This window comes from Pseudomonas sp. BO3-4, assembly GCF_034044115.1.
GTDB classification, from domain to species: domain Bacteria; phylum Pseudomonadota; class Gammaproteobacteria; order Pseudomonadales; family Pseudomonadaceae; genus Aquipseudomonas; species Aquipseudomonas alloputida.
This window is the reverse complement of record NZ_CP139018.1, coordinates 4,262,836-4,319,559: the sequence shown is the minus strand read 5'-3', so window position 1 is coordinate 4,319,559 and position 56,724 is coordinate 4,262,836. Positions and strand designations below refer to the sequence as shown.

48 protein-coding genes, 1 tRNA gene and 1 pseudogene (2 of these 50 cut by a window edge) are annotated in these 56,724 nt (G+C 62.6%); 27 read left to right on the top strand and 23 right to left on the bottom strand.

From position 1 onward, the window contains the following. Positions 1 to 799, bottom strand: the 5' portion of a protein-coding gene (locus REH59_RS19980; RefSeq protein ID WP_014860780.1) for a CmpA/NrtA family ABC transporter substrate-binding protein. The gene continues 416 nt to the left of window position 1, outside the view; the window shows 799 of its 1,215 coding nt (coding positions 1-799); it begins with the start codon at positions 797 to 799; the stop codon falls past the left edge of the window. Between the two features lie 137 nt (positions 800 to 936). Here REH59_RS19980 and REH59_RS19975 point away from each other — a divergent pair, with 137 nt between their 5' ends. Further along, positions 937 to 1,959, top strand: coding sequence for a quinone-dependent dihydroorotate dehydrogenase (locus REH59_RS19975; protein ID WP_014860779.1), 1,023 nt, complete (start codon positions 937 to 939; stop codon positions 1,957 to 1,959). 163 nt (positions 1,960 to 2,122) lie between these two features. Here the strand turns inward: REH59_RS19975 and rmf are convergent, their stop codons facing one another. Then, positions 2,123 to 2,338, bottom strand: a complete 216-nt coding sequence (gene rmf, locus REH59_RS19970) for a ribosome modulation factor (protein ID WP_003248687.1) — start codon at positions 2,336 to 2,338, stop codon at positions 2,123 to 2,125. 562 nt (positions 2,339 to 2,900) lie between these two features. On the opposite strand from rmf, the gene rlmKL reads away from it, so the two are divergent. Together rlmKL and REH59_RS19960 are read left to right on the top strand one after the other, a co-directional pair. Beyond that, entirely contained in the window at positions 2,901 to 5,093 is a 2,193-nt protein-coding gene (gene rlmKL / locus REH59_RS19965) for a bifunctional 23S rRNA (guanine(2069)-N(7))-methyltransferase RlmK/23S rRNA (guanine(2445)-N(2))-methyltransferase RlmL (protein WP_004576445.1), read from the top strand. Between the two features lie 94 nt (positions 5,094 to 5,187). Beyond that, positions 5,188 to 7,578 carry a GGDEF domain-containing protein gene (locus REH59_RS19960; protein ID WP_060538912.1) on the top strand — a complete coding sequence of 797 codons (2,391 nt, stop codon included), beginning with the start codon at positions 5,188 to 5,190 and terminating at the stop codon, positions 7,576 to 7,578. A gap of 130 nt (positions 7,579 to 7,708) precedes the next feature. On the opposite strand, the gene dacB is transcribed toward REH59_RS19960, so the two are convergent. The 8 genes from dacB to REH59_RS19920 form a co-directional block, all read right to left on the bottom strand. Beyond that, positions 7,709 to 9,163 carry a D-alanyl-D-alanine carboxypeptidase/D-alanyl-D-alanine endopeptidase gene (gene dacB, locus REH59_RS19955; RefSeq protein ID WP_004576444.1) on the bottom strand — a complete coding sequence of 485 codons (1,455 nt, stop codon included), beginning with the start codon at positions 9,161 to 9,163 and terminating at the stop codon, positions 7,709 to 7,711. A gap of 200 nt (positions 9,164 to 9,363) precedes the next feature. Then, positions 9,364 to 9,708: a YggL family protein gene (locus tag REH59_RS19950; RefSeq protein ID WP_003248695.1), complete on the bottom strand. Its 345-nt coding sequence runs from the start codon at positions 9,706 to 9,708 to the stop codon at positions 9,364 to 9,366. Between the two features lie 41 nt (positions 9,709 to 9,749). Further along, a complete protein-coding gene (locus tag REH59_RS19945; protein WP_121784272.1) occupies positions 9,750 to 13,379 on the bottom strand; it encodes an ATP-binding protein in 3,630 nt (1,209 codons plus the stop codon). 8 nt (positions 13,380 to 13,387) lie between these two features. Beyond that, positions 13,388 to 14,005, bottom strand: coding sequence for a response regulator transcription factor (locus tag REH59_RS19940; protein ID WP_003248700.1), 618 nt, complete (start codon positions 14,003 to 14,005; stop codon positions 13,388 to 13,390). A 280-nt stretch (positions 14,006 to 14,285) separates the two neighbouring features. Continuing rightward, positions 14,286 to 15,617 (bottom strand): deoxyguanosinetriphosphate triphosphohydrolase, encoded by a 1,332-nt coding sequence (locus REH59_RS19935; protein WP_003248702.1) that lies wholly within the window; start codon positions 15,615 to 15,617, stop codon positions 14,286 to 14,288. A gap of 144 nt (positions 15,618 to 15,761) precedes the next feature. Continuing rightward, a complete protein-coding gene (locus tag REH59_RS19930) occupies positions 15,762 to 16,091 on the bottom strand; it encodes a hypothetical protein (RefSeq protein ID WP_003248704.1) in 330 nt (109 codons plus the stop codon). After that, entirely contained in the window at positions 16,088 to 16,462 is a 375-nt protein-coding gene (locus REH59_RS19925) for a phage holin family protein (RefSeq protein WP_003248706.1), read from the bottom strand. The genes REH59_RS19930 and REH59_RS19925 overlap by 4 nt, the downstream gene beginning before the upstream one ends. 9 nt (positions 16,463 to 16,471) lie before the next feature. Continuing rightward, positions 16,472 to 16,786 carry a DUF883 family protein gene (locus REH59_RS19920; protein ID WP_003248709.1) on the bottom strand — a complete coding sequence of 105 codons (315 nt, stop codon included), beginning with the start codon at positions 16,784 to 16,786 and terminating at the stop codon, positions 16,472 to 16,474. A gap of 312 nt (positions 16,787 to 17,098) precedes the next feature. Between REH59_RS19920 and REH59_RS19915 the strand changes: the two genes are divergently transcribed. The 5 genes from REH59_RS19915 to REH59_RS19895 all read left to right on the top strand — a co-directional run bounded on the left by REH59_RS19915 (position 17,099) and on the right by REH59_RS19895 (position 20,470). Then, the gene (locus REH59_RS19915; protein ID WP_060546421.1) at positions 17,099 to 18,307 is read left to right on the top strand and encodes an ammonium transporter; all 1,209 of its coding nucleotides are present in this window, start codon (positions 17,099 to 17,101) and stop codon (positions 18,305 to 18,307) included. 73 nt (positions 18,308 to 18,380) lie between these two features. Continuing rightward, positions 18,381 to 18,653 (top strand): glutaredoxin family protein, encoded by a 273-nt coding sequence (locus REH59_RS19910; protein ID WP_320450345.1) that lies wholly within the window; start codon positions 18,381 to 18,383, stop codon positions 18,651 to 18,653. A gap of 75 nt (positions 18,654 to 18,728) precedes the next feature. Further along, positions 18,729 to 19,160 (top strand): D-Ala-D-Ala carboxypeptidase family metallohydrolase, encoded by a 432-nt coding sequence (locus REH59_RS19905; RefSeq protein WP_014860720.1) that lies wholly within the window; start codon positions 18,729 to 18,731, stop codon positions 19,158 to 19,160. Between the two features lie 65 nt (positions 19,161 to 19,225). Continuing rightward, the gene (locus tag REH59_RS19900; protein WP_003248718.1) at positions 19,226 to 19,534 is read left to right on the top strand and encodes a hypothetical protein; all 309 of its coding nucleotides are present in this window, start codon (positions 19,226 to 19,228) and stop codon (positions 19,532 to 19,534) included. A 51-nt stretch (positions 19,535 to 19,585) separates the two neighbouring features. Further along, the gene (locus tag REH59_RS19895) at positions 19,586 to 20,470 is read left to right on the top strand and encodes a pseudouridine synthase (protein ID WP_003248719.1); all 885 of its coding nucleotides are present in this window, start codon (positions 19,586 to 19,588) and stop codon (positions 20,468 to 20,470) included. Between the two features lie 613 nt (positions 20,471 to 21,083). Here REH59_RS19895 and REH59_RS19890 read toward each other — a convergent pair. Beyond that, positions 21,084 to 22,649 carry a methyl-accepting chemotaxis protein gene (locus REH59_RS19890; RefSeq protein WP_014861736.1) on the bottom strand — a complete coding sequence of 522 codons (1,566 nt, stop codon included), beginning with the start codon at positions 22,647 to 22,649 and terminating at the stop codon, positions 21,084 to 21,086. 250 nt (positions 22,650 to 22,899) lie between these two features. Further along, positions 22,900 to 25,641 (bottom strand): aconitate hydratase AcnA, encoded by a 2,742-nt coding sequence (gene acnA, locus REH59_RS19885; RefSeq protein WP_014861735.1) that lies wholly within the window; start codon positions 25,639 to 25,641, stop codon positions 22,900 to 22,902. Positions 25,642 to 25,865: 224 nt separating this feature from the next. Between acnA and rlmM the strand changes: the two genes are divergently transcribed. From rlmM to pdxB, 3 genes are all read left to right on the top strand, one after another. Then, on the top strand, positions 25,866 to 26,930 hold the full coding sequence (gene rlmM / locus REH59_RS19880; protein ID WP_003248725.1) for a 23S rRNA (cytidine(2498)-2'-O)-methyltransferase RlmM: 1,065 nt from the start codon (positions 25,866 to 25,868) through the stop codon (positions 26,928 to 26,930). A 792-nt stretch (positions 26,931 to 27,722) separates the two neighbouring features. Next, positions 27,723 to 27,965, top strand: coding sequence for a sulfurtransferase TusA (gene tusA / locus REH59_RS19875; protein ID WP_003248727.1), 243 nt, complete (start codon positions 27,723 to 27,725; stop codon positions 27,963 to 27,965). 60 nt (positions 27,966 to 28,025) lie between these two features. Then, positions 28,026 to 29,168 (top strand): 4-phosphoerythronate dehydrogenase PdxB, encoded by a 1,143-nt coding sequence (pdxB, locus tag REH59_RS19870; protein WP_320450344.1) that lies wholly within the window; start codon positions 28,026 to 28,028, stop codon positions 29,166 to 29,168. A gap of 114 nt (positions 29,169 to 29,282) precedes the next feature. Here pdxB and REH59_RS19865 read toward each other — a convergent pair whose 3' ends face one another. Next, complete coding sequence (locus REH59_RS19865; protein WP_003248731.1) at positions 29,283 to 29,456, bottom strand: PA1571 family protein; 174 nt, start codon at positions 29,454 to 29,456, stop codon at positions 29,283 to 29,285. A gap of 210 nt (positions 29,457 to 29,666) precedes the next feature. On the opposite strand from REH59_RS19865, the gene REH59_RS19860 reads away from it, so the two are divergent. From REH59_RS19860 to REH59_RS28845, 3 genes and pseudogenes are all read left to right on the top strand, one after another. Beyond that, on the top strand, positions 29,667 to 31,430 hold the full coding sequence (locus REH59_RS19860; RefSeq protein WP_014859333.1) for an ABC transporter transmembrane domain-containing protein: 1,764 nt from the start codon (positions 29,667 to 29,669) through the stop codon (positions 31,428 to 31,430). 120 nt (positions 31,431 to 31,550) lie between these two features. Beyond that, positions 31,551 to 32,285 (top strand): annotated as a pseudogene (locus REH59_RS28850) (methyl-accepting chemotaxis protein); the annotation flags it as partial. Between the two features lie 165 nt (positions 32,286 to 32,450). Beyond that, on the top strand, positions 32,451 to 33,218 hold the full coding sequence (locus REH59_RS28845; protein WP_416220978.1) for a methyl-accepting chemotaxis protein: 768 nt from the start codon (positions 32,451 to 32,453) through the stop codon (positions 33,216 to 33,218). 107 nt (positions 33,219 to 33,325) lie between these two features. Here REH59_RS28845 and REH59_RS19850 read toward each other — a convergent pair. Then, positions 33,326 to 33,402: transfer RNA gene (locus REH59_RS19850), tRNA-Pro, on the bottom strand. 80 nt (positions 33,403 to 33,482) lie between these two features. Further along, positions 33,483 to 33,704, bottom strand: coding sequence for a YgdI/YgdR family lipoprotein (locus REH59_RS19845; protein ID WP_003248738.1), 222 nt, complete (start codon positions 33,702 to 33,704; stop codon positions 33,483 to 33,485). Between the two features lie 187 nt (positions 33,705 to 33,891). On the opposite strand from REH59_RS19845, the gene moaB reads away from it, so the two are divergent. Together moaB and glp are read left to right on the top strand one after the other, a co-directional pair. Continuing rightward, positions 33,892 to 34,431, top strand: coding sequence for a molybdenum cofactor biosynthesis protein B (moaB, locus tag REH59_RS19840; RefSeq protein ID WP_003248741.1), 540 nt, complete (start codon positions 33,892 to 33,894; stop codon positions 34,429 to 34,431). After that, on the top strand, positions 34,415 to 35,641 hold the full coding sequence (gene glp / locus REH59_RS19835; RefSeq protein ID WP_014859335.1) for a gephyrin-like molybdotransferase Glp: 1,227 nt from the start codon (positions 34,415 to 34,417) through the stop codon (positions 35,639 to 35,641). Before moaB ends, glp begins: the two co-directional genes overlap by 17 nt. Here the strand turns inward: glp and REH59_RS19830 are convergent. Continuing rightward, positions 35,630 to 36,877 carry a glycosyltransferase family 4 protein gene (locus REH59_RS19830; RefSeq protein WP_014859336.1) on the bottom strand — a complete coding sequence of 416 codons (1,248 nt, stop codon included), beginning with the start codon at positions 36,875 to 36,877 and terminating at the stop codon, positions 35,630 to 35,632. The two genes, glp and REH59_RS19830, sit on opposite strands and share 12 nt — an antisense overlap. 256 nt (positions 36,878 to 37,133) lie before the next feature. Between REH59_RS19830 and yegS the strand changes: the two genes are divergently transcribed. Continuing rightward, the gene (gene yegS, locus REH59_RS19825) at positions 37,134 to 38,021 is read left to right on the top strand and encodes a lipid kinase YegS (RefSeq protein ID WP_003248746.1); all 888 of its coding nucleotides are present in this window, start codon (positions 37,134 to 37,136) and stop codon (positions 38,019 to 38,021) included. On the opposite strand, the gene REH59_RS19820 is transcribed toward yegS, so the two are convergent. From REH59_RS19820 to REH59_RS19810, 3 genes are all read right to left on the bottom strand, one after another. Then, a complete protein-coding gene (locus REH59_RS19820; RefSeq protein ID WP_014859337.1) occupies positions 38,005 to 38,664 on the bottom strand; it encodes a response regulator in 660 nt (219 codons plus the stop codon). The two genes, yegS and REH59_RS19820, sit on opposite strands and share 17 nt — an antisense overlap. Continuing rightward, on the bottom strand, positions 38,654 to 39,550 hold the full coding sequence (locus tag REH59_RS19815; RefSeq protein ID WP_014859338.1) for a sensor histidine kinase: 897 nt from the start codon (positions 39,548 to 39,550) through the stop codon (positions 38,654 to 38,656). The genes REH59_RS19820 and REH59_RS19815 overlap by 11 nt, the downstream gene beginning before the upstream one ends. 366 nt (positions 39,551 to 39,916) lie before the next feature. Then, on the bottom strand, positions 39,917 to 40,426 hold the full coding sequence (locus REH59_RS19810) for a hypothetical protein (protein ID WP_003248752.1): 510 nt from the start codon (positions 40,424 to 40,426) through the stop codon (positions 39,917 to 39,919). 351 nt (positions 40,427 to 40,777) lie between these two features. Between REH59_RS19810 and REH59_RS19805 the strand changes: the two genes are divergently transcribed. Both REH59_RS19805 and REH59_RS19800 read left to right on the top strand, forming a co-directional pair. Next, entirely contained in the window at positions 40,778 to 41,713 is a 936-nt protein-coding gene (locus REH59_RS19805; RefSeq protein ID WP_003248753.1) for a chemotaxis protein CheV, read from the top strand. A gap of 55 nt (positions 41,714 to 41,768) precedes the next feature. Further along, a complete protein-coding gene (locus REH59_RS19800; protein ID WP_014859340.1) occupies positions 41,769 to 42,572 on the top strand; it encodes an MOSC domain-containing protein in 804 nt (267 codons plus the stop codon). A gap of 110 nt (positions 42,573 to 42,682) precedes the next feature. Here the strand turns inward: REH59_RS19800 and REH59_RS19795 are convergent, their stop codons facing one another. Then, positions 42,683 to 44,608 carry a transglycosylase SLT domain-containing protein gene (locus REH59_RS19795; protein ID WP_014859341.1) on the bottom strand — a complete coding sequence of 642 codons (1,926 nt, stop codon included), beginning with the start codon at positions 44,606 to 44,608 and terminating at the stop codon, positions 42,683 to 42,685. 220 nt (positions 44,609 to 44,828) lie between these two features. Between REH59_RS19795 and REH59_RS19790 the strand changes: the two genes are divergently transcribed. Further along, positions 44,829 to 46,757: an ATP-binding cassette domain-containing protein gene (locus tag REH59_RS19790; RefSeq protein ID WP_003248759.1), complete on the top strand. Its 1,929-nt coding sequence runs from the start codon at positions 44,829 to 44,831 to the stop codon at positions 46,755 to 46,757. A gap of 107 nt (positions 46,758 to 46,864) precedes the next feature. Here the strand turns inward: REH59_RS19790 and REH59_RS19785 are convergent, their stop codons facing one another. Then, positions 46,865 to 47,305, bottom strand: a complete 441-nt coding sequence (locus REH59_RS19785; RefSeq protein WP_003248761.1) for a universal stress protein — start codon at positions 47,303 to 47,305, stop codon at positions 46,865 to 46,867. A gap of 110 nt (positions 47,306 to 47,415) precedes the next feature. Here REH59_RS19785 and REH59_RS19780 point away from each other — a divergent pair, with 110 nt between their 5' ends. The 7 genes from REH59_RS19780 to REH59_RS19750 all read left to right on the top strand — a co-directional run bounded on the left by REH59_RS19780 (position 47,416) and on the right by REH59_RS19750 (position 55,844). Further along, entirely contained in the window at positions 47,416 to 47,853 is a 438-nt protein-coding gene (locus tag REH59_RS19780) for a hypothetical protein (protein WP_003248762.1), read from the top strand. A 610-nt stretch (positions 47,854 to 48,463) separates the two neighbouring features. Next, a complete protein-coding gene (gene fadB / locus REH59_RS19775) occupies positions 48,464 to 50,611 on the top strand; it encodes a fatty acid oxidation complex subunit alpha FadB (RefSeq protein WP_014859342.1) in 2,148 nt (715 codons plus the stop codon). A 31-nt stretch (positions 50,612 to 50,642) separates the two neighbouring features. Next, entirely contained in the window at positions 50,643 to 51,818 is a 1,176-nt protein-coding gene (fadA, locus tag REH59_RS19770; protein WP_003248768.1) for an acetyl-CoA C-acyltransferase FadA, read from the top strand. A gap of 75 nt (positions 51,819 to 51,893) precedes the next feature. Further along, positions 51,894 to 52,145: a DUF1653 domain-containing protein gene (locus tag REH59_RS19765; RefSeq protein ID WP_003248769.1), complete on the top strand. Its 252-nt coding sequence runs from the start codon at positions 51,894 to 51,896 to the stop codon at positions 52,143 to 52,145. Between the two features lie 100 nt (positions 52,146 to 52,245). Beyond that, positions 52,246 to 54,855 carry a type I DNA topoisomerase gene (topA, locus tag REH59_RS19760; RefSeq protein ID WP_265536517.1) on the top strand — a complete coding sequence of 870 codons (2,610 nt, stop codon included), beginning with the start codon at positions 52,246 to 52,248 and terminating at the stop codon, positions 54,853 to 54,855. 189 nt (positions 54,856 to 55,044) lie between these two features. Beyond that, complete coding sequence (locus tag REH59_RS19755) at positions 55,045 to 55,560, top strand: DUF6586 family protein (protein ID WP_003248773.1); 516 nt, start codon at positions 55,045 to 55,047, stop codon at positions 55,558 to 55,560. Between the two features lie 50 nt (positions 55,561 to 55,610). Then, positions 55,611 to 55,844 (top strand): hypothetical protein, encoded by a 234-nt coding sequence (locus REH59_RS19750; protein WP_003248777.1) that lies wholly within the window; start codon positions 55,611 to 55,613, stop codon positions 55,842 to 55,844. 50 nt (positions 55,845 to 55,894) lie between these two features. On the opposite strand, the gene sulA is transcribed toward REH59_RS19750, so the two are convergent. Both sulA and lexA read right to left on the bottom strand, forming a co-directional pair. After that, a complete protein-coding gene (sulA, locus tag REH59_RS19745) occupies positions 55,895 to 56,371 on the bottom strand; it encodes an SOS-induced cell division inhibitor SulA (protein ID WP_003248779.1) in 477 nt (158 codons plus the stop codon). 13 nt (positions 56,372 to 56,384) lie between these two features. Continuing rightward, positions 56,385 to 56,724: the 3' portion of a transcriptional repressor LexA gene (lexA, locus tag REH59_RS19740; protein ID WP_003248781.1), read on the bottom strand. The gene runs 269 nt beyond the window's last position; 340 of the gene's 609 nt are visible here — the last part of the coding sequence; its start codon lies beyond the right edge, outside the window; it ends in the stop codon at positions 56,385 to 56,387.

Below are 56,724 nucleotides of genomic sequence, written 5' to 3'. Positions count from 1 at the left end.
GCAGTTGCGCGGTGCTGCGGCGGTTTTCCGGGCTTTGCTCGATGAACCGGCTGGCGGTGAGGATCGCCTTGATCAGCGCACGGGCGCTGTTGGGGTATTGCTCGGCAAAGACGCGGGCGCAGGCCAGGACCTTTTCCGGGTGATCCGGCCAGATCGACTGGCTGGTGGCCAGGGTGAAGCCTTGGCCTTTGGCCACCGCGTCGGCGGCCCAGGGCTCGCCGACGCAGAAGCCGTCAATGCGCCCGGCCTGGAGGTGTGCAGCCATCTGCGCCGGTGGCACCACGACGCTGTCGACGTCGCGCAGCGGGTGGATGCCCTGGCTGGCCAGCCAGTAATACAACCACATGGCGTGGGTGCCGGTGGGGAAGGTCTGGGCGAACGTCAGGCGTGCGCCATGCTGGTGCACCAGGCGCGCCAGTGCCTCAGGGTTGGTCACGCCCTTGCGCTGCAGGGCCGGTGACAGGTTGATAGCCTGGGCGTTCTGGTTCAGGCCCATGAGCACGGCCATGTCGCTGGCGGGTACGCCGCCAATGCCCAGGTGCACGGCGTAGACCAGGCCATACAGGCAATGGGCGGCGTCCAGCTCGCCGCTGACCAGCTTGTCGCGCAGCCCGGCCCACGAGCCCTGGCGCTTGAGGTTGAGGGTAAGGCCGTGCTGCTGGGCGAAACCCTGGGTGGCGGCGACCACGACCGAGGCGCAGTCGGTCAGGGCCATGTAGCCGATGTTCAGGCTGGTTTTTTCCGGCGCGTCGCTGCCGTTGACCCAGGCCAGGGGCGTTGCTCGGGGTACAGTGTTCACAAGAGTCCTCGCCCTTACTGATAAGGCTGTGGGCTGAACAGGTGCAACCGATGTGCCAAGCGCTCCACGATTTGCTGTCCTGCCAGCCCCACGCTGGCTATAATCGCCCCCTCACTCACCCTGAGCCTTGCCCGCCCATGTATACCCTGGCCCGCCAGCTGCTGTTCAAGCTTTCCCCGGAAACTTCCCACGACCTGTCCCTGGACCTGATCGGCGCCGGTGGCCGTATGGGCCTCAATGGCATGCTGTGCAAGCAACCGGCGTCATTGCCGGTTTCGGTCATGGGCTTGAACTTTGCCAACCCGGTGGGGCTGGCAGCTGGCCTGGACAAGAACGGCGCGGCCATCGACGGCTTCGCCCAGCTGGGCTTCGGCTTTGTCGAAATCGGCACTGTCACCCCGCGTCCGCAGCCAGGCAACCCCAAGCCACGGTTGTTCCGCCTGCCGGAAGCCACGGCCATCATCAACCGCATGGGCTTCAACAACCTGGGTGTTGATCACCTGCTCGACCGCGTACGCGCCTCGCGCTACAAGGGGGTGCTGGGCATCAACATCGGCAAGAACTTCGATACCCCGGTCGAACGTGCCGTCGATGACTACCTGATCTGCCTGGACAAGGTCTACACCGCCGCCAGCTACATCACGGTCAATGTCAGCTCGCCCAACACCCCGGGCCTGCGCAGCCTGCAGTTCGGCGACTCGCTCAAGCAGTTGCTCGATGCCCTGGCCGAGCGACGCGAGCAACTGGCCGGTACACATGGCAAGCGCGTGCCCCTGGCAATCAAGATCGCACCGGACATGAGCGACGAAGAAACGGCGCTGGTGGCCGCCGCGCTGATGGAGTCGGGCATGGATGCGGTGATCGCCACCAACACCACGCTGGGGCGTGAAGGCGTCGAAGCACTGCCGTACGGTGGTGAGGCGGGCGGCCTGTCGGGCGCACCGGTGCGGGAGAAGAGCACTCATATCGTCAAGGTGCTGGCAGGTGAGCTGGGCGGCAAGTTGCCGATCATTGCCGCCGGTGGCATTACCGAAGGCCGCCATGCTGCCGAGAAGATCGCGGCCGGGGCGAGCCTGGTGCAGATCTACTCGGGCTTCATTTACAAAGGGCCGGCGCTGATTCGCGAAGCGGTGGATGCTATCGCGGCAATGCCGCGGTGACCTGACGGGCCGATTCGCGGGCATGCCCGCTCTTGCAGGGGTAGTGTGGGTACAGCTTATGAGGTTTGCCAAGGCATAAAAAAGGGCCCCTTCAAGGGGCCCCTGGGCCTTCGCCCGCCGCCCGGATGGGGCGTGCATGGTAAATCGAATTCAGTGTCCTCGTTCAGCCAACGGCGTGATTTTCGTTGAGTCTATGGATGCCAGCGGTGCCAGTCATTCCGTCCCAGTTATCACCGCGACCTTCACGCCAGCCGTTGATCCAGGCTTGGCGAACAGAAGGAAGATTGAAGGGGCAAAGTTCGCGGGATTTGCCGGTAACCCCGTATTGGTAGCCACGTGAATATGCTCTTTCCAACGGATCACGCTTAAGTCTTCTCATAGGGTGTTGCCCTCACTTGTTGACTGTAATGTCCCGTCGGCCTCTCCGAGGCCGGGCAGAGTCGTTCTGCCGGTTTGCGCTCGCTGCCGGCGTGGCGAGCTGAAAGTGCCGCCTCGTTGCAAAGCGGCCTGAGACCAGTTCTATCGAATGCGAGTCACGGTGTGAATGATCGATTTGTCATAAGCACGTAACCTTTCCAAGGGTGAGGGGATAAGTAAATAAATGCGACTCAACCTTGTTTGGTGTTTAGCCCTGCAATGATCGGGGTTTGCCGTTCTTTGACGTCATTTCGCCAGCGTTGTTTGCGGATGACAGAAATAATTTGAAATGCGACGAAGGGTCACATTGGCCCGCAGATCGCCAGAATTACGCGTACTGCCTGATGATCTAAGCTGTCTTTGCCACTGGGCCAAGCACGGATCGGTCAGGCGGCCCGGCTTTTCCGCAGCACGTTGTGTGCCGCAGAGGGCCACCCGCACGCCTGCTGGAAAGGTGTACGGGCAAACATCGCGGGGCGATGCGTCGCCCCGTCAGTCAAATAGCCCAAGGCGCTGGAATACTCATGTCGGACCGTTTCGAACTTTACCTCACCTGTCCCAAAGGCCTTGAAAGCCTGCTCGCCGAAGAGGCCAAGGGCCTCGGCCTTGACGAGGTGCGCGAGCACACCTCGGCCATTCGCGGCGCCGCCGACATGGAAACTGCTTACCGCCTGTGTGTCTGGTCACGTCTGGCCAACCGCGTATTGCTGGTGCTCAAGCGCTTCTCGATGAAGAACGCCGACGACCTTTACGACGGCGTGCACGCGGTCGACTGGGCTGACCACCTGGCAGCCGACGGCACCCTGGCTGTGGAGTTCAGCGGCCATGGCTCAGGCATCGACAATACTCACTTCGGTGCGCTGAAGGTCAAGGATGCGATCGTCGACAAGCTGCGTAACCGCGAAGGCCTGCGCCCGTCAGTGGAAAAGATCGACCCTGACGTGCGTGTGCACCTGCGCCTGGACCGCGGCGAGGCCATTTTGTCCCTCGACCTGTCCGGGCACAGCCTGCACCAGCGTGGCTACCGCCTGCAGCAAGGCGCCGCGCCGCTGAAGGAAAACCTGGCGGCAGCGGTGCTGATCCGTGCTGGCTGGCCGCGTATTGCTGCCGAAGGTGGTGCGCTGGCCGACCCGATGTGCGGTGTGGGTACCTTCCTGGTCGAGGCAGCGATGATCGCCGCCGATATCGCCCCCAACCTCAAGCGCGAACGCTGGGGCTTCAGTGCCTGGCTCGGCCATGTACCGGCGCTGTGGCGCAAGGTGCATGACGAAGCGCAGGCGCGCGCGCAGGCCGGCCTGGCCAAGCCACCGCTGTGGATCCGTGGCTATGAGGCTGACCCGCGGCTGATCCAGCCGGGCCGCAACAACGTCGAGCGTGCCGGCCTGGGCGACTGGGTGAAGATCTACCAAGGCGAAGTCAGTACCTTCGAGCCACGCCCGGACCAGAACCAGAAAGGCCTGGTCATCAGCAACCCGCCCTACGGTGAGCGTCTGGGTGACGAAGCCAGCCTGCTGTACCTCTACCAGAATCTGGGAGAGCGCCTGCGCCAGGCCTGCATGGGCTGGGAAGCAGCGGTATTCACTGGTGCGCCGCAACTGGGCAAGCGCATGGGCATTCGTAGCCACAAGCAGTACGCGTTCTGGAACGGCGCATTGCCATGCAAGCTGCTGCTGTTCAAGGTGCAGCCGGACCAGTTCGTCACCGGTGAACGCCGCGAAGCGCAGCCTGAAGGCACCGAAGCCCGCCAGCAGGTGCCGCAGGCCAGCGAGCCCGCGCGGCTGTCGGAAGGGGCGCAGATGTTTGCCAACCGCCTGCAGAAGAACCTCAAGCAACTGGGCAAGTGGGCCCGTCGCGAGCAGGTCGACTGCTATCGCCTGTACGATGCCGACATGCCTGAATATGCCCTGGCGGTCGACCTGTACCAGGACTGGGTACACGTGCAGGAATACGCCGCGCCACGTTCGGTTGACCCGGACAAGGCTCAGGCGCGTCTGCTCGATGCACTGGCGGCCATCCCGCAGGCGTTGGGCATTTCGCCGCAGCGTGTAGTGCTCAAACGTCGCGAGCGGCAAAGCGGCACGCGCCAGTACGAACGTCAGGCTACCGAGGGCCGCTTCCAGGAAGTGAACGAAGGTGGCGTCAAGCTGCTGGTCAACCTCACCGACTACCTGGATACCGGGCTGTTCCTCGACCACCGCCCGATGCGTATGCGCATCCAGCGCGAGGCTGCTGGCAAGCGCTTCCTCAACCTGTTCTGCTACACCGCCACGGCCACCGTGCACGCGGCCAAGGGCGGTGCGCGCAGCACCACCAGCGTCGACCTGTCGAAAACCTACCTGGACTGGGCGCGGCGTAACCTGGCACTCAATGGCTATTCCGAGCGCAACCGCCTGGAGCAAAGCGATGTAATGGCTTGGCTGGAAGGCAACCGTGACAGCTACGACCTGATCTTCATCGACCCGCCAACCTTCTCCAACTCCAAGCGCATGGAAGGTGTTTTCGACGTGCAGCGTGACCATGTGCAGCTGTTGGACCTGGCCATGGCCCGTCTGGCGCCGGGTGGCGTGCTGTATTTCTCCAACAACTTCCGCAAGTTCCAGCTGGACGAGCACCTGATGGCGCGTTACGTGGTGGAAGAAATCAGCGCCCAGACCCTGGACCCGGACTTCGCCCGTAATAACCGTATCCATCGCGCCTGGCGTTTGCAGCTTCGTTGAGGCGACGAGGTACATTGCACGGCTAATGGCCAATAGCTATAACTGAGGGCAGGGCAAGATAATCCGCAGGACGCTGACGTGACGAGATGGGTGTATGTCAAAGTGTGGCGTGCGTGCGCGGTTGCTTGGCTTGTGCACAGAGAGGGCGTCCGCCTGGGCGATGGCGCTGATTGCACTGGTGGCGGGCGGCTTGTTGACCGCCGCCTTGGCATTTGCCGCGCACACCTTCTACAAACAGCAGCTGCGCCAGCGCTTTGAGCTGCTGGCCAGCGAGCGCGCCAGCCGTATTGCCGAGCGCTTTGACGAACAGCAGCAGCGCCTGGACGGGCTGCGGCGGTTTTTCAGCTTTTCCAACGACATCAGCCCGCGCGAATTTGACGGCTATGCCCGGCCACTGCTGCAGCGCACCCTGGCCTATGCCTGGGCGCCGCGCGTCGAGGCTGCGCAACGCGCCGAATTCGAGCGCCTGGCCAGTGACCATACCGGCCCAGGCTATGTGATCCGGGACAAGGACGCGCAAGGCCAGTGGCGCCCGGCGTCGCAGCGCGATCATTACTTCCCGGTACTCTATACCCAATCGGGCGAACTGCCCGGGTTGCCCTACGGCCTGGACCTCGCTGGCCGAAGCGAGCCTCAGGCGGCCTTGGCGCGGGCGTTGGGGCCAGGCAGCATGGCGGTGTCCGAGCCATTGGCCCTGTTCGATACCCACTCGGCAGAGCGCGGCCTGTTGATGGTCGCGCCGGTATTTTCCGATGCCGACCCCCGCGGTGCTGCAGCGGGTTATGTGGTGGCCTTGCTGAGCATGCGCGAGCTGGTCAGCGACGGTCGGCCGGTAGCGACTGATGACAACCTTGTCGTGCGCATCACGGACCCGTCTGGGTTACAAGGCCCCGTCGTGATGTTCGATTCGCAAAATCAGGTCGCGCCCTTGGCCCTGGCCAGCAATCAGTTGTTGCGCCTGGCCGATCACTATTTCCAGCTGAGCATTCAGCCGAGCCAGGCGTTCGTGCAGGCGAACCGCTCCTCGGCAGTGCTGGCGGTCGGTTTGTTGGGCGGACTGTTGAGCCTGTTGCTCAGCGTGCTGCTCTACAGCCTGTTGAGCCAGCGTCAGCGCGCCCTGGCCTTGGTCGCTCAGCGTACGGCCGAGTTGCAGGTCAGCGAGCAGTCGTTGCGTGGCACCCACAACCAACTGCGCAGTGTGCTGGATGCCGCGACCCAGGTGGCGATCATCGCCACCAACCTCAAGGGGGTGGTCAGCACGTTCAACGCCGGTGCCGAACGCATGCTCGGTTACGCGGCCAGCGAAGCGATCGGCCGCTTGCGCCTTGAAGACCTGGTGCTGCCGGAGGAGCTGAACCTGCGTGCCCATGCCTTGAGCTTGCGTTTTGGCCGCGCCATTGCTGGGGGCCAGGCGATGTTCGCTGAAACGGTGCAGGAGCACGGTGCCGAGCCTGGCGAGTGGACCTTGCTACGGGCTGATGGCAGCCAGCTGGTCGCCAACATGCTGGTGACTGCCATGCTCGACGAACAGGGGTTGTGGGTTGGCTACCTGGCCATCTGCATTGACGTGACCGAGCGGCGCCGGGTGCATGAGGCGTTGGCAGCGCGTGACCGGTTGCTGGAAAAGCTCAGTGCCGAGGTGCCGGGCGGCATCTACCAATATCGCCTGGATGCCAACGGCCATTCGTGTTTTCCATATGCCAGCATGGGCCTGTATGACATTTATGAGGTCGACCTCATGCAATTGCGTGAGGATGCCTCGGGGGTGTTCGAACGTATCCACCCCGATGACCTGGAGCGCGTGCGCCGCTCGGTGCGTTATTCGGCCGAACACCTGTCACCCTGGCGCGAGGAGTATCGGGTCTGCCTGCCCCGGGCCGGACTGCGCTGGGTGCGTGGCGAGGCGACCCCGGAAGTGGGCGAGCAGGGCTGCACGCTGTGGCATGGCTACCTGACTGACATCTCCGACCTGAAGGGCGTGGAGGAAGAGTTGCGGGCGCTGTCGGTCACAGACTCGCTGACCGGTATCCATAATCGTCGCTACTTCCAGGAGCGGCTCAAGATCGAACTGGAACGGGCCCAGCGCGATGGCTTGGCGCTGGCGGTGATCATGCTCGACATCGATCACTTCAAGCGCATCAACGACCGCTTCGGCCATGCCGTCGGCGACCGGGTGCTGCGTAGCCTGTGCCAGCGCATCGGTCAGCGTTTACGGCGTACCGATGTGTTTTGCCGCTTGGGCGGGGAAGAGTTCATGGTGCTTTGCCCGGGCAGCGATGTCGATCAGGCGCGGTTGCTGGCGCTGGAGTTGTGGCAAGGGGTGCGCAATGTGCCGGTGGAAGGCGTGGGCCAGGTGACTGCAAGCTTTGGGGTGGCGGGTTGGCGGTCGGGCGAAGGCGCTGATGCCTTGCTGTTGCGCGCCGACGCCGGCGTGTATGCGGCCAAACAGGCCGGGCGGGACCGGGTGGAGGGGGAGTCGGCCTAAGCGCTGTCGGTTGCCGGTACCGAGCCTTTCGCGGCGAAAACCGCTCCTACAGGTTGCACAGGTTTGGTAAGCCGTGCTCACCCCTGTAGGAGCGGGTTCACCCGCGAAAAGGCCAATACAGGCTAACCAATCAATTAGCTGCTGTACTGCCAGCCAGCTTCGGCTGGCGATACAGGTCAAGCAACACCTGATCCAGCACCTGCGAGGCACCCCACGGTTTAGGGTCGTTGAGAATCGCTGCCACCGCCCAGGTATGGCCGTTGCTGTCGCGACTGAAGCCGGCAATCGCCCGCACAGTGTTCAGTGTGCCGGTCTTGATGTGCCCTTCACCGGTCATCGCGGTGCGCTTGAGACGCTTGCGCATCGTGCCGTCCATGCCCACCAGCGGCATCGAGCTCATGAATTCGGCAGCGTAAGGGCTCTTCCAGGCGGCTTTCAGCATCTCGGCCATTTCCCGGGTACTGACCCGTTCGGCACGCGACAGGCCAGAGCCGTTTTCCATCACCAGATGCGGCGCAGTAATACCTTTTTTCGCCAGCCATTGGCGTACCACGCGCTGAGCAGCACGGGCGTCGTCACCATCGGCATCGGTGCGGAACTGCGCGCCAAGGCTCAGGAACAGCTGCTGGGCCATGGTGTTGTTGCTGTACTTGTTGATGTCGCGGATCACTTCCACCAGGTCTGGCGAGAAGGCGCGGGCCAGCAGGCGAGCACTCTTGGGCACATTCTCGATGCGGTCGCCACCCTGGATGTTGCCACCCAGTTCGTTCCAGATTGCGCGCACGGCACCGGCGGCGTAGGTGGAATGGTCGAGCAGCGACAGGTAGGTTTGCGAGTTGCAGCCGTCACCCAGTTGGCCGCTGACCGTGACACTGATGCCGTCGGCCTGGGGCACCGGGTTGTAGCGTACATCACCGGTGCATTTCTTTGAGGCTACCGGCTTGACCTGGTTGTCGATACGGATACTGGCAATCGGCGGCTCGACTGCGACGGTGACTTTGCCACCATCATTGCGCGCCACGAAGCGCAGGGCCTTGAGGTTGACCAGCAGCGAGTCGGGCTTGACCAGGAACGGCTTGTTATCATCACCGCCGTCGTCGTTGAACTGCGGCAGGTTGGGCTGCACGAAATGGCTGCGGTCCAGCACCAGGTCACCGGTGACGGTGCGCACGCCATTGGCGCGCAGGTCACGCATCAGCAGCCACAGCTTTTCCATGTTCAGTTTGGGGTCACCGCCACCTTTAAGGTACAGGTTACCGTTAAGCACACCGTTGCTCAGGGTGCCGTCGGTGTAGAACTCGGTTTTCCACTGAAAGGTCGGGCCAAGCAGTTCGAGGGCGGCGTAGGTCGTGACCAATTTCATGGTCGAGGCCGGGTTCACCGACACATCGGCATTGAACACGGTCGGGGTGCCGGGGCCATCCAGCGGCAGCATCACCAGCGACAGCGCTGTGTCCTGCAGCTTGTTGGCCTTGAGCGCCTGCTGCACTTTGGCAGGCAGGGTGGTATTGACGGCGGCGTGGCTGGGCAAGGCAAGTGGCAACAGCAGGCCGGCAAGAACGAGGGGACGAAGCGTTTTGATCATAGTGAGTGAATACCCTGCGGCGAGGGAAAAGGGCTTTGGGGCTGTAAGAGATGATGGCCCCACGACGTAAACACTACGCATTATGCCCCAAGCGCAGCCACGATGCGTCACGTTCGACGGAAAAGCATCGCCAATAAAAAGGCCACCCGAATGGGGTGGCCTTTTCAGCAATCAACCTTTCAGCTCGAAGCTGACAAGTATCACTCAGCCTTGTTGATAGGCTTTTCCGGGTACCAGGCATCCAGCAGCGGGCTGACTTCGATTTTGGTCAGTTCGCTGCGGCCTTTGAGCCAGGCTTCAACGGCAGCGCGCTGTTCTTCGCTGACCGAGCCGCGTTTGACCGAGCACACCAGGCCGAAATCGTCACCGCCTACATAATCCAGGCCGTTGGCGTCCATGGCTTCTTCCAGGAACGCGTCGAGGAAAGCATCGATTGCCTGGTCATCCAGATCTTCCTTGAATTCCAGGTTCAGCTCGAAGCCCAATTCCTGAAACTCGTCGACACACAGCTTCTTGCGCAGACGACGGGAGCGGTTTGTGGCCATGAAACAATCCTCTTAGGTAATAACGCCGCGCAGTCTACCAGTTAACACGTGTGGTTGCCTGCCTGAGTATCCGTGCTTGTGGCCAATTCCTTGGCCAGGGCACGTTCCACTCGGCACATATGCCGTGCCAGTGCCTGGCGCCGCAGGCGCACCTGGGCAGTGGGCAAGTCGCTGGCCTCGAGGGCTTCACACGCCGCCATCAGGTCAGGGGCTTCCAGCATGCGTGCGGCGCTTAGCACCTTGTGGGCCTGCTCGGCAATGGCGCCGCTGTCGTGTTGCGGGTGAAGCGCCATCAGGCTGGCCAGATCGGCCTGAAGGCTCTGGTGCAGGGCCTCCAGGAAGCGCTGGCGATCGACCGGGTCAGGCCCGACCACGGCGGCCAGGCCGTCCAGCTGGTACAGCTTGCGGCGGGGGCGTTGCTGGCGGCGCGGGCGAATGCCAGCCAGGCGCTGGCTGAGGGTGCTCAGGCTGATGGGCTTGAGCAGGCAGTCGTCCATGCCGGCGGTCAGGCACTTGCGGCGTACTTCCGGCTGTGCGTTGGCGGTATAGCCGAGGATGGTGCAGGGGGGGCGCTTGCCCTGGCGTTCTTCGGCGCGCACGGCAGTCGCCAGCTGGTAACCGTTCATGTGCGGCATGTTGCAGTCGAGTACCAGCACATCGAAGTCGCCTTCCCGCCAGGTCGCCAGGCCTTCCCGCCCATCGCGGGCGCTGGCGTGCTCCAGGCCCAGGTAGCCAAGTTGTTGCGCCATCAGTTGCAGGTTGGCCGGGTGATCATCGATGACCAGCACGTTCAGCCGTGGGTCGGGCACGTCGAGCTGCTCGGGCAGCGGTTTCGGCTGCTCTGCGCCATCCACCCGTTGCAGCGGCATCTTCAGGCGCACCTGGGTACCGACATCCTCCAGGCTTTTCATGGACAGGCTGCCGCCCATCATTTCGCACAGGTTACGGCAGATGGCCAGGCCCAGCCCGGTACCTGCGCGGGCGCCCTGGCTGTGCGGGTTGGCCTGGATGAACGGGTTGAACAGGCGCTGCAGGTCGTCGGGGTGGATGCCGATGCCACTGTCGCGCACCTCCAGCTCCAGTACGGCGGGTGTGCTGGTACCGTCATCCAGCAGACTGACGCAGATGCGCACCTGACCATGCTCGGTGAACTTGATGGCATTGCTCACCAGGTTGGACAGCACCTGCTTGAAGCGCAGCGGGTCAAGCAGGACAGGGCAGCGTGCGGCCGGGGCGATCTGCACCTCCAGGGCCAGGCCTTTCTGCCGCGCCTGGCCGTCGAAAATGCGCGCCACCGATTCGACCAGCGCCGCCAGGTCGACCACCTCCGGGGCCAGGGACAAGTGCCCGGACTCGATGCGCACGATGTCGAGAATGTCACCGATCAGGCCTAGCAGGTCTTTGGCCGAATGGTGTGCCAGTTCCAGCGCGCTTCGGTCCACCCGGCCCTGGTCGGCGCGCTTGACCGCCAGTTCCAGCATGCCGATGACGGCATTCATCGGGGTGCGGATTTCGTGGCTGATGGTCGCCAGGAACGTGCTCTTGGCGCGGTTGGCATCGTCGGCCTGCTGCTTGGCCTGGCGCAGCTCCATGACCAATTGCCGGCGTTCGCTGATGTCGATCCAGCCGCCGATGATCCCCTGTACCTCACCCAGAGAGTCGCGGTACGGCAAGATCCAGTGGTAGATAGTCAATTCCCGGCCCTTGATCCGTAGTGGGCGGTCCTTGATCAGCGGCGAGCCTGCCGCCATGACTTTCTGGTAATCAGCCTGGATCTGCCGAGCCTGCTCGGAATCGGCAAACAGGCTGTCCTTGAGTTTTTTGCCGATCACCTGATCGGAGCGGGCCTGCACGGCTTCAAGGTAGCTGTAGTTGCAACTTTTCAGGCAACCCTCGCGGTCGCGCACATACATGGGGTGGGGCGTACCGTTGAGCAGGGCGCGCATGAATGCCAACTGGTCGTTCAGCGCGCGTTCGGCGCGCTGGCGCTGGCGAATCTGCAGGCGCAGGCGGGCATTCCAGAGCAGGGCCAGCAACAAGAGCACGACCGTGGCCAGCACCACCTGCAGGGCAAGGCGGCTGTAGACTTTGGTGTTGTCATCCTCATGCCTGCCAAAGCCGCGCCAGCGGTTGTTGATTACCCCCAGCTCCTCGGGTGAGATACTCAGCAAAGCCTTGTCGAGGATAGACAACAGCGCCGGTGACGGAGCCGTGGTGGCCATGGCGAAGTTGGCGGGTTCGCTGCCGACCGAGGTGCGGATGACCAGTTCGGGGTTGCTGGCCAAGGCGTGGTTGGCGTCGATCAGGGTGGTGATCACCGCATCGACGGCCCCGCTGTTGAGCAACGCCATGGAGTAGAACGCGCTTTCGGTCTCGACCCAGCTTATCTTTGGGTAGTCCCGGGACAGCATGGCGTTCATGGTACTGTCCCGGGTAATGGCGATGCGATGCCCCTGCAACTGCTCCAGTGAACTCAGTGTGTTGTTGTCCTTGTGGTTGACCAGCACATAGGCGCTTTCGAGGTAGGGGCGGCTGATTTGCAGGTCGTCCCCTGGTTTACCGGCGCTGGCCAGTGCGGCGATGACATCGGCCCGGCCATCCTTGAGGCGGGCGACCATGTCGGCAATGCCACTGGCGCGCTGCACTTCGAAACGCAACCCGGTGCGCAGGCGAATGAGTTCCAGCAGGTCGGCGGTGATGCCTCGGAAATGCCCCGAATCATCGAAATAGGACAGTGGTGCAGCCGCGTCATCGGCTGCCACGCGCATCACGGGATGCTTCTGCAGCCACTGCTGCTCGGCCGCGCTCAATTGCAGTTGGCGATCGCTCAGCAACAGGTCGCTGCCGGCGCTCCAGCGTTTGAAGATACTGGAGCGTATGGCCGGGCTTTGCCTGTCCAGGATGGTGTTCACCAAGTCCAGCAGCACGGTATCTTGCTGACGCAAGGCGAAACCGAAGCCGATGGCCTCGTGTTTGCCGAAGTTGGCCATGCGCAGGCGGGGCAGATGACCACGGTTGAGCTGGTAGTGCGTGGAGATGGTGTCGCCGATGAACACGTCGGCCTGGCCGAATGCGACAGCATTCAGTGCCTGGCTGGAAGAACCAAAGGCCAGCAGCTCGGCCTTGGGGTAGGCGGTGAGTACTTCCTGTCTGGGCAAATAGTGGTAGAGCATACTCAGGCGCATGCCGGCCAGGTCCATGTCCAGCGCCCGTTTTTCGTCTTCACGCGTTACCAGTACAGGTTGGTCGACGGCATAGGGCCGCGACAGTGCCAGGCCGTCACTGGCCGCTTCGTAGCCATTGGCGCTGCCCAGCAGGTCAATATCCCCGTGCCTGAGCGCCTCTACCGCCGCCTGCCGGCTGGAGAAACGCAGCACCCTCACTGGCAACTGCAAGGCCTTGCCGATCAGGCTTGCATACTCGGCGGTCAGGCCCTGGTAGTCGTTGCCGCCACCGGTGATGTCGAACGGCGGATAGTCGGGGGCCGACGTGCCCAGTACCAGTTCCTGCTGGCCTTCGAGCCATTGCCGTTGTTCGGGCGTGAGCACGGGCTGGACCGGGCGGGCCGATGAGCGCGCCAGTAACGTAAAAGACGCGGCTTCACGATGGCCAGCCTGTGTTGCGCCGCTTAGCAGCAGAACGAGCAGCAGGCAGTTGATAGCTCGGGCCATGACCATAATCAGACCAGCGCGTTGCGCTTGGCCATCTCGATCAGATCGACCAGCGTATTGACTTGCAGTTTGTGCATGAGGCGCTTCTTGTAGGTGCTGACAGTCTTGCTGCTGAGAAACATGCCCTTGGCAATTTCCTTGTTGCTGCGGCCTTGGGCGAAAAGTTGAAGCACCATCAGTTCGCGGTCATTTACCTGGCGGAAAAGTTGCAGGTCACTGTCGGTCGTCTGGTTGTTTTTTATTGCCTGGCTGGGGAAGTAGTTATAACCGGCCAGTACAGCCTTGATTGCACTGAGCAGTTCGCTCAGGTCTTCCTGCTTGCAAACATAACCCGCCGCGCCCGAGTGCATGCAACGTACGGCAAACAATGCCGGGGACTGTGCAGTCAGCACCAGAACCTTCAAGGGCAGGGCCATGCTCTGAAAGCGGGCCAGTACCTCCAGGCCGTCTAGCTTGGGGATGCTGATGTCGAGAATGACCAGGTCGGGGTTGCTCTCGCGGATCATCTGCATGGCGTCTACGCCGTTGTCCGACTCGCCGACAATCTTGTAGTTCTGGTTTTCCAGCAGCATACGGACGGCCAGGCGAATCACCGGATGGTCGTCAACGATAAATATGGAATGCATGTTCAACTTCCCTGCGGTCGATTGAGGGTGACAGTGGGCACCTTATCGCAGTTGGAAGTCGTCAGGCGAGGGGGAATGGCTGTTAGGCTTATATGGGAAACGGCTTACAAGATAAAGCAAAATTGGCTACGGAATAGGTGTGCTTAACTCGCTGTCAAAGCAATTTTGGTAACTTTTCATTGGTTTTTATTCGTGCCGTTTAGTGTAGTTACCTCGGTGTAGGAAGTTTCCTGCAAGCGTGGTGCAGCGCCTGGCCGAGCCCGCGCTGCACCGACGCGTTTCAGGTCGGGCTGGAGCGCCCGGTCATCTCCCGGGCCATTTCGCTGGCATAGCTGTCGGTCATGCCGGCGATGAAGTCGATCATGCGCAGGAAGGCGCTGTGCAAGGAGGCATGCGGGTCTGGCGCATTGTTGCCGATCAGGTCCAGCACCCTGCGACTCTTGAACGATGGCGTCCGTCCACCGTGCTGCTCGAGGGCCGCACCGCAGAACGTGTTCAGCAGAATCTCCAGGGTGGTGTAGGCGCCGATTTCGTGCAGGGTCTTGCGCTTGTCCTGGAAGATTTTGTTGCGCGCCATGTCCTTGGCTTGCAGTACACAGCGTTTGGCCGGGCCATGCATGTGTTCCACCAGGTCGCCCGCCAGTTGCCCGGCCAGCAACGCCTGCTGCTGCTCGACGAAGGCGTGGGCGGCGGCGTTGGTCAGGTGTTCGATGGCCTTGCCGCGCAGGATGGCCAGTTTGCGCCGACGAGAATCGCGTGGGCCGAGCTGGCGGTAGGTTTCTGGCAGGTCTTCGCCGACCAGGTCAAGCAACAGCGCTTCGACTTCTGCGTATTGCAGCAGCTCCATTTCCAGGCCGTCTTCCAGGTCGATCAGCGCGTAGCAGATGTCATCGGCAGCCTCCATCAGATACACCAGTGGGTGGCGCGCCCAGCGTTGGTGTTCCAGCTGCGGCAGGCCGAGCTTGCGGGCGATCTGTTCGAGCAGGGGCAGCTCGCTCTGATAGCTGCCGAACTTGTGCTTCTTGTAGCCCAGGGCGTCGGCATGGCGGGCGCTCCAAGGGTACTTGAGGTAAGTGCCGAGGGTGGCATAGGTCAGCCGGGTCCCCCCATCGAACTGGTGGTATTCCAGTTGGGTGAGCACGCGAAAGCCCTGGGCATTGCCTTCGAAGTTGAGAAAGTCGGCCCGTTCGTCATCGCTCATGTCGTCCAGCCAGCCACGCCCGGCGGCCTGCTGGAACCAGTGGCGAATGGCGTCTTCGCCGGAGTGGCCGAATGGCGGGTTGCCGATGTCGTGGGCCAGGCAGGCTGACTGCACAATCATCCCCAGGTCACTGGGAGCGCACCAGTCCGGCAGGTTGTCGCGCAGGGTCTCGCCGACGCGCATCCCCAGCGATCGGCCGACGCAGCTGACTTCCAGCGAATGAGTCAGGCGCGTATGGATATGGTCGTTGCTCGACACCGGGTGCACCTGGGTCTTGCGGCCGAGGCGGCGGAAGGCACCGGAGAAAATGATGCGGTCATGATCTTTGTGGAAGGGGCTGCGCCCGAGTTCATCGGCGCTGTACAGGGCTTTGCCCAGCCGTTCGCGGGTAAGCAAGGTGTGCCAGTCCAAGGCGCGGTCTCCTGTCGTTCGAAGGCAGCAGCATACCCTGCAGGAAGCGCCTTGTGCTGCGAAGAAAAGGCCGGCCCTTTGATGCATTTGTATCGATCGTACGGGCCTCTTCGCAACACAAGGCTGCTTCTGCCGGGGCGAGCGTCAGGGGCGGCGGCCGCCTTGCAGGTAGAGGCGTACCAGCGGCAGCAGGGTGCTGCCCAACCGTACCAGGCGCGTCAGGTTGCCGCTGCGTACGCCCTTGCCGGTGAGAAAGCCCAGCGCCACCACAGCGCCGATGCCCCACAGTGGCGCATGCTTGATACCCAGGCCTTCATGTAGCGAGCTGCCCATGCCGCGCACGCGGCGCAGCGGTTCAAGCAACTGACCGGACTCATGACGGATTTCCTGGCGGTGCATCTCCATGCGCAGGCGCAGCAGCGCCTTGCGCAGTTCGCGCGGGTTACGCGTGTTTGGCAGTTCTGGCAGGCTCATGGCAACAGGCGCTCCCTGTCCTTGGCAAGTTCGTCGAGGGTGGCGCCGAAGGGCGATGATTCGTCGAACACCGCCGCCTTCAGGCGCACGCCGCAGTACAGGGCGGCAATGCCATAGAACACGCACAGGCCAATGATACCGGCCAGTCGATAGCTGTCCCACAGCAGCACCAGCAGCAGCCCGGACAGCGCGGTCAGCAGCAGCAGGGCGAACACCAGCGCCAGGCCGGCGAACAGCAGCAGGCTCAAGGTACGGCCCTTCTGCTCCTGCAACTCGATACCGAACAGCTCGATGTGGCTGTGCAGCAGCCCCAGCATGGCCGCGCCCAGGCGCTTACCCGAAGCGCCGGCGCCGTTGGCGTCATTCTCCATGGGTTCCCCTTAGCGCCGGTTGGCCAGCAGACCGATCAACAGGCCGACGCCGGCCGCGATGCCGATTGCCCGCCACGGGTTTTCCTGCACGTACTGCTCGGCGCTGCCAAGCGCTGCCTGACCGCGTTCACGGACCGAGTCCTGGGTCAGTTGCAGGGTTTCGCGGGCCTGGGTCAGGCGCTCGTGAATCTGCTCGCGCAACTCGTCGGCCTGGTCGCCGGCCAGGTTGGCGGTGTCGGCCAGCAGCTTCTCGGTGTCGCGCACCAAGGCCTGGAAGTCAGCCATCAATATCTCTTGTGCATTCTTTGCCGATTTGCTGGCCATGGGTCTCTCCCTGTCGATGAGTGTTGGTAGTTCGAGTGACAGCACGCATGGAAGGTTCAAGTGCGGCTGCTGGTATGGGCCTTGCTAAGTTTTTGCCACGTTGCGGAGCGCCTATGACCGGTTTTGCGCCGATTCAGGGCGCCCGCGCAGCGGATACCGATAAACCTTAACCCAATCCACGACAAACCCAAGAAAAAACCACGCAGGCTTCACCCCGCTCACCTGAACAGGGTAGGGGCTGGCACCGATTCGGTGCAGGGATGCAGGTTCTTGAACTGTCCTGGTGCCTTTTTCAGCAGGTCTGCCTATTTCATGGAAAACATGCACAGCGCTATGGACTCTCTGGTCCACGGTTCCAACACCCTGTTCATTCTCATGGGCGCCATTCTGGTGCTGGCCATGCATGCCGGCTTCGCGTTCCTTGAAGTGGGCACGGTGCGCCACAAGAACCAGGTCAACGCCTTGTCGAAGATCCTCAGCGACTTTGCCATCTCGGCGCTGGTCTACTTCTTTATAGGCTACTGGATCGCCTACGGAGTCAACTTCTTCCAGCCGGCGACAACACTGGCTGTCGACCATGGCTATGCGCTGGTCAAGTGCTTCTTCCTGCTGACCTTTGCGGCGGCGATTCCGGCGATCATCTCCGGGGGCATTGCCGAGCGGGCGCGGTTCGTGCCGCAGTTGTGCGCCACGGCGTTGATCGTGGCGTTCGTCTATCCGTTCTTCGAGGGCGTGGTGTGGAACGGCAACCTGGGCGTGCAGGCTTGGCTGCAGGCACGCTTCGGCGCACCGTTCCACGACTTTGCCGGGTCTGTGGTGGTACACGCCATGGGGGGCTGGCTGGCGCTGGCGGCGGTGATGCTGCTGGGGGCGCGCCGTGGGCGCTACCGCGAGGGCCGATTGGTGGCGTTTGCGCCGTCGAGCATTCCCTTTCTGGCGTTGGGCTCGTGGATCCTCATCATCGGCTGGTTTGGCTTCAACGTCATGAGTGCCCAGACCTTGCAGGGCGTCAGCGGCCTGGTGGCGATCAACTCGCTGATGGCGATGGTGGGTGGCACCCTGTCGGCGTTGCTGGCCGGGCGCAACGACCCGGGCTTTCTGCATAACGGCCCGCTGGCCGGGCTGGTGGCGATTTGCGCAGGTTCCGATCTGATGCACCCGGTTGGAGCGCTGGTCACCGGCCTGGTGGCGGGGGCGCTCTTTGTCTGGACCTTCACCGCCGCGCAAAATCGCTGGAAAATCGACGATGTCCTGGGTGTGTGGCCGTTGCATGGCCTGTGTGGCGTGTGGGGTGGCATCGCCTGTGGCGTGTTCGGCCAGGTGGCGCTGGGCGGCATGGGCGGTGTCAGCCTGGTCAGCCAGTTGCTGGGCAGCCTGATGGGCGTGCTGGTGGCCTTGGCCGGTGGCTTTGCCGTGTACGGAGCCATTCGTGCGTTGCATGGCCTGCGCTTGAGCCATGAGCAGGAGTTCCAGGGCGCGGACCTGTCGCTGCACCGGATCGGTGCTACCAGCCAGGATTGAGCCTGGTCAGGTGCAGGGTGGGCGTGGCGCGCCTAGAATAGGCTTCTGTGTATGCCAACCCGGGACCTGCCACATGCTGCCTGAATGTCAACTGTTCGGCACCCTCGGCTGCCACCTCTGCGAAGTGGCCGAGGCTGTGTTGATGCCTCTCGTCGATCATGGCCTGCTGGTAGAGCTGGTCGATATCGCCGAGAGCGAGCTTTTGTTCGAACGTTATGGCCTGATCATTCCGGTGCTGCGGCGCTGTGACAACGGCGCCGAGCTGCACTGGCCGTTCGATACCGAACAAGTGGTGGCTTTTCTTGGGCAATCATGGCTGCAGAGGAGTTGCAACCCTGCTCCATGATCTGTGAAGCGAGCTGATGATCCGGTGGAGGCGCACCGTCGCCGGTAACCTTCTCCATCATCGGAATAGCTCGCCATGTTCATCACTCCACATTTCACCTTCGATGAAATGACCGTTTCCCAGCTCGCCGCCCGCGAAGGGTTCGATAATGCACCGCCTCTCGAAGCCAGGGCCAACCTGCAATTGCTGTGCTGTGCGCTGGAACAGGTACGTGCATTGTTCGACGCGCCCATCATCATCAGCAGCGGGTATCGCAGTGAAAGGGTCAATCGGTTGATCGGTGGCGCCTCCGATAGCCAGCACGTGCAAGGGCTGGCGGCGGACTTCACGGTGATCGAGATCAGCCCGCGCGAGACCGTCCGGCGAATCAGCGAAAGTGCGGTGCCCTTCGATCAGCTGATCCTGGAATTCGATAAATGGGTGCACCTGTCGGTAACGCGCGGCACGCCGCGCAGGCAGGTGCTGACCGTGCGCAAAGGCAGCGGCTACCTGGCGGGGCTGCAATGAAGCGCATTGACGGCAGCAAGGGGATGTTCGTATGCTGTATATAAATACAGTATCGAGGTGAAGCCATGCTCAATGTCGAGCAACTCAAGTACAGCGTCAACCGCATGCCCGTGGATCGGGTGGCTGACGCCGTTCTGGAACTGCGCCTCGAAGGCCTGGTGACGGGCGACTGCACGCCGTTCGGCAAAGTCCACTTCAATACCTGCTTCGCCGAGATCGAGGCCTTGTTCCAGCGGGCCGGTTACCACCGAGGGCTGGATGTGGTGGGCTATGAGGGGTTGCTCTATGCACTTTACGACCCTGGCCGCTGGGAGCCGGTGCAGGTACTGCGCTGGCTGAAGGAGCGCTGCGAGGCGATGGCCCAGGCTGGTTGAGGGGGCGGGCTTGGGCGATAATGCGCGGCCATGAACGTCTCGAGCCCAGCCATGACCACGCCTTTCGACCCCGCCCGCCAGCAAGCCAGTACGGTGTGCCTGCCACCTGGTAACTGGGTGACGGTGCTCGATTGCTTGTGTGACCATTTCAAGGCCATCGACCGCGCCCAGTGGCTTGACCGCTTTGCCCGTGGCCGGGTGCTGGATGCCAACGGGCACGCAGTTGCCGCCGACCTGCCTTACAAGCGTGGCATGCGTTTGCATTACTTCCGCGAAGTGCCGAACGAACGGCCGATTCCGGTGCAGGAGGTGGTGCTGCATGTGGACGAGCACCTGGTGGTGGCCGATAAACCGCATTTCCTGCCGGTGACGCCGACCGGTGAATACGTCGAGCAGACCTTGTTGCGCCGCCTGATCCGTCGTCTGGACAATCCGCACCTGGTGCCGTTGCACCGCATCGACCGGCACACCGCCGGGCTCGTGCTGTTTTCCGCCAACCCGCACAGCCGCAGCGCCTACCAGCGGCTGTTCCCCGAGCGGCGTATCGACAAGCGTTACCAGGCCATTGCCGCTGCCATGCCGCAGCATGCATTTCCGCTGGTGCACAAAAGCCGCCTGGTGCATGGCGAGCCATTTTTCCGCATGCATGAGGTGGAGGGTGAGGCCAACAGTGAAACCCTGGCCGAGGTGCTGGAGAAGAACGGTGAGCGATGGCGCTATGGGCTGTCGCCAGTGACCGGCAAGACCCATCAGTTGCGTGTGCACATGGCGGCCTTGGGGGCAGGGATCAGCAATGACCCGTTCTATCCGCAGTTGCTCAATGAAGAGGATGACTACCAGCGGCCGCTGAAACTGTTGGCGCAGAGCCTGCGTTTCGAGGACCCGTTGAGTGGCGAAGAGCGCTACTTCGAGAGCCGGTTGCGGTTGGACTGGTAACACAGCAAGCGGGTTCACCTGCGAAAGGGCCGGGCCTGCTGGCCAATCTCCACCCGCCGTTCACTGTTGCTGCCGCCACCGTATTCGAGGGTAAACCCGCTCCTACGCACGCATCGGTGGTTCGGCACAGGCCGTCTTAGGAGCGGGTTAACCCGCGAAAGGGCCGGCCCTGCTGGCCAATCTCCACCCGCCGTTCACCGTTGCCGCCGCTACCGTATTCGCGGGTAAACCCGCTCCTACGCACGCGTAGGTGGTTCGGCACATTCCGTCGTAGGAGCGGGTTTACCCGCGAAAGGGCCGGCCCTGCTGGCCAATCTCCACCCGCCGTTCACCGTTGCCGCCGCTACCGTATTCGCGGGTAAACCCGCTCCTACGCACGCATCGGTGGTTCGGCACAGGCCGCGTGTAGGAGCGGGTTTACCCGCGAAAGGGCCGGCCCTGCTGGCCAATCTCCACCCGCCGGTCACCGTTGCCGCCGCTACCGTATTCGCGGGTAAACCCGCTCCTACGCACGCATCGGTGGTTCGGCACATTCCGTTGTAGGGGCGGGCTTGCCCGCGAACACCGGCAGAGCCGGTGCCCTCCACCGCGGCGGAGGGCCAAGTCGCGAGCTTCAGCGGTTGAAGCGCTCCACCAGCGAATACTGGCTGCCCGCCGTGCTGGTCAGTTCTTCGCTCAGCAGTGCCGAGTGCTGCGCCTGTTCGGCGGTCTGGTCGGCCAGTTCGGCAATGGTGCTGATGTTGCGGCTGATCTCGTCAGCCACTGCGGTCTGCTCCTCGGTTGCAGCTGCAATCTGGGTGGCCATGTCGGTGATATTGGCCACCGCTTCGCTGATGCCTACCAACGCCTCGTCAGCCTGCATTACCCGGTCGACGCCTTCCTGTGCCTGGCGGTGGCCGGCTTCCATGGTCTGCACTGCGTTACTGGCGGTCTGTTGCAGCTTGGCGATCAGGCCATGGATCTGCCCGGTGGATTCGGCGGTGCGCTGGGCCAACTGACGCACTTCATCAGCCACTACGGCAAAACCACGGCCCATTTCACCGGCGCGCGCCGCTTCAATGGCTGCGTTCAGTGCCAGCAGGTTGGTCTGGTCGGCGATGCCCTTGATCACGTCGACCACGCCACCAATCTCGTCGCTGTCTTTGGCCAGTTGCGTAACCGTCTGGCCGGTCTCGCCCACTGCCGCCGACAGACGTTCGATGGCCTCGCGGGTTTCTCCGGCAATTTGCCGGCCTTGGCTGGTCAGGCGGTTGGCTTCCTGGGTGGCATCGGCGGTGCGCTGCACATGGTTGGCCACTTCCTGAGTGGTGGCGGCCATCTGGTTTACCGCAGCGGCGACTTGCTCGGTCTCCACCCGCTGGCGCTCCAGCCCCGTAGAGCTCTTGTGCGCCAAGGCATCGGACTGGCGTGCCTGGTCGCTCAGGTGTTCGGCACTGTCTTGTAGGCGCGTCAGGCAGGTTTTCATGCGTGCGTCCTGGCTGAGCATGGCCATTTCCAGGCGCGCCTGCACGCCACGGCTGTCGGTGTACATCTGCGCGATCAGTGGGTCGGAAGTGGTTTGCTCGGCCAGGCGCAGCAGGCGCTTGAGGCCGCGCTGCTGCCAGCTCAGGCCGAGCAGGCCCAGTGGTACCGAAAGCCCTGCGGCCAAGGCAAAGCCCCAGGAATGACCCAACCAGTTGCCGATCAGGAAGCCCACCTGGCTGATCAGGATGAACGGTAGCCAGTCCTGCAGCACTGGCAGCCACTTGTCGCGGCGCGGTACCGGCGGCTTGCCCTGGTTGATGCGCTGGTACAGGGCCTCGGCGCGGCGGATCTGCTCGGCAGTGGGCTTGACCCGCACCGACTCGAAGCCGACAACCTGGTTGTTATCGAAGATGGGTGTGACATAGGCGTTGACCCAGTAATGGTCGCCGGACTTGCAGCGGTTCTTGACGATGCCCATCCACGGCTGGCCCTGCTTGAGGGTTTGCCACATATGGGCAAACACGGCAGGCGGTACGTCGGGGTGACGCACCAGGTTGTGCGGTGCGCCAGTCAGCTCCTCGCGGGTGAATCCACTGATTTCGATAAAGGCATCGTTGCAGTAGGTGACCACACCCTTGGCGTTGGTAGTGGAGATCAACCGCTGCTGTGCAGGGAAAGTCCGTTCTCTCTGGGTAATCGGCTGGTTGTTACGCATGGGTGATAGTCCGCAGGGCTTTCGACAGGTATCGGCAAGCCGCTGGTTTTATTGAATGGATATTTGGTTCATTGATTGCACTCAATGACGGGTAAGTCAGATGATGACCGAATGGATGGCCAAGGGCCAGTGCTGTCGCGTGGGACTTTAAAGCATATAGCTTTGAGGTATTGGCGTGTAGGAGACCGAGCGCCGCCCGCGCAGCGCTCGGTCTAGAGAGCGGAACACATCTTCGGCCAGACGCTCCGTCTCAACCGGCGATCATCTGGCGCAACACATAGTGCAGAATCCCCCCGGCCTTGAAGTACTCCACCTCGTTCAGGGTATCAATCCGGCATAGCACCTCGATCTGTTCCTGCTGGCCATCCTCGCGGGTAATGCGCAAGGGCAGGCTCATGCCGGGGCGAATATGTGCGCCGTCCAGCCCCAGTACGTCGATCTGCTCCTTGCCGGTCAGCCCTAGTTGTTTGCGGTTGTGCCCGGCCTTGAATTGCAGTGGCAACACGCCCATGCCCACCAGGTTGGAGCGGTGAATACGCTCGAAGCTTTCTGCCAGCACGGCCTTGACCCCCAGCAGGTTGGTACCCTTGGCTGCCCAGTCGCGGCTCGAGCCGGTGCCGTACTCCTGGCCGGCAATCACCAGCAGTGGGGTGCCTTCCTGCTGGTAACGCATGGCCGCGTCGTAGATCGACAGCTTCTCGCCAGTGGGCACATGCAACGTGTTGCCGCCTTCTTCACCTGCCAGCATTTCGTTGCGGATACGGATGTTGGCGAAGGTGCCGCGCATCATCACTTCGTGGTTGCCACGCCGCGAACCGTAGGAGTTGAAGTCGCGAGGCTCCACACCCTGTTCCCGCAGGTAGCGCCCGGCCGGGCTGTCGGTCTTGATGTTGCCCGCGGGGGAAATGTGGTCGGTGGTCACTGAGTCGCCCAGCAGCGCCAGCACCCGTGCGCCGTGAATATTGGCGATCTGTGGCGGTGGCCCGCCGATGCCGTCGAAGAACGGTGGGTGCTGGATGTAGGTGGAGTCAGCCTGCCACACGTAAGTGGCGGCCTGTGGCACCTCGATGGCCTGCCATTGCGCATCACCGGCGAACACTTCGGCGTATTCCTTGTGGAACATCGCCGTATCGACCTTGGCCACGGCCTCGGCAATTTCCTGCTGGGTCGGCCAGATATCACGCAGGTAGACCGGTTGGCCGTCCTTGCCTGAGCCCAGCGGGTCGCGCGTCAGGTCCAGGCGCACGCTGCCGGCCAGGGCGTAGGCCACCACCAGCGGGGGCGAGGCCAGCCAGTTGGTCTTGACCAGTGGGTGCACGCGGCCCTCGAAGTTGCGGTTGCCCGATAGCACCGAAGCCACGGTCAGGTCGGCGCTGCCAATGGCTTTTTCGATCGCCTCGTCCAGCGGGCCGGAGTTGCCGATACAGGTGGTGCAGCCATAGCCGACCAGATCAAAACCCAGTTGGTCGAGGTAAGGCGTGAGCCCGGCTGCCTTGAAGTAGTCGGTGACTACCTTGGAGCCTGGCGCCAGCGAGCTCTTGACCCAAGGTTTGCGTTGCAGGCCTTTCTCCAGTGCTTTTTTTGCCACCAGCCCGGCAGCCATCATCACGCTGGGGTTGGACGTGTTGGTACATGAGGTGATCGCGGCAATCACCACGGCGCCATCGCGCAGGGTGTGGGTCTGGCCCTGATGGCTGTAGTCGACTGCGCCGGTCTGGTCGGCGTTGCCCACTGCCACACCGCCGCCACCTTCGCTTTCCAGGCGGCCAACTTCTTTGGCCAGCGGCTTGGGCTGCAGCTCGATGAAGTGGTCGAAGGCTTGGCTGACCTGGCCCAGCGCTACGCGGTCCTGTGGCCGTTTGGGCCCGGCCAGGCTGGCTTCGACGTCGTCCATGTCCAGCGCCAGCGTGTCGCTGAATAACGGCTCCTGGCCGGGCAGGCGCCACATGCCCTGCGCCTTGCAGTAATGTTCGACCAGCTGCACGGTCGTTTCGGGGCGACCCGAAAGGCGCAGATAGTCCAAGGTGACTTGGTCGACCGGGAAGAAGCCACAGGTGGCGCCGTATTCCGGTGCCATGTTGGCGATGGTCGCGCGGTCGGCCAGGGGCAGCTCGGCCAGGCCGTCGCCGTAGAATTCAACGAACTTGCCCACCACGCCTTTCTTGCGCAGCATCTGCGTCACGGTCAGCACCAGGTCAGTGGCAGTGATGCCCTCCCGCAGCTTGCCGGTCAGCTTGAAGCCGATCACTTCGGGGATCAGCATCGATACCGGCTGGCCGAGCATGGCCGCTTCCGCTTCGATGCCGCCGACACCCCAGCCGAGTACGCCCAGGCCGTTGATCATGGTGGTGTGCGAGTCTGTGCCCACCAAGGTATCGGGGAAGGCATAGGTGCGGCCGTCGGCCTCACGGGTCCACACCGTGCGGCCCAGGTACTCCAGGTTGACCTGGTGGCAAATGCCGGTGCCCGGGGGGACCACGCGGAAGTTGTCGAAGGCGCTCTGGCCCCAACGCAGAAAGGCATAGCGCTCGCCATTGCGCTGCATTTCGATGTCGACGTTTTCGGCAAAGGCTTGCGGCGTGCCGTAGCGGTCGACCATTACCGAGTGATCGATCACCAGGTCGACCGGTGACAGCGGGTTGATCCGTTGCGGGTCGCCGCCAGCCTTGGCCATGGCGGCGCGCATGGCCGCCAGGTCGACCACGGCGGGCACACCGGTGAAGTCCTGCATCAACACCCGCGCCGGGCGGTACTGGATCTCGCGGTCCGAGCGGCGTTCGCCAAGCCATTGGACAATGGCGCGCAAGTCGTCGCCGGTGACGGTCGCGCCATCCTCCCAGCGCAGCAGATTTTCCAGCAGCACTTTCAGCGACATGGGCAGGCGCTGCAGGTCACCCAGCTGGCGGGCGGCCTCGGTGAGGCTGAAGTAGTGGTAGGTCTGGTCACCGACCTTGAGGGGCTTGAGGGTGTTCAGGCTATCGAGCGAGGGCATTGCCAACTCCTTCTGCACCGGTGCCCGGCAAATATTCACGGTTTGCCGGCAGCACCGCTCTGTGTCGGTCCGCACGGCACGGACCTGGCTGAATGGTCAGGTTAGACCGGTTTACGCTACCTGACCCTTTTCTGGACCGGCGGGGCGTGTCGCAGGTTCCGAACTTCCTTTATCATCGCCGCCCTGCCGGCGCCTGTGGTGCGCCAGCCGTCGTGGAGTGAGAGATGAATACCCTGTTCATGCATTGCCGGCCCGGTTTCGAGGGCGAGGTTTGCGCCGAAATCAGCGAACATGCCGCCCGCCTGGGTGTTGCCGGCTATGCCAAAGGCAAGCCGCAAAGTGCCAGTGCCGAGTTTGTCTGTAGCGAGGAGGGCGGTGCCGAGCGCTTGATGGGGGAACTGCGTTTCAACCAGCTGATTTTCCCGCGGCAGTGGGCACGTGGCGGTTACGTCGAACTGCCGGAAAGTGACCGCATCAGCGTACTGCTGGCGCAGTTGGCTGACTTCCCGGTGTTCGGTAGCCTTTGGCTGGAGGTGCTGGACAGCAACGAAGGCAAGGAATTGTCCACCTTCTGCCGAAAGTTCGAAGTGCCGTTGCGCAAGGCCCTGGAGAAGGCCGGCCGCCTGGTCGACGACCCTGGCCGCCCACGCTTGCTGCTGACCTTCATCAGCGGCCGGCGGGTATTTGTCGGTGTTGCATCGGCCAGCAACAGCGCCTTGTGGCCCATGGGCATCCCACGCCTGAAGTTCCCTCGTGAGGCACCTAGCCGTTCGACACTCAAGCTGGAAGAAGCCTGGCACCAGTTCATTCCGCGTGAGCAGTGGGAGCAGCGCCTGGGGGATGACATGACCGGCGTCGACCTGGGAGCCTCACCGGGTGGCTGGACCTACCAGCTGGTGCGCCGTGGCATGCTGGTGACAGCCATCGATAACGGGCCGATGGCCGAAAGCCTGATGGACACAGGCCTGGTCCAGCACTTGATGGCCGATGGGTTTACCTGGCAGCCGAAGCAGCCGGTAGACTGGATGGTGTGCGATATCGTCGAGAAGCCGGCGCGTACCACCTCGCTGATTGAAACCTGGCTGGGTGAGGGGCTGTGCCGCGAGGCGGTGGTCAACCTGAAGTTGCCGATGAAGCAGCGTTATGCCGAAGTACGGCGCCTGCTCGACCGTATGGAGGCAACATTCAAGGCACGCAAGATCAAGGTGTCGATTGCCTGCAAGCAGCTGTACCACGACCGTGAAGAAGTAACCTGCCACCTGCGGCGGCTCGACTTGAAGCCCCGCTGAGGCCAGCGCGTCGTTCTGCTTCTGCTTCTGCTTCTGCTTCTGCTTGTGCTTGTGCTTCTGCGTCTGCTTTTGCTGTTGCTTCTAAGCGCGCGATAGTTCAGGCGACGCAGATTGCGACTTCAGGAGGCCGAGTGCAGGGCTTGCGAAGGGAGGTGACGGGCATGGATGCCCGTCAAGCGCTGGGCCCCAGGATGGGGCCTGCAGCGCGGTCCTCCCGGGAGCAAGCCCGGAGCGAGGGGACCCCGGAGCGCAGCGCAGGGGCCGGATGATGGGAGCCGACGGTTTTTGGTTCCTTTTTGCCACGACAAAAAGGGACCCGCCGTAAGGGCGGAAAGGTGACTATGCGCCACCTTCGCAAATGAATACCTACTTGATGTGGATGCTCACATCCAAGAAGCAAGAAGCAAATTCGTCTGTTTTGACTCAGCGAACCGTCCGTTTGCGATGGCGACTCTGACTCACCTTTTCGCCCTTACGGCGAGTCACTTTTTGTCAAACGCGACAAAAAGTAACCAAAAAACGCTGCGCTCCCATCATCCGGCCCCTGCGCTGCGCTCCGGGGTTCCCTCTCTCCGGCCTCGCTCCCGGGAGGACCGCGCTGCAGGCCCCATCCTGGGGCCCAGCGCTTGACGGGCATCCATGCCCGTCACCTCCCTTCGCAAGGCCTGCGTTCGGCCTCCTGAAGTCGCGAAGATCAAGATCAAGATCAAGATCAAGAGCGCTGGGTTTGAAAGCCGTGCTTGGACCGCGTCGCGCTATGCGCGACAATAGCGATCATTTTCGGAGCCCCCCATGACCGATTTCACCCCCGACGCCATCCTCGATGCCACCGGCCTGAACTGCCCGGAACCCGTGATGATGCTGCACCAGCACGTACGCAACCTGGCCGCCGGCGGCCTGCTCAAGGTCATCGCCACCGACCCGTCGACCCGCCGCGACATCCCCAAGTTCTGCAACTTCCTCGGCCACGAGCTGCTGCAGCAACAAGAGGACGCCGGCACTTTCCTGTACTGGATCCGCAAGAAAGCCGACTGAATCGCTCTGGAACACGCCCGGCGTTGCGCCTACACTGCGCTCCCCAGACAGGAGAGCGCCATGCTGATAGTTGCCGACGAGAACATCCCGCTGCTCGATGCCTTCTTCCAGGGTTTCGGTGAAATTCGCCGCTACCCCGGCCGAAGCCTCGATGCTGCCAGCGTCAAGGACGCCGATATCCTGCTGGTGCGCTCGGTGACCAAGGTCGACCGTCAGTTGCTCGAAGGCAGCCGCGTACGCTTTGTCGGCACGTGCACCATCGGCACTGATCACCTGGACCTGGACTACTTTGCAGAAGCTGGCATCCGCTGGAGCAGCGCACCTGGCTGCAATGCCCGCGGCGTGGTCGATTACGTGCTGGGCAGCCTGCTGACCCTGGCCGAACTGGATGGCGTGGCATTGCCTGAGCGCGTGTATGGCGTTGTCGGCGCGGGTGAAGTGGGTGGCCGCCTCGTGCGGGTGCTGCATGGCCTGGGCTGGAAGGTGCTGGTGTGCGACCCATTGCGTCAGGCCGCGGAGGGCGGCGACTACGTCAGCCTCGAAACCATCCTGCAGCAGTGCGATGTGATCAGCTTGCATACCCCGTTGCAACGCGGCGGCCAGCACCCGACCTGGCACCTGCTGGGGCAGGCGCAGCTGGCACAGTTGCGCCCGGGTGCCTGGCTGGTAAACGCCAGCCGTGGCCCGGTAGTGGACAACGTGGCCCTGCGCGAGCTGCTGCTGGACCGTGAAGACGTGCACGCGGTGCTGGATGTGTGGGAAGGGGAGCCGCAGGTCGACCTGCAGTTGGCGGACCTGTGCACCCTGGCTACGCCGCACATTGCCGGCTATAGCCTCGATGGCCGCCAGCGTGGCACGGCGCAGATCTACCAGGCGCTGTGCCGCTTCCTCGGTGTGAATGAGCAGCTGCGACTGGCCGAGCTGCTGCCCAAGCCACCGCTGGCGCAGATCGAGCTGGATGCCAGCACCGACCTGTCATGGGCCTTGGCCACCCTGTGTCGCGCCGTATATGACCCGCGCCGTGATGATGCCGATTTCCGCCGTAGCCTCAGCGATGATCCGCAGCAACAGCGAGCGGCGTTCGACCAGTTGCGCAAGCAATACCCGCCAAGGCGCGAGATCGAGGGGCTGGCCGTGCGCTTGCACGGGGAGGCGCCGCAGTTGGCGCAGTTGGTCAGTGCCCTGGGTGGGGTGTTGGTCTAAGCACGCCTTGCCTTGATCTTGCAGGTAGGTGCGGTTACCTGTGGGGGCGGCCAAGCCCACTGGCTGGGCCAATAAAAACCCGGCGCAAGCGCCGGGTTGCAAAAAATTCGCCGATCAACCTTTGCGTACGCGCTCGACACGGCTTTCTTCCAGGGCCTTGCAGGCCTGCTGGATCATCTGCTCGGTGATCGGCACTTCGCGCCCCTTGGCGTCGATGATCGAACCGCATACTTGCGGTTGCGGGGAGGTTTGGGGCTTCTGGTTATCACTGCCATGCTGCAAGCTCATGCACTGTCTCCTCTTCAGGTTCAAGCTCAGGGTAGCCCTGCGCCGTGACTGGTCTGTGACAGCTTCTGGGTCACGGCAGCAACAGTCCAGCAGAAACCCTGTGAAAGCTCCATAAGCTGGTTAGATCGATGCGTTATAGCAACCTTCATGCAGTCTCCCGACCGGGATGAGTGGTAGGCTGCGGCTTCCCCACCCTTTGTGGTCGTTGCCATGCCCGAATCGGTTTCTCCGCGCCAACGCCGCGCCTTGCGCCTGGCTTGGCAGTTCGTTCGCCCTTATCGCCGCCAGGTGCTGCTGGCATTGCTGGCGCTGGTGGTCACCGCTGCCATTACCCTGTCGATGGGCCAAGGCATCCGCCTGCTGGTGGATCAAGGCTTCATGACCCGCTCCGCGCATCAGCTCAATCAGACCATCGGGCTGTTCCTGCTGCTGGTGCTGGCGCTGGCGGTGGGTACCTTCAGCCGTTTCTATCTGGTGTCGTGGATTGGCGAGCGTTGTGTGGCCGATATCCGTCGTGCGGTCTTCGATCACCTGATCGGCCTGCACCCAGGTTTTTTCGAGGACAACCGCAGCTCCGAGATCCAGTCTCGGCTGACTGCGGACACCACCTTGCTGCAATCAGTGATCGGTTCATCGCTGTCGATGTTCCTGCGCAACGCGCTGATGGTCATTGGCGGTGTGGTATTGCTGTTCATCACCAACCCCAAGCTCACCAGCATCGTGGTGGTAACGCTGCCGCTGGTGTTGGCACCGATCCTGTTGTTCGGCCGTCGGGTGCGCAGCCTGTCGCGGCAGAGCCAGGACAGGGTCGCCGATGTGGGCAGCTACGTGGCTGAAACGCTGGGGCAGATCAAGACCGTGCAGGCCTACAACCACCAGGCGCACGACCGCGAACTGTTCGCCGATACGGTCGAAGCAGCGTTTACTGTTGCCCGCAAGCGGATTACACAGCGTGCCTGGCTGATAACCCTGGTGATCGTGCTGGTGTTGGGGGCGGTGGGGGTGATGCTGTGGGTCGGCGGCATGGATGTGATCGCCGGGCGTATATCCGCAGGCGAGCTGGCTGCATTCGTGTTCTACAGCCTGATCGTCGGCAGTGCCTTCGGTACCCTCAGTGAGGTGATCGGCGAACTGCAACGGGCCGCGGGTGCCGCCGAGCGCATTGCCGAACTGTTGGCAGCGCGAAGTGCCATCCTGCCCCCCGACGTGGCGCAGGTGCTGCCGCAGCCGCGGGCCAGCGGGCATATCGAGCTGCAACAGGTCGTGTTCGCTTACCCTTCACGGCCCACGGTGGCAGCTGTCGACGGCCTGAGCCTGACCATCGAACCCGGGCAGACCGTCGCCCTGGTTGGCCCTTCCGGGGCAGGCAAGTCGACCCTGTTCGATCTGTTGCTGCGCTTTTACGACCCCCAACAAGGGCGCATCCTGCTCGATGGCCAGCCGGTTACCGCATGTGATCCCGACCAGCTACGCCGGCAGTTTGCTTTGGTGGCACAAAACCCCTCGCTGTTCCGTGGCACGGTGGAGGCCAACATTCGTTATGGCCGGCCCGAGGCGACCTTGGCTGAAGTCGAAGCAGCAGCCCGCGGCGCCCATGCCGACGAATTCATCCGGCAACTGCCCCAAGGCTACCAGACACAACTGGGGGAGGGCGGCATCGGCCTTTCCGGCGGGCAACGCCAGCGCCTGGCGATTGCCCGGGCCTTGCTGGTCGATGCGCCGATCCTGTTGCTGGACGAAGCCACCAGTGCCCTGGATGCACAAAGCGAATACTTGATCCAGCAAGCGCTGCCCAGCCTGATGGCCGGCCGTACCACGCTGGTGATCGCCCATCGCCTGGCCACGGTACAGCATGCCGAGCGCATCGCGGTCATCGACCAAGGCCGGCTGGTGGCGGTGGGCACCCACCGTCAGTTGATCGAGGACAGCCCGCTGTATGCGCGGCTGGCAGCGCTGCAGTTCACCACGGGCTAGCGTGTCGTGGCTTTGTAACATTTCTGTAGTAATTGCCTGAGAAGATTTGCTTCAACTGTTGCGTAAGTGCTCGACCTGGCTGCCATTGCGTGATGGCAGCTTTTTTTTGGCCTGCCAGTAATGAGGCTGCACAGCGGCCTCAGCCTACTCCCTCTGGTTCCGAGACCCTCGATGTTGCGTAAATCCCTCAGAGTGCAAATTCTCTCGCTGCTCGGCGGCAGTGTGCTGGCGATGCTGCTGATCGCCCTGGTGTGTTTCCAGTTCCTGTCGTCCAGCGTGCGGGGCTACGCCGAGCTGGTCGACGGGCCGCTGCGGGCCTCGCAATTGATTGACGAAGCCAACCTGCAGTTCAAGATCCAGGTGCAGGAATGGAAGAACGTGCTGTTGCGCGGGCGCCAGCCTGCGGAAATGGACAAGTACTGGCAGCAGTTCCAGGCCCGCGAAGAGCAAGTACAACAACTGCTCGGGCAATTGATCGACAACAGCGATGCCAGGCTCAAGGCGTCGCTGCAGCAATTGCGCGACAGCCACCGCCAGTTGGGCCAGGCCTATGCGCAAGGTCGCCAGGCCTTCCTGGCGGCAGGCGGCGACCCGGTAGCGGGCGACCGGGCGGTCAAAGGCGTGGACCGTGCCGCCAGTGAGCAAATGAGCGAACTGGTCGAGCAACTGCGCGCCGATGCCCACCAGCGTGCAGCCAGCATCAATGCCAGTGCCGAGCGCACGGTATGGTTGGGCCTGCTGGTGATGCTGGCTTCTGCGGTGCTGGTGGGGCTGCTCAGCCTGTGGCTGGTCAACCGTAGCCTGATCGAGCCGATCCGCCAGTTGATCGAGTACGTCGCGCAGCTCAGCCAAGGCTGCTTTGCTGCCCGGGTCGACAGCCGTCGGGAGGATGAGCTGGGGCGCCTGGCGCGGGCGGCCAACACCCTGCGTGACTTCCTTGCCGATACTGTCGGCCGGCTGCAGGACAACGCTCAGGAGCTGGAAGGTGCCAGCGGCCAGTTGCGCAGTATTGCCGGTGACATGGCCCGCGGTACTCATGACCAGTTCCAGCGTACCGACCAGGTGGCCACGGCCATGCACGAAATGTCCGCCACTGCCCAAGAGGTCGCTCGCCACGCCGCCGAGGCTGCCCGCGCGGCCAATGACGCCGACCACAGCGCTCAGGCCGGCGAGCAGGTGATGCAGCAGACCATCGACATTATCGGCGCGGTCAACCGCGAAATTGCCGGCACGGCGTCGGTAATTCGCGACCTGGAGCATGACAGCACACGTATAGGCAAAGTGCTGGAAGTGATCCGCGGCATTGCTGAGCAGACCAACCTGCTGGCGCTTAACGCGGCCATCGAAGCGGCCCGTGCGGGCGAAGCCGGGCGTGGTTTTGCGGTGGTCGCCGATGAAGTGCGCAGCCTGGCCCAACGCACGGCAGCGTCGATTGCAGAAATTCACCAGATCATCGAAGCGGTACAGTCAGGGGCGGTGGAGGCGGTCAAGGCCATCGAAAGCGGCCAGCAACGCAGCCAGGAAGGGGCTGAGCAGGTCGAGCAGGCCGGGCAGATGCTGCAGCGTATCACCCAGGCGGTGGAGGCGATCCGCGACATGAACCGGCAAATCGCCACTGCGGCCGAGGAGCAGACCAGCGTGGCCGAAGATATCTCGCGTAACCTGATCGAAATTACCCGGATTGCCACGGCCAACCAGGAAGCGGTGCAGCATACCGAGCAGGCGGGGCAGCGCCTGCATGGTTTGTCAGGGCAGTTGGGCGAAGTCACCTCTCGGCTGACCGCCTGACTGGGTCTGCAGGGGTTGCATGTGCCCCTGGAGGCTGAAGCGGCGCACTGACGTATTTTTCGCACACAACAAAAAGCCCGCGCAAGGCGGGCTTTTTGACAAGGATTTGGTCGGAGAGACAGGATTCGAACCTGCGGCCTTCTCGTCCCGAACGAGACGCGCTACCTGGCTGCGCTACACTCCGATGACCAAAATCCTACTGCATCCCGTTTTTGCCCGCAAGCCCTTGTTGTTTAAAGGGCCATGGCCTGAACGGGGCCTTGATCAGAGCTCTTTGACGGTGCGGATCTGGTCCTTGTTCAGGCGCGTGCGCTTGCCGTCGAGTTGCTCGAATTCATAGAAGCCAGAGTCTTCGTCGTAGGACGGTTTGTCGGTTGCCTGGATCTCCCGGCCATCGTTCAGGGTAATGACGGTTGGGGTCGAGCAGCCAGCAAGGGCGCCCAAACCCAAGGCAAGCAGGAAGGCGGGTAGGGTCCGTTTGATCATCGTGTTTCTCCAAGTGCGATGGTGCTAGATGACTTTTATGACGCAGGACGTTAGTGCAAGTTCACTCCAAGTGCAGCATAGCGATTAATTCGTTCTCTTGACCCAAGGCAAGGCTGAGGGGGGCAACGCTGGAAAAGGTGCGCTGTGATATAACTGCGTCCATCTCATCCTGTTGTGACGGACACCCATGAAAGCCAAGGCAGATACCCCCTTCGTGGCGCTAAGCATCGCCGTACTCACGGTCAGCGACACCCGTACCTTCGACACCGACACGTCTGGCCAGATGTTCGTCGACCGCCTGAGCGCCGCCGGTCACCGCCTTGCCGAGCGCGTGCTGCTCAAGGATGACCTGTACAAGATCCGAGCCCAGGTTGCCACCTGGATCGCCGATGACAGCGTGCAAGTGGTGCTGATTACCGGCGGTACCGGGTTTACTGGCCGCGACAGCACCCCCGAGGCGGTGGCCTGCCTGCTGGACAAGCAAGTGGACGGCTTTGGTGAGTTGTTCCGGCAGATTTCCGTGGCCGACATTGGCACCTCCACCGTGCAATCGCGAGCCTTGGCCGGGCTGGCCAACGGCACGCTGGTGTGCTGCCTGCCGGGCTCGACCAACGCTGTGCGCACCGGTTGGGATGGCATCCTTGCCGAGCAGCTTGATGCCCGTCATCGCCCGTGCAACTTCGTGGCGCACCTGAAGCAGGCAGCGGCCTGTGACAGCCGTGGCTGAGGTCAGCCAGGCCCGGCCGCTGATGCCGGTGGAACAGGCGCTGGAGCAACTGCTGGCGCTGGCCGAAGCTGCACCGATCCGCGAGACCGAAAACCTGCCGCTGGCCGAAGCCGAAGGCCGCGTGCTGGCCACTGACCTGGTGGCCTCCCTCGACCTGCCGCCTTGGCCGAACAGCGCCATGGACGGTTATGCCTTGCGCCTGGCTGATTGGCAGGGCCAGCCGCTGCCGGTCAGCCAGCGTATTTTCGCCGGCCATGCGCCCCAGCCGCTGCAACCGGGTACCTGCGCACGGATCTTCACCGGCGCGCCTGTGCCGGAGGGGGCCGACTGCGTCGAGATGCAGGAAAACACCGAAGTACTCGAAGATGGCCGGGTGCGCTTTCTCGAAGCGTTGCGCACCGAGCAGAACATACGCCCTCAAGGTCAGGAGACCCGCAAGGGCGAGCAGGTGATGAGCGCCGGCACCCGCCTCGGGCCGATCGAACTGGGCCTGGCGGCGACCTTGGGGCATGGCCGTCTGGACGTGGTGCGCAAGGTAAAAGTGGCGGTGCTGTCCACCGGCGACGAACTGGTCGAGCCAGGCCTGCCGCTCGGGCCTGGGCAGATCTACAACAGCAACCGCAGGCTGCTGGTCAGCTGGTTGCAGCGGCTGGGTTGCGAAGTGGTCGATGCCGGCATCCTGCCGGATGACCTGGCCCGCACTCGAGCCTGCCTCACTGAACTGGGTGGCGTAGACCTGATTCTGTCCACCGGAGGCGTCTCGGTGGGCGAGGCCGACTACCTCGGTGCCGCCCTGCGCGAGGCCGGCGAACTGGCGTTGTGGAAGCTGGCGATCAAACCGGGCAAGCCGCTGACCTTCGGCCACTTCCAGGGCGTGCCGGTGATTGGCTTGCCGGGCAACCCCGCCTCGACCTTGGTCACCTTCGGTCTGCTGACCAGGCCCTACCTGCTGCGTCGTCAGGGTGTGATTGACGTCACGCCGTTGCGGTTCGACATGCCGGCAGGGTTTGACTGGCCCAAGCCGGGTACGCGTCGCGAATACCTGCGCGCGCGCATCGAACAGGGCCGCGTGCGCATCTACAAGAACCAGAGCTCGGGTGTGCTGCGCAGCGCAGCCTGGGCGGAGGGCCTGGTGGAAGTGCGTGAAGGCAGCACGCCGAAGCAGGGCGACATCGTGCCATTCATCCCCTTCAGCGAGCTACTTGGCTGAGCGGCCCAGCCAGGCACTGGCCAGCGGCGTGGCCTCGGCCGGTGCCGCCTGGGTCAGGCGTATGTGCACATTCTCCAGTTGTTGGGCAGCCACGCTCCAGTCGTGGCGCTGGCGGGCAAACTGGCGCCCGGCATCGCTCAACTGGCTCATGCGCCAGGGCTGATTGAGCAGCTGGGTGATCAGCAATGCCAGTTGATCACCGTCGTCACTGCCCAAGTAGTGTTCGCCGTTGTTCACGGTCAGGCCTGAAACGCCCTTGTCGGTGGTGATCACGGGTAAGCCGGCGGCCATCGCTTCGAGGATTTTCACCTTCGAGCCACCGGCATAGCGCAGGGGAGCAAAGAACAGCGCTGAACGTCGTTGCAGTTCACGCAGGTCGGGGCGGTAGCCAAACCATTCAATGCGTGGGTCGTTCCAGTGAAGCTTCCAGTTGGCCGGCATGGCGTGTCCGGCAATCGCCAGGCGCACCGCCGGGTTGCTCATCCACACCTTCGGCATGATGTCGTCCAGAGCCCATTCGATGGCCTCCAGATTGGCGCCATATTCGAAATTGCCGACGAACAACAGACGCTGGCTGTGCAGCGCAGGTTGCACCTGCTGGTAGAAATCACAGTCCACGCCGTTAACCACCACATTCACCGGGCGCCCGCTGATCTGCGCGATCAGCTCGGCATCATGGGCGCTGACTGCCACCAGTTCGGTGGGCTGGCGCAGCACACGGTGCTCCCAGCGCCGGTAGCGCCAGCGGTCGAAGGCGTTGAGCGGGCGCAGCCACAGCGGCAGGCGATCGTGGCAGGCGCCGCCCATTACCGACTCCAGGGTGTGCTCGCTAAGCATGTAGGGCAGCCTGCGGGCCTGCAGGGCTTTTTCGAACGGCTGGAAGCTGTAACTGTGCTCAATCTGGATCACGTCCCAGGGTTCGTCCAGCAGTTGCTCGAACCGGTGCCGCAGGCAAGGCGCCAGGCCATTGATGATAGCCCGCATGGGGTAGTCGATGATGGGTGAAGCCAACAGGTTGAGTGGGCTGTGCAGCGGTCTGCGGGGTAGCACGATCAGGCGTTCGAGTAGGGGCTCAAGGGCCTCACGTGCTGCGTCGCAGAGAGGGATCTTCGACTGCACCAGCAGGGTAATCCGGTGGCCGCGCTGGGCCAGTGCGCGCAGCAGATGGTATTGCCGGGTCTTGTGGCCGCTGGTGGTCGGCCAAGGCAGGTAGGGCAGTGTCCAGAGAATGCGCATGACCCGAAGTCCTCGCGAAAGGCTGCAGATAGCAAAACGCGCCCGTTGGCAGCAGTGGGGGAGCCACTGCCGGGCGCGTCCATGGCAATAGGGGTATTTGCTGAGCATAGCCGGGATTGTCAGGTGTGGAAAAAATGACCGGCGACGTGACCAGTTGCAGGCTTGGCGCCGGCACACTGTTTTTTCCAGGGCATGCAACGATCCGGGTGGGCCAGTGGTCGAGATAGGGGGTGGTCCACTTTACGGAGACGCGCACATGCAAGGGCGCAAGGCAATGTTGGTGCTGCACGGCAAGCAGGCGATGAACGAAGACGTGCGCAGCGCCGTGCGCGACCTGCGCGATAGCGGCTGGGTGCTGGATGTACGGGTTACCTGGGAGGCGGGCGACGCCCAACGGCTGGTCGCCGAGGCACTGGCGGCGGGTTACAGCCATATCGTCGCCGGTGGCGGGGACGGCACGTTGCGGGATGTGGCCGAGGCCATGGGCTTGGCTGCTACCAACGCCAGCCTGACCTTGTTGCCATTGGGGACGGCCAACGATTTCGCCAAAGCCGCTGGCATCCCCCTGGAGCCAGCGTCGGCGCTGGCCTTGCTGAATATCGCGCCACAACCAATAGACTTGGGGCAGGCTGGCGATCAGTTGTTCCTCAACATGGCCACGGGTGGCTTTGGCAGCCAGGTCACTGCCAATACCTCCGAAGACCTCAAGAAAGTGCTGGGCGCTGCCGCCTACCTGTTCACCGGGTTATCCCGCTTCAGTGAGCTACAGGCAGCTTCGGTAGAGCTACAAGGGCCAGGCTTCCACTGGCAAGGGGATTTGCTGGCGCTGGGTATCGGCAATGGCCGACAGGCTGGGGGCGGGCAGGTGCTGTGCCCCGAAGCCATGGTCAACGACGGTTTGCTTGACGTCGCTATTCTGCCTGCACCACAGGAAGTGGTGGGGGCTCTGCGGGACCTGTTGGGCGGTGACGGCCTGTTCGTTCGGGCCAGGCTGCCATGGGTCGAGATCAAGAGTTCGCAAGGGTTGGACATCAACCTCGATGGCGAGCCGTTGCAAGCTGCCAACCTGCGCTTTCAGGCAAGGCCGGCGGCGTTGCACCTGCACCTGCCGGCCGGGTCACCGTTGCTCAGTCATCCAGGCTGATGATTTTTTCGCGTACGGCGAACAGCACCAAGCCGGCCACGTCGTGAATCTGCAGGCGCTTCATGATTTGTGAGCGGTGAGTTTCCACGGTCTTGATTGACAGGCCCAGGCCTGCCGCGATTTCCCGGGTGGACTTGCCGCGCACGATCAGGCGGAGGATCTCAAGCTGCCGTGAAGTCAGATTATGCCGTTCGCCAGCGCTTTGCTTGCCTAGTTTGGTGTGCCGCAGCGCCTGGTTGATGACGGTGTGGGCGATGGCCGGGCTGAGGTAGCGCTCACCGTGGCGTACGGCACCCAGCGCCTGTTCCAGCTCGGTGGCGCTGGTGTCCTTGAGCAGGTAGCCGTGGGCACCGCTTTCCAGGGCCCGCATGATCAGGTCCGGGTCGGTGTGCATGGACAGGATCAGCACTTTGCAGGTACTGCCGCTGGCCCGCAGTTGGGTGAGGGCGTCCAGGCCGCTGGTCGAACGCATGGAGATGTCCAGCAAGATGATGTCGGGTGTCAGTGTGCGTACCTGGTCGAGTAGCTGGCTGCCGTCGTCGGCTTCGCCGACCACGTCATAGCCGGGGATATCGCAGACCAGTGCGCGCACCCCGGCGCGGATCAGCGAGTGGTCATCTACCAGCAGTAGTCTACAGGTCATGGTTGGTAATACTCCTGGCGCGTTGCTGGGTGCGCGGGGACCACGGGAACATCGCTTCGATCTGCGTGCCTCGGCCAGGCTGACTGGTGATGTCGAGGCTGCCCTGCAGCGCGATTACCCGCTCCTGCATGCCGGCCAAGCCGCGCTGACCGGCCTCGGCCGGGTGCCGGGCAGGGGCGAAACCACGACCATCGTCGTGGATCGACAACGCCAGCCCCTCAGGGGTGCGTTGCAGGCGGATGACCAGGTTGTGTGCCTGGGCGTGGCGCAGCATGTTGGTCACTGCCTCCTGGGTAATACGGAACACCGCCATGGCCACGGCTTCGTCGATGCCGCCCAGGCGCTGGTTGCACGCCAGGCTCCAGTGCACGCCGCTGCTGGCCAGGGTGCGTACCAGGTGCGCGCGCAGGCTGGCCTCCAGGCCAAGGCTGGCCAACTGCCGGGGGTTGAGCAGCGCGGAAACATCGCGCACGTTACCGAGGGTGTCATCCAGCGTGCTGCGCAGGGCCTCGCAGTGCCCCTGCAAGTCTTCGGGCATGCGCCGTTGCAGCCACTGCAGTTGCAGCTTGGCAGCGGTGAGCAGTTGGCCGATGTCGTCGTGCAGTTCCCGGCTCAGATGCTGACGCTCGTCTTCTTGCACCTTGAGCATGCGCTCGGCCAGCTCGGCCGGGCGCAGGTGGATCGACCTGGCGCTCAGGCCCAGTTGTACAACAGCACCCAGCGTGGCGACCAACTGCAGCACCAGCAGGGTGGCCGGGATTGTCTGGTTGGCCAGGTACAGCGCCATGTTGGCAACCAGTGAGGCCACGCAAAGCCCGACCGTTGCCCAACGCAGCACGGCGGCGCGGGAGCAGCAATGCAAAGAAGTCTTCAAGCGTGGAAACATAGGTAGGGAGGCCACTGAAGTATTGCTGATGGAGGCCTTGCACAATGCTGGTCAGAGGCTTTGGCGCAGTACTTTCGATGTTTTTTCGAACACGCATTCTTGCCACCGTTGTTCCGGCAGCAAGCGTTTGTGGGGGCGCATATTATCACTTTGCATTGCATTGGTCGCGGCCGTGTAACGCGTTGAAACGCCTACTGGTCGGGCCTTTTCGGGTAGCAAAGTGCCACCCTTTAATCGCGCTGTACCCACTTGTGCTGTAACTAGCGCGGCAATGATTCAACGGCATGCACCGAAAGCCTGGTGAACTTTCCAAGTTCGACCATGGTCGGGTTTCAATCAAGTTGCTTAGTTGCACTTTGCGTCAGGTTAATGCATGCGATTAGAGCGGCTGGGGCGGTTGCCGGTTGCCACGTCACTGTGCGGGTGAATGCACGCGCTGCCTTCTTCATCGCAGGACGCGCAGGCTGGCGCAAAGGGTGCTTGTACGACTTTGGCCAATTCACCCAGCAGCACCAGTTGCTCGCCGATGTCCAGGTTCAGCCGCCCTGTACGGCTATCGACCAGCTCCAACTGCCAGGCCAGCAAGGTCAGGCATGCCCCTATGGCGGGTAGGGCTTCACGCTGCAGGCAACCACCGTGACAGGCCGGGGCGAGCAACTGTTGCAGGGCGGTGGTGTAGTGGGCAACTTCACGCAGGCCAAGGCGCGTAGCTTGACGGGCGATAGTGTCGAGGGTGTTGTTCAGGCAACTGCAGGCATCCGGGTCATTGTCTATAAGCTCCAGATGCTGCAGGCATTCCTGGGCCTGGGTCAGCAGTACCTGGGCATCCAGCAGGAAGCCCTGCAGGGCGTCATCGAACGATAAGGCAGTGTCCATCATCAAGTCCCCGCGCGTGGGGTAGGCGCAGGGGGCGGGCACGCCGAAACGATAGCTAGCAAAAGCCTGACTCCATTCATGCAATGAGAATGGCGTCACATTAATGGCTAAAGGATATCGCGAACATCAGGTTGCACCCGATTGCCGCTAAGGGTTTCCCTGATCAAGGGCTAGGGTAGGGAACTTTTGTCGTGCCCCTGATTTGCCCTGGCGTGTCGGCAGTAAAGCATGATGGTAAAGTGATATCAATTATCTGCGCGGCATTTTCCCGCAGGGGTCAAGGTGTGCGTGAAGCCGCCGATACAGGGTAGATGATTTCACCTTTTAAGACTCAAGCCTGGGGGCTTTCCAATGGCTGGCATTCTCGACACGGTAGACCAACGCACGCAACTGGTGGGTGAGAACCGCCTGGAAATTCTGATGTTTCGTCTGGCCGGTCGCCAGCTGTTCGCGATCAACGTGTTCAAGGTGCAGGAAGTACTGCAACTGCCCAAGCTGACCCTGATGCCCCAGCGCCACGCCTATGTCTGTGGTGTGGTCAACCTGCGTGGGCAGACCCTGCCGGTGATCGACCTGTCTCAGGCGATCGGTATGCGCCCGCTACAGCCGGGGCCGGACAGCACCATCATCGTCACCGAATACAACCGCTCGGTGCAGGCCTTCCTGGTGGGCGGTGTCGACCGCATCGTCAACATGAACTGGGAGTCGATCATGCCGCCGCCTTCCAGTGCCGGTCGCCAGCACTACCTGACTGCCATCACCAAGGTTGATGAGAAGCTGGTGGAAGTGATCGACGTGGAAAAGGTGCTGGCCGAAATCGTGCCCTACAACGCCCGGGTTTCTGGCGACAAACTCGCCGACCCAGTGCTGGCCCGGGCCCGCGGCCGCGAAGTGCTGCTGGTGGACGACTCCAGTGTGGCCTTGGCGCAATTGCGCGATACCCTGTCTCAGTTGGGCATGAAGCTGCACGTGGCCAGTGATGGCCTGAAGGCGCTGCGCATGCTCAAGGGCTGGGCCGACGCCGGCGAGGACGTGTGCGAAAAGCTGCTGATGGTGTTCACCGATGCAGAAATGCCGGAAATGGACGGCTATCGGCTGACCACCGAGATCCGCAGCGATGCCCGTCTGCGCCAGCTCTATGTGGTGCTGCACACTTCGCTGTCGGGCAGTTTCAACGAGTCCATGGTGAAGAAGGTGGGCTGTGACAACTTCCTTTCCAAGTTCCAGCCTGATCGCCTGGTCGATGTGGTCAAGCAGCGCCTGCTGCTGGATACCACCGCCGCGTGAACGTTGTGCCGGCCAGGTATAAGCTTGGCTTTTGGCATGAAGCGAGGCAGCAGGGATGTTTCTCAGTGAGTTGTATCGATACCCGGTGAAGTCGGGGCAGGCGCAAAGCCTGAAGGCATCACCGGTGGGGTTGCTGGGGTTGCAAGGCGACCGGCGCTGGATGGTGGTCGAGGAAGAAAACGGACGCTTCCTGACCCAGCGTGCCTGGCCACAACTTGGCCAGATCGACGCGAGCGATGACGACAGCGGCCAGTTGCTGCTGCAAGCCCCTGGACAGGCGCCGTTGCGGGTGCCTGTACCGCCTGCCGATGACGCCCTGCGCGGCGTGACGATCTGGCGCGATACCCTGCGTGTGCCGGACGCTGGCGATGCCGCGGCGGCCTGGTTGAGTGAGTTGCTGGGCAAAGCCGTACGCCTGGTGCATTGCCCGGAGCAGCGTGCGCGTTACCTGCCCAATGGTTACGGCTTCAACAGTGACCGTGCGGCGTTTCCGGATGGCTTCCCCTTGCTGCTGATTGGGCAGGGCTCGCTGGACGAGCTTAACCGGCGTATTGGCCGGCCCATGTCGATGCGGCGCTTTCGGCCCAACCTGGTGGTGCAGGGCGCGGAGCCGTTTGCCGAGGATGCCTGGAAGCGTATTCGCATCGGCAGCTTGGTGTTTCGCGTGCTCAAGCCCAGTGTGCGGTGCATCTTCACGACCATCGATCCGGCTACCGGGGAGCGCAGCGCTGACCGTGAGCCGATGGCTACGCTGAAGACTTTCCGCGAAAAAGAAGGCGACGTACTGTTCGGCCAGAACCTGGCTGTGGATGGCAGTGGGTGGCTGGAGGTGGGGATGGAAGTAGAAATCCTGGAATAGGTGTGTTGCCTGTGCCGGCCTCTTCGCGGGTGAACCCGCTCCTACAACGACCGCGTAACCTTGTAGGAGCGGGTTCACCCGCGAAGAGGCCGGTACAGGCTCAACAGCAATCACATGTCATCGAAATACCGTTCATGCCAATCCACCAGTGGCTGCGGTGAATTCAGCTTCTGCCCGTAGATCACCGAATACGACAGCACGTTCTGAACATACTGGCGTGTTTCGTCGAACGGGATCGACTCCACCCACACATCGAAGCTCAGGTGCTTGGCCCCTTTGAGCCACTGTCGCACGCGCCCGGGGCCGGCGTTGTAGGCTGCCGAAGCCAGCACCCGGTTGCCGTTGAACTGGCTGTGTACCTGGCTCAGGTAGGCCGCACCCAGCTGGATGTTCTTGTCCGGGTTCAGCACTTGCGCCGATGAGGCCAGCGGGATGCTGAACTTGCGTGCGGTTTCCTTGGCTGTGGCCGGCATCAGTTGCATCAAGCCGCTGGCGCCCACGGGTGAGCGTGCGTCTTCCATGAAGGCGCTTTCCTGGCGAGTGATGGCGAATACCCAGCTCGAATGCAGGCCGCGAACCTTGGCTTCACGCACCAGCGTGTCGCGGTGGGCCATGGGGAAGCGGATGTCCAGGTCGTCCCAGTACCGGGCCTGGCTGATGGTGCGGATGGCCGGGAAGTACCAGCGCAGCTCATAGCCCAGGCGTGCCTGCGCAACCATTTCGTCACGGGTGAAGTGGCGGCTGACGTGGTACCACTCACGGCGGCCGTCGACGATCTGACCGCGGGCGTGGAATTCCAGTGCGCGCTGGATGCCGGGCGTGTTGCGAACCTTCTTGACAAGTTGTGGGCTCAGCAGCAGCGGCTTGTTGTTCAGCTGGTACGGTGTCTGTGCCCGGTCGGCGGCGAGGAAGCCATAGAAGTCACGCTCACGCGCTGCGGCCTTGTAAAGCAGCGGGATCTGCGGGTTGTTGGGCTGTGCCAGCTCCAGGCTGCGAGCCTGCCAGTACTTCCAGCGGCTGGTGCTGGCCAGGTCCTGGGGAAGGCGCTTGGTCAGATCGTAGGCGTCCTCCCAGCGGCCCAGGCGCAGCAGCAGGCGAAGGCGCCATTCGCTGACAGTGTTGTCACGCAGCTCGGGGTCATAGCGGGTCATCAGGTCGAGCGCGCGTGGGTCGTAGCGGCGTGCGAGGGTCAGGCCGATTTCGCGGGCGATGGCCACCTTTTCGTCACGCGAGAAGTGCATGCGCTGGGCGTAATCGTCGAGCAGTGCCATGGCCCGTTCCGGGTCCTGCCGGGCCAGGCGACGAAGGCCGAGGCTGACCACGTCGGACATGGCCTCGTTGACCGGGGTAAAGCGCGACGGCTGGTTGAGCAGCTCGGGCTTCTGCGCGACGTCGATCAGCAGGCGCCCCTGCGGGCCGAGGGTGGTCAGGGTCTTGACCAGGGTGTTGGCCAGGCCGTAGTTGCGTGCCTGGGCTGCCAGCTTGGTGCGTTCCCAGCGCTTGGCCTCGGTCAGCTGGCCTTCGGCTGCCCACATGCCGAACAGCGTGTCGCAGGCGGCAGGTTGCGATTTGCCGACGTTCCACAGCTTGTCGGCGGTGGCGTAACCTTCGGCGCGCAAGCCGTGGCTGAGCTGGTATTGGCCGTTGAGGCAGTCCAGCTCGGTGAAGTTGAGCTTGGGGTCGTAGTACTTGACGAAGGTATCCCACTCGCCGCGTTCGGCCAGCCAGCGCAACCAGCGCAGTTTCATCCAGTTGGCCTGGGGCAGGTCGCCATGCTTGGCAAGGAAACCTTCGATTTCCTGGTTGCTGGCGCTTTTCAGGCGGGCGGTGAGTTCGTCGTAGGCCAGGTAGGGCGTCAGCGGGTAGTCGCTCAAGGCCTGGGCATAGCGCAGGTACGGGCCTTTGTCGCCTTTGGCCAGCGCTCGCTTGGCCTCGTCATAGTACTGGCGTTGCAGGGTCAGGTCGGTGGCCTGCGCTGCGCAGGTGGCAGCGGTAAGCAGCAGGCAGGATGCGATATGTAACAGGCGGCTGCGCATGATACGTCCGGGCAGTTGAACCATGGGAAGTGTCGGCGGAGCCAGCACTATTGAAAGCTATTGCATTAGCTTAGCTGTTTGCCGGCGGTGGGTGAAAGCACTGTGCTTGTATCGGGATATTAAGTTCGACCAGATGTCGCCAGGTGCTCACCGGTTGGCCTGGCGGATGCCGTCGTGGGCCAAGTCAGGTAGAATGCGCGCCCGATTTATGGAGACGAACATGACCCTGCTCAAATTCAGCGATGTGTCCCTCGCATTCGGCGCCATGCCGCTGCTGGACAAAGTGTCCTGGCAGATCGCTCGTGGCGAGCGGGTGTGCATCATCGGCCGCAACGGCACCGGCAAGTCGAGCATGCTGCGCCTGGTCAAGGGCGAGCAGAAGGGCGACGACGGTGAAATCTGGCGTGCGCCTGGCCTGAAGATCGGTGAGTTGCCACAGGAGTTGCCGGTGGCCGACGAGCGCACGGTGTTCGACGTGGTTGCCGCTGGTCTGGACGGCGTGGGCGAATTGCTGGCGCAGTTCCACCACCTGAGCATGAACATCCAGGGCGATGAAGACCTGGAAAAACTCATGCACGTCCAGCACGAGCTGGAGGCCCGCGACGGCTGGCGCCTGCAACAGGTGGTGGAAAGCACACTCAGCCGCCTGCAGCTGCCGGCCGACAAGACCCTGGCCGAGCTGTCCGGTGGCTGGCGCCGCCGCGTACTGCTGGCCCAGGCGCTGGTGTCCGAGCCCGACCTGCTGCTGCTCGACGAACCGACCAACCACTTGGACATCGGTGCCATCGCCTGGCTCGAAGAGGCCTTGCGTGGCTTTAACGGCGCGGTATTGTTCATCACCCACGACCGTTCGTTCCTGCAGAACCTGGCCACCCGTATCCTCGAACTGGACCGCGGCGGCCTGATCGACTGGAACGGTGACTACGCCAGCTTCCTGGTGCACAAGGAGGCCGCACTGGCCGCCGAAGAAACCGCCAACGCGCTGTTCGACAAGCGCCTGGCCCAGGAAGAAGTGTGGATCCGCCAGGGTATCAAGGCCCGCCGTACCCGCAACGAAGGCCGCGTGCGTGCACTGAAGGCCCTGCGTGTGGAGCGTGGCGAGCGCCGTGAACGACAGGGCAAGGCCAACATCCAGATCGAAGCCGCGGACAAATCCGGCAAGCAGGTGATGGTGCTGGAAAATGTCAGCTTCCATCACGCGGACGGCCCCCTGCTGGTCAAGGACTTTTCCATGGTCCTGCAGCGGCAGGATCGCATCGGTCTGCTGGGCGCAAACGGCACTGGCAAGACCACGTTGCTCAAGATGATGCTGGGCGACCTTGAGCCCACTGCGGGCAAAGTGGAGCGCGGCACCAAGCTTGAGGTGGCCTATTTCGACCAGATGCGCCACCAGCTCGACCTGGAAAAGACCGTAATCGACAACCTGGCCGAAGGCCGTGATTTCATCGAGATCGATGGCCAGAACCGCCACGTGCTGAGCTACCTGGGCGACTTCCTGTTCAGCCCCCAGCGCGCGCGTACGCCGGTCAAGGCGTTGTCGGGTGGTGAGCGTGCACGGTTACTGCTGGCCAAGCTGTTCAGCAAGCCGGCCAACCTGCTGGTACTCGACGAACCGACCAACGACCTGGACGTGGAAACCCTCGAGCTGCTGGAAGAGGTGCTGTCCAACTACAAGGGCACCGTGCTGATGGTCAGCCACGACCGGGCCTTCCTCGACAACGTCGTGACCAGCACCCTGGTGTTCGAAGGCGAGGGCAAGGTGCGTGAGTATGTGGGCGGTTACGAGGACTGGATTCGCCAGGGCGGCTCGCCGAAGCTGCTGGGTGTGACCGAGAGCAAGGGCGGTAAGTCTGCGCTCAACAGCGCGGTAGTGGAGAAGGTCGAGGCCAAGCCTGAGCCTGTTGCGGCGCCGGTGGTGGAAGACGCTTCGAAGAAGAAGCTGAGCTACAAGCTGCAGCGTGAGCTGGAGATGCTGCCGGGGCAGATTGATGAGCTGGAGCAGCGTATGGCTGAAGCCCAGGAAGAAGTGAATGCGGCGGGCTTCTATCAGCGGCCGATTGCAGAAACTTCGGCGGTGCTGGCACGGATCGAGAAGCTGCAGGGCGAGCTGGATGTATTGGTGGAGCGCTGGGCTGAGCTGGAAGGCTGATTGGCGTTAGCCTGTTCCGGCCTCTTCGCGGGTAAAGCCGCACCTGCAGGGATTGCCATACCCTTGCAGGCGCGGGCTGGCCCGCGAAGAGGCGGGTTCAGGTCCAGTCAATCCTTCTTCAGCAAGCGTACCGCCAGCACGTCACACGGCGCGCCGTGCAGCACATCATTGGCCGTGGACCCCAGCAGCAACGCCAGGCCATGACGGCCATGGCTGCCCACCACGATCAGGTCGCACTTTTGCTCCTTGGCCAGCTGGTGGATTTCCTGGCGCGGTTGGCCGTAGGTCAGATGCGAATCGCCACGCTGGATGTCCGGGTACTTGTTGAACAGGCGTTCCATGCGCTCCTTGGCTTGGTCGAACTGCTGCTGTTGCAGCTGCGACAGGTCCATCGGCACGTCACCGCCGAATGCCATCGCCATCGGCTCGACGATATGCACCAGCGATACCTTGGCGTTCGAAGGTTTGGCGAGCGCCATGGCGCGCTTGATCACCGGGTCGCATTCTTCGGTCAGGTCGACGGCGACCAACAAATGTTCGTATTCCATGAGCGGTACTCCTGGCAATCGCGATAGAAGAAGTATGGTCGCTTTCGGGCGGGTCTTCCGTGAAAAATGGCTAACCAGCTCATTTGCAACGCTTTATGGGAACTACTGATATGACGGTATTGCTGGTGGTGTCAATCCTTGCGCTGATTCTCAGCCCGCTTTCCTGGCTGCGCAGCTCGCGCAAGCAGAGCGAGCAGATGAAGTTGCGCCTGGAGGCGCGGCGCATGGGTTTGGCCATGCAACTGGCGCCGCAGCAGTGGCCGCACTGGCTGGAAAAGGAGCCGCCAAGCCCCTGCCCGCAGTATCACAGAGCCCGGCGCCGTGGGCATGAGGACAGCTTCAGCTTCTGGCAGGTCAGCCCCGGGGTGTGGTGGAACCAGTGGCGCGAGCCCTGCGAAGACCCACGTTTCATGGGCGCGTTGTCGCGCTTGCCGGCGAGTGTGTACAAGGTCGAGGCCGATGCGCGGATGATTGCCCTGTACTGGACCGAACGTGGCGATACTGCTGTGTTGCAGGATGTTGCCTACGCCCTCGAAACCTTGGCTTGAGCGCCGCCCATGCGCGACTCCTGTAGGCGCGGATTCATCTGCGAACACCGGCAGAGCCGGTGCCAAACTGCGCGGTGCCTGCTTCGCGGGTAAACCCGCTCCTACGGGGCATCCAGGCTGGTCAATCTGTTCTGCAACGACAAAGCGGCGGCTCGGCATAACCCTGAAGGGGTGGGGTGCCAAGTCGCCGCTTTGCGTTCTGCTGCGCAGAAAAGGCCAGGCAGGCCGGGTTATTCATTCAAGCAAGTGCCAGTGTAGTCGCACTGGCTCGCCGCGCAAGCGCAAAGCCGTCAGCCAATGCTTGTGGTCAATCGCTGACATGAATGACCGGCGATCACTGTCATCATGTTTTGTACCCGGACGATAGAAAATGACTGGAAAGTCGCGTTTTCGCCGTGCTCGTGAGCATTTGACAACGCCCATCTTTTCGGAGAATGTGTGCACACCCAAATCAAACGGGCGTATGAATTGAGCGTTTGTATGTCATGACGCCAAGCCATACTTCCGACTAGCGCGCTGACGGGTGTGCCTGGGGCAAGGCAGCTTAGGCCTGCTTCTGCTGCAGTGATCGGCGTGTACAGATTAGCTTCCATATCGTGGAGATCAGTTGATGATTTACGAAGGTAAAGCCATCACGGTTAAGGCTCTTGAAAGTGGCATCGTCGAGCTCAAGTTCGACCTCAAGGGTGAGTCCGTCAACAAGTTCAACCGCCTTACCCTGAACGAGCTGCGCCAGGCCGTCGATGCCATCCAGGCCGATGCCTCGGTCAAAGGCGTGATCGTCAGCAGTGGCAAGGACGTGTTCATCGTCGGCGCCGACATCACCGAGTTCGTCGACAACTTCAAGCTGCCTGAGGCCGAACTGGTCGCCGGCAACCTGGAAGCCAATCGTATCTTCAACGCCTTCGAAGACCTCGAAGTGCCGACCGTTGCCGCCATCAACGGCATCGCGCTGGGCGGCGGCCTGGAAATGTGCCTGGCGGCCGACTACCGGGTCATGTCCACCAGCGCCAGGATCGGCCTGCCGGAAGTCAAGCTGGGTATCTACCCGGGCTTTGGCGGTACCGTGCGCCTGCCGCGCCTGATCGGCTCGGACAACGCCATCGAGTGGATCGCCGCCGGCAAGGAAAACCGTGCCGAAGACGCCCTGAAAGTGGGGGCCGTCGACGCGGTGGTCGCCCCTGAGCTGCTGCTGGCCGGTGCCCTCGACCTGATCAAGCGTGCCATCGGTGGCGAGCTGGACTACAAGGCCAAGCGCCAGCCGAAGCTGGAAAAGCTCAAGCTCAATGCCATCGAGCAGATGATGGCCTTCGAGACGGCCAAGGGCTTCGTCGCTGGCCAGGCCGGCCCGAACTACCCGGCCCCGGTCGAAGCGATCAAGAGCATCCAGAAAGCCGCCAACTTCGGTCGCGACAAGGCCCTGGAAGTTGAAGCCGCAGGCTTTGCCAAGCTGGCCAAGACCTCGGTCGCCGAGAGCCTGATCGGCTTGTTCCTCAACGATCAGGAACTCAAGCGCAAGGCCAAGGCGCATGACGAGATCGCCCACGACGTGAAGCAGGCCGCCGTGCTCGGCGCCGGCATCATGGGCGGCGGTATCGCCTACCAGTCGGCGGTCAAAGGTACGCCGATCCTGATGAAAGACATCCGCGAAGAAGCCATTCAGCTGGGTCTGAACGAGGCCTCCAAGTTGCTTGGCAACCGCGTCGAGAAGGGCCGCCTGACCCCAGCCAAGATGGCCGAGGCCCTCAACGCCATTCGACCGACCCTGTCCTATGGCGATTTTGCCAATGTCGACATCGTCGTCGAGGCAGTGGTCGAGAACCCGAAGGTCAAGCAAGCGGTACTGGCGGAAGTGGAAGGCCAGGTGAAGGACGATGCGATCCTCGCTTCCAACACCTCTACCATCTCTATCAACCTGCTGGCCAAGGCGCTCAAGCGCCCGGAAAACTTCGTCGGCATGCACTTCTTCAACCCGGTGCACATGATGCCGCTGGTGGAAGTGATCCGTGGTGAGAAGTCCAGTGAAGTGGCGGTCGCCACCACCGTGGCCTACGCCAAGAAAATGGGCAAGAACCCGATCGTGGTCAACGACTGCCCGGGCTTTTTGGTCAACCGCGTGCTGTTCCCGTACTTTGGCGGTTTTGCCAAGCTGGTCAGCGCCGGTGTCGACTTCGTGCGCATCGACAAGGTCATGGAGAAGTTCGGCTGGCCGATGGGCCCAGCCTACTTGATGGACGTGGTCGGCATCGACACCGGCCACCACGGCCGTGACGTCATGGCCGAAGGCTTCCCGGATCGCATGAAGGACGAGCGCCGCTCGGCAGTCGACGCGTTGTACGAGGCCAACCGCCTGGGCCAGAAGAACGGTAAGGGCTTCTACGCCTACGAAACCGACAAGCGCGGCAAGCCGAAGAAGGTTTTCGATGCCACCGTGCTCGACGTGCTCAAACCGATCGTGTTCGAGCAGCGTGAAGTCACTGACGAAGACATCATCAACTGGATGATGGTCCCGCTGTGCCTGGAGACCGTGCGTTGCCTGGAAGACGGCATCGTCGAAACCGCTGCCGAAGCCGACATGGGCCTGGTCTACGGCATTGGTTTCCCTCCCTTCCGCGGTGGTGCGCTGCGTTACATCGACTCGATCGGTGTGGCCGAATTCGTCGCCCTGGCCGATCAGTATGCCGACCTGGGGCCGCTGTACCACCCGACCGCCAAGCTGCGTGAAATGGCCAAGAACGGCCAGCGCTTCTTCAACTGAGCGGTCAACGAGCTAGAGCGAGAGATTTGATATGAGCCTGAATCCAAGAGACGTGGTGATTGTCGACTTCGGTCGCACGCCAATGGGCCGCTCCAAGGGTGGCATGCACCGCAACACCCGCGCCGAAGACATGTCGGCGCACCTGATCAGCAAGCTGCTGGAACGCAACGGCAAGGTTGACCCGAAAGAAGTCGAGGACGTGATCTGGGGCTGCGTCAACCAGACCCTGGAGCAGGGCTGGAACATCGCCCGCATGGCCTCGCTGATGACCCAGATCCCGCACACTTCCGCGGCGCAGACCGTCAGCCGCCTGTGCGGCTCGTCCATGAGCGCGCTGCACACGGCCGCCCAGGCGATCATGACCGGTAACGGTGATGTGTTCGTGGTCGGTGGCGTGGAGCACATGGGCCACGTCAGCATGATGCATGGCGTAGACCCCAACCCGCACCTGTCCTTGCATGCCGCCAAGGCTTCCGGGATGATGGGCCTGACTGCAGAAATGCTCGGCAAGATGCACGGCATCACCCGTGAGCAGCAGGACCTGTTCGGCTTGCGTTCGCACCAGCTGGCCCACAAGGCCACGGTCGAAGGCAAGTTCAAGGACGAGATCATCCCGATGCAGGGCTACGACGAGAACGGCTTCCTGAAGGTGTTCGATTTCGACGAAACCATTCGCCCGGAAACCACCCTCGAAGGCCTGGCATCGCTGAAGCCTGCGTTCAACCCGAAAGGCGGTACGGTCACGGCCGGTACCTCGTCGCAGATCACCGACGGCGCCTCGTGCATGATCGTCATGTCCGGTCAGCGTGCCATGGACCTCGGTATCCAGCCATTGGCGGTGATCCGTTCGATGGCAGTGGCCGGTGTCGACCCGGCAATCATGGGCTACGGCCCGGTGCCATCGACCCAGAAAGCCCTCAAGCGTGCGGGCTTGACCATGGCCGATATCGACTTCATCGAGCTCAACGAAGCCTTCGCTGCACAGGCCCTGCCCGTGCTGAAAGACTTGAAAGTGCTCGACAAGATGGATGAGAAGGTTAACCTGCACGGCGGCGCCATTGCTTTGGGCCACCCGTTTGGTTGCTCCGGGGCGCGGATTTCCGGCACCCTGCTCAACGTCATGAAGCAAAATGGCGGTACGCTGGGTGTTGCGACCATGTGCGTCGGCCTGGGCCAAGGTATCACCACTGTCTTCGAACGCGTCTGATCGCGTAGCGGGACAGCAGCCGGGGCCTAGTGCCCCGGTTTTGTTTTTTCAGGTTTTATTCAGGAGGTGAGCAACATGCAGATACAACCAGGCGTATACCGGCATTACAAAGGGCCTGAGTACCGTGTCTTCAGTGTTGCGCGGCACTCCGAAACCGAAGAGTGGATGGTGTTCTACCAATGCCTGTATGGTGATTACAGCTTCTGGGTACGTCCCCTGTCGATGTTCCAGGAGTCCGTCGAATTTGACGGCGAGCAGGTGCCACGCTTTGCTTTGGTCAAGGCCGAAGAGGGGCTGCCCGGGTTGCTGGGCAAGTCGCACGCGTGATCGTCCGAGCTTGACCTCACACTTTTGCCACTATATATAGCGGTGCCGCGTCTGGCACTTGGCGCGTTTTTTATCTTCAGATTCAGGAATACTCCGATCCATGGGCAAATCGCTGGTCATTGTGGAATCCCCGGCCAAGGCCAAGACCATCAACAAGTACCTGGGCAACCAGTACGTGGTGAAGTCGAGTATCGGCCATATCCGAGACCTCCCCACCAGCGGTTCGGCCAGCGCGAGCAAAGAGCCGGCCGCCAAGCGTGGCAAGGCTGCGGGTGAGGCGCCGGCGCTTTCGCCGAAAGAGAAGGCCCGCCGCCAGCTGGTGGCACGCATGGGCGTCGACCCCGACCATGGCTGGAAGGCCAAGTACGAGATCCTGCCTGGCAAGGAAAAGGTGATCGAAGAGCTGCGCCGCCTGGCCAAGGATGCCGACACCATCTATCTCGCAACCGACTTGGACCGCGAAGGGGAAGCCATTGCCTGGCACCTGCGCGAGGCCATCGGGGGGGACGACACCCGCTACAAGCGCGTGGTGTTCAACGAAATTACCAAGAAGGCCATTCAGGAAGCCTTCTCGCAGCCAGGCGAGCTGGACATCGACCGGGTCAACGCCCAGCAGGCGCGGCGTTTCCTCGACCGCGTGGTCGGTTACATGGTTTCGCCGCTGCTGTGGGCCAAGATTGCCCGTGGCCTGTCCGCTGGCCGTGTGCAGTCGGTAGCGGTGAAGCTGGTGGTTGAGCGAGAGCGTGAGATCCGCGCCTTCATCCCGGAAGAGTACTGGGAGATCCACGCCGACCTCGGCACCGCCAAGAACGCCAAGGTGCGTTTCGAGGTGGCGCGCGAGAAGGGCGAGGCCTTCAAGCCGCTGAACGAAGCTCAGGCCATGGCTGCACTGGAAAAGCTCAAGGCTTCCAGTTACAGCGTGGTCAAGCGCGAAGACCGCCCGACCAGCAGCAAGCCATCGGCACCGTTCATTACGTCCACCTTGCAGCAAGCGGCCAGTAACCGCCTGGGCTTTGGCGTGAAGAAAACCATGATGATGGCCCAGCGCTTGTACGAAGCCGGTTACATCACCTACATGCGTACCGACTCGACCAACCTGTCGGCTGACGCCCTGGATATGGCACGCAGCTACATCGAACGGGAGTTCGGCAAGCAGTACCTGCCGGAGGCGCCACTGGTTTACGGCAGCAAGGAGGGCGCCCAGGAGGCGCACGAAGCGATTCGGCCTTCTGACGTGAATACCCACCCGACCAAGCTCAGCGGCATGGAGCGTGACGCCGAGCGCCTGTACGAGCTGATCTGGCGCCAGTTCCTGGCGTGCCAGATGCCGCCAGCGCAGTACCTGTCCACCAGCGTTACCGTCGCTGCCGGCGATTTCGAGCTGCGTGCCAAGGGCCGCATCCTCAAGTTCGACGGCTACACCCGTGTGCTGCCACAGCAGAGCAAGCCGGCCGAAGACGACGTGCTGCCAGAGATGGTTCAGGGTGAAGCGCTGAAACTGATCCAGATCGACCCGAGCCAGCACTTTACCAAGCCGCCTGCACGCTTTACCGAAGCCAGCCTGGTCAAGGAAATGGAAAAGCGCGGCATTGGCCGCCCATCGACCTACGCGGCGATCATTTCCACCATCCAGGACCGTGGCTATGTGACGCTGCACAACCGCCGCTTCTACTCCGAGAAGATGGGCGATATCGTCACCGAGCGCTTGTCGGAGAGCTTCTCCAACCTGATGGATTACGGCTTTACCGCCGACATGGAAGAGAACCTCGACGACGTGGCCCAGGGCGAGCGTGACTGGAAGAACGTGCTCGACGAGTTCTACGGCGATTTCAGCAAAAAGCTGCAGACTGCCGAGTCCAGTGAAGACGGCATGCGCGCCAACCAGCCGACCATGACCAACATTCCATGCAAGGAATGTGGTCGGCCGATGATGATTCGCACCGCTTCTACGGGTGTGTTCCTGGGCTGCTCTGGCTACAGCCTGCCGCCGAAAGAGCGCTGCAAGGCTACCGTCAACCTGGTGCCGGGCGACGAGATTGCCGCTGACGACGAGGGCGAGTCGGAGTCGCGCGTGCTGCTGGGCAAGCACCGGTGCCCGATCTGCGCCACGGCGATGGACGCCTACCTGCTGGACGAGAAACACAAACTGCACATCTGCGGTAACAACCCGGATTGTGTCGGTTACGAGATCGAAGAAGGCAACTACCGCATCAAGGGTTACGAAGGGCCGAGCCTGGAGTGCGACAAGTGCGGTAGCGAGATGCAATTGAAGACCGGCCGTTTCGGCAAGTTCTTCGGCTGCACCAACCCGGCATGCAAGAACACCCGCAAGCTGCTCAAGAGCGGCGAGGCGGCGCCACCGAAGATGGACAAGGTGGACATGCCGGAGCTCAAGTGCGAGAAGGTCGATGATACCTACGTGCTGCGCGACGGTGCTTCTGGGTTGTTCCTGGCTGCCAGCCAGTTCCCCAAGAACCGCGAAACCCGTGCGCCGCTGGTGCTGGAGATTGTGCCGCACAAGCATGAGATTGACCCGAAGTACCACTTCCTGTGCGATGCGCCGCAGAAAGACCCGGATGGCCGCCCGGCGGTGATTCGTTACAGCCGCAAGACCAAGGAGCAGTACGTGCAGTCCGAGGTCGATGGCAAGCCGACCGGTTGGAAGGCGTTTTACGACGGCAATGCCTGGAAGGTTGAAGACAAGCGCTGATCCATCGGTGCTGTGATTTGGGGCCGCTTTGCGCCCCTTCGCGGGCTTGCCCGCTCCCACAGGTATCGCGCCGCCCTTGAATGTGGCGCTGTACTGGTGGGAGCGGGCAAGCCCGCGAAGGGGCGCAAAGCGGCCCCAATCATTTATGATGCAGATATCCGCCTTGTAGCCTTATGGGAGGGCACTGAAATGGCCCAGGAACTCTACACCCGCACCAACCAGAAACTGTTCTTCGCCGGCCTCGCCCTCGAGTCCATGGCCAAGGCTGAACAAAGCCAGGCCATGAATGCCCAAGGCCTGGTCCAGGCTGAGCGCGAGTCGGCGCTGTTCCACCTGTATGGCGCTCTGTTGGGGCTGTGCCATGAAATCGGGGGCTTCTATCGCCTGCCGGTCGTCGCAACGGTGGAGCAAGCCCTGGCCGACGATGCCCTGAACGGTATCGCCATCCCGGAAGTGGCCGAGTTGCTGGAGCTGGCTCGCCAACGCGAAACCTGGCTGGCGCAAATGCTCGGTGCTTATGCCGATTTGTTCCGACCACCGGTCGCCAGAAAAGCGCCGAAAACCGACGTTACCCAGCCTCTGATTCAAGCCGTCAATCTTGATGAGCCTGAGCATCCAGCGCTGTCGCGTGCCGAGCTGGAAAGCTGGCGCAACGACCTCAAAAGTTTGGTGAGACGTTTCCGCGACGCGTTGAGTGAGTGCTGATAGCCGCAACGGCTGGTACAATAATCGCCTTTCGCGGAGAACTGCCATTTATGTCTACGTCTTTTCTGGAAATTGTCGAGTTGCCTGATGGCCGCATCGAACTTCGTCGCGCCGAGGATGAGGGCTCTCTGGTAACCCTGGATTTCTCGGAAGACGCCAAGGTGTTCCTGCAGGGTCAGCATGTGGAAGTGGCCAAGGCCATGCTCAGTGTGGGCGTGCAGATGGCCGGTCGCCTGATGGATGGCGAGCTCGAGCGTGATGAAGGGCCGCGTGTGCTGCACTGAGTGTGCAGCAGCGTATCAGGCTATTTGAAGTGACAGGCAAAGCCTGAACATCAGCCGAGGCGGATGTTCAGGCTTTGTGCGTTTCCGGCACTGGCTGCACGTAGCAGTTGCTGGCGTGCAGTGGCATTGACGTTGCCCAGCCAGCTCACCACGGTGTGGCTGAGGCCCAGGCGCAAAGCCTCGCAGGCCAGCTGCAGCGCGCTTTGATTGCTGCGGGGTTGCAGCAGCAGAATACGTTCACGGTTGAGCCCGGCATCGCGCAGCCAGGCCTGGGTCAGGCTTGGCGGTGGGGCGATCAGGGTCAGCCAGCGGGCCTCGTCCTCTTCGCTCAGCTCGCGCAGCACGGGTGCCAGCAGGCTTTGGCAGTGGCCAGGGGCGCCGCGCAGCGACAGTTCGCTGAACAGCTCGGGCTGGCTGCTCTTGCGCGCCGGTTCCCTGGCTTTCAGGCCTGGCAGTACGGGCTGGGCGAGGAATGCTTCGAACAGGGGCAACTGGACTTGCTCGGGTGCGTGAATGAACTGCTGCATGACGCCTCCTGGATCAGCGGCGAATGACGCCGACGCTCAAGCCCTCGATCACCAGCTCCTGTTCTTTCAGGTCGACTTCGATGGGGGCGAATTCGGGGTTTTCGGCAAGCAGCCAGACTTTGCTGCCTTCACGCTTGAAGCGCTTGACGGTAACTTCGTCGCCGATGCGCGCCACCACGATCTGGCCGTTACGGGCTTCACGGCAGGTGTGCACCGCCAGCAGGTCACCGTCGAAGATGCCGACGTCCTTCATGCTCATGCCGTGTACGCGCAGCAAATAGTCGGCTTGGGGGTGGAAGAAGGCAGGGTTGATGTTGCAGGATTGCTCGATGTGCTGTTCGGCAAGAATCGGC

Bases quoted from the DNA above. Each gene is read 5' to 3' on its own strand.
- REH59_RS19805 (WP_003248753.1), top strand. From the start codon at position 40,778: ATGGCTGGCATTCTCGACACGGTAGACCAACGCACGCAACTGGTGGGT.
- REH59_RS19755 (WP_003248773.1), top strand. From the start codon at position 55,045: ATGGCCCAGGAACTCTACACCCGCACCAACCAGAAACTGTTCTTCGCC.
- rmf (WP_003248687.1), bottom strand. From the start codon at position 2,338: ATGAGAAGACTTAAGCGTGATCCGTTGGAAAGAGCATATTCACGTGGC.
- REH59_RS19890 (WP_014861736.1), bottom strand. From the start codon at position 22,649: ATGCGTAACAACCAGCCGATTACCCAGAGAGAACGGACTTTCCCTGCA.
- REH59_RS19910 (WP_320450345.1), top strand. From the start codon at position 18,381: ATGCTGCCTGAATGTCAACTGTTCGGCACCCTCGGCTGCCACCTCTGC.
- REH59_RS28845 (WP_416220978.1), top strand. From the start codon at position 32,451: ATGGCCCGCGGTACTCATGACCAGTTCCAGCGTACCGACCAGGTGGCC.
- tusA (WP_003248727.1), top strand. From the start codon at position 27,723: ATGACCGATTTCACCCCCGACGCCATCCTCGATGCCACCGGCCTGAAC.
- dacB (WP_004576444.1), bottom strand. From the start codon at position 9,163: ATGATCAAAACGCTTCGTCCCCTCGTTCTTGCCGGCCTGCTGTTGCCA.
- REH59_RS19785 (WP_003248761.1), bottom strand. From the start codon at position 47,305: ATGGAATACGAACATTTGTTGGTCGCCGTCGACCTGACCGAAGAATGC.
- REH59_RS19860 (WP_014859333.1), top strand. From the start codon at position 29,667: ATGCCCGAATCGGTTTCTCCGCGCCAACGCCGCGCCTTGCGCCTGGCT.
- REH59_RS19815 (WP_014859338.1), bottom strand. From the start codon at position 39,550: ATGTTTCCACGCTTGAAGACTTCTTTGCATTGCTGCTCCCGCGCCGCC.
- REH59_RS19810 (WP_003248752.1), bottom strand. From the start codon at position 40,426: ATGGACACTGCCTTATCGTTCGATGACGCCCTGCAGGGCTTCCTGCTG.
- pdxB (WP_320450344.1), top strand. From the start codon at position 28,026: ATGCTGATAGTTGCCGACGAGAACATCCCGCTGCTCGATGCCTTCTTC.
- REH59_RS19915 (WP_060546421.1), top strand. From the start codon at position 17,099: ATGGAAAACATGCACAGCGCTATGGACTCTCTGGTCCACGGTTCCAAC.
- REH59_RS19790 (WP_003248759.1), top strand. From the start codon at position 44,829: ATGACCCTGCTCAAATTCAGCGATGTGTCCCTCGCATTCGGCGCCATG.
- REH59_RS19765 (WP_003248769.1), top strand. From the start codon at position 51,894: ATGCAGATACAACCAGGCGTATACCGGCATTACAAAGGGCCTGAGTAC.
- REH59_RS19820 (WP_014859337.1), bottom strand. From the start codon at position 38,664: ATGACCTGTAGACTACTGCTGGTAGATGACCACTCGCTGATCCGCGCC.
- REH59_RS19800 (WP_014859340.1), top strand. From the start codon at position 41,769: ATGTTTCTCAGTGAGTTGTATCGATACCCGGTGAAGTCGGGGCAGGCG.
- rlmKL (WP_004576445.1), top strand. From the start codon at position 2,901: ATGTCGGACCGTTTCGAACTTTACCTCACCTGTCCCAAAGGCCTTGAA.
- REH59_RS19950 (WP_003248695.1), bottom strand. From the start codon at position 9,708: ATGGCCACAAACCGCTCCCGTCGTCTGCGCAAGAAGCTGTGTGTCGAC.
- REH59_RS19750 (WP_003248777.1), top strand. From the start codon at position 55,611: ATGTCTACGTCTTTTCTGGAAATTGTCGAGTTGCCTGATGGCCGCATC.
- REH59_RS19960 (WP_060538912.1), top strand. From the start codon at position 5,188: ATGTCAAAGTGTGGCGTGCGTGCGCGGTTGCTTGGCTTGTGCACAGAG.
- moaB (WP_003248741.1), top strand. From the start codon at position 33,892: ATGAAAGCCAAGGCAGATACCCCCTTCGTGGCGCTAAGCATCGCCGTA.
- fadA (WP_003248768.1), top strand. From the start codon at position 50,643: ATGAGCCTGAATCCAAGAGACGTGGTGATTGTCGACTTCGGTCGCACG.
- REH59_RS19780 (WP_003248762.1), top strand. From the start codon at position 47,416: ATGACGGTATTGCTGGTGGTGTCAATCCTTGCGCTGATTCTCAGCCCG.
- REH59_RS19830 (WP_014859336.1), bottom strand. From the start codon at position 36,877: ATGCGCATTCTCTGGACACTGCCCTACCTGCCTTGGCCGACCACCAGC.
- REH59_RS19900 (WP_003248718.1), top strand. From the start codon at position 19,226: ATGCTCAATGTCGAGCAACTCAAGTACAGCGTCAACCGCATGCCCGTG.
- topA (WP_265536517.1), top strand. From the start codon at position 52,246: ATGGGCAAATCGCTGGTCATTGTGGAATCCCCGGCCAAGGCCAAGACC.
- REH59_RS19795 (WP_014859341.1), bottom strand. From the start codon at position 44,608: ATGCGCAGCCGCCTGTTACATATCGCATCCTGCCTGCTGCTTACCGCT.
- yegS (WP_003248746.1), top strand. From the start codon at position 37,134: ATGCAAGGGCGCAAGGCAATGTTGGTGCTGCACGGCAAGCAGGCGATG.
- REH59_RS19930 (WP_003248704.1), bottom strand. From the start codon at position 16,091: ATGAGCCTGCCAGAACTGCCAAACACGCGTAACCCGCGCGAACTGCGC.
- REH59_RS19895 (WP_003248719.1), top strand. From the start codon at position 19,586: ATGACCACGCCTTTCGACCCCGCCCGCCAGCAAGCCAGTACGGTGTGC.
- sulA (WP_003248779.1), bottom strand. From the start codon at position 56,371: ATGCAGCAGTTCATTCACGCACCCGAGCAAGTCCAGTTGCCCCTGTTC.
- REH59_RS19945 (WP_121784272.1), bottom strand. From the start codon at position 13,379: ATGGCCCGAGCTATCAACTGCCTGCTGCTCGTTCTGCTGCTAAGCGGC.
- REH59_RS19975 (WP_014860779.1), top strand. From the start codon at position 937: ATGTATACCCTGGCCCGCCAGCTGCTGTTCAAGCTTTCCCCGGAAACT.
- REH59_RS19925 (WP_003248706.1), bottom strand. From the start codon at position 16,462: ATGGAGAATGACGCCAACGGCGCCGGCGCTTCGGGTAAGCGCCTGGGC.
- REH59_RS19845 (WP_003248738.1), bottom strand. From the start codon at position 33,704: ATGATCAAACGGACCCTACCCGCCTTCCTGCTTGCCTTGGGTTTGGGC.
- rlmM (WP_003248725.1), top strand. From the start codon at position 25,866: ATGAATACCCTGTTCATGCATTGCCGGCCCGGTTTCGAGGGCGAGGTT.
- fadB (WP_014859342.1), top strand. From the start codon at position 48,464: ATGATTTACGAAGGTAAAGCCATCACGGTTAAGGCTCTTGAAAGTGGC.
- REH59_RS19865 (WP_003248731.1), bottom strand. From the start codon at position 29,456: ATGAGCTTGCAGCATGGCAGTGATAACCAGAAGCCCCAAACCTCCCCG.
- REH59_RS19920 (WP_003248709.1), bottom strand. From the start codon at position 16,786: ATGGCCAGCAAATCGGCAAAGAATGCACAAGAGATATTGATGGCTGAC.
- REH59_RS19940 (WP_003248700.1), bottom strand. From the start codon at position 14,005: ATGCATTCCATATTTATCGTTGACGACCATCCGGTGATTCGCCTGGCC.
- acnA (WP_014861735.1), bottom strand. From the start codon at position 25,641: ATGCCCTCGCTCGATAGCCTGAACACCCTCAAGCCCCTCAAGGTCGGT.
- REH59_RS19905 (WP_014860720.1), top strand. From the start codon at position 18,729: ATGTTCATCACTCCACATTTCACCTTCGATGAAATGACCGTTTCCCAG.